Source organism: Mesorhizobium kowhaii, from assembly GCF_003253745.1.
GTDB lineage: Bacteria > Pseudomonadota > Alphaproteobacteria > Rhizobiales > Rhizobiaceae > Mesorhizobium > Mesorhizobium kowhaii.
In genome coordinates this window covers 1-56861 of sequence record NZ_MZXV01000051.1, presented here as the reverse complement: position 1 = coordinate 56861, position 56861 = coordinate 1, and the positions used below count along the sequence as shown (strand labels likewise).

The 56861-nt window shown below is 59.8% G+C and carries 53 protein-coding genes, 1 tRNA gene and 3 pseudogenes (1 of these 57 running past the window's edge); 23 read left to right on the top strand and 34 right to left on the bottom strand.

What is annotated here, in order from left to right:
• From folE to B5V02_RS22770, 3 genes are all read left to right on the top strand, one after another.
• Nucleotides 1-78, top strand: partial view of a GTP cyclohydrolase I FolE gene (folE, locus tag B5V02_RS22780; protein ID WP_111546339.1) — the end only. Its footprint begins 558 nt before the window's first position; 78 of the gene's 636 nt are visible here — the last part of the coding sequence; its start codon lies beyond the left edge, outside the window; its stop codon occupies nt 76-78.
• A 90-nt stretch (nt 79-168) separates the two neighbouring features.
• Nucleotides 169-630 (top strand): phosphoribosyl-AMP cyclohydrolase, encoded by a 462-nt coding sequence (gene hisI, locus B5V02_RS22775; protein ID WP_111546648.1) that lies wholly within the window; start codon nt 169-171, stop codon nt 628-630.
• 84 nt (nt 631-714) lie between these two features.
• A complete protein-coding gene (locus tag B5V02_RS22770; RefSeq protein ID WP_111546647.1) occupies nt 715-1686 on the top strand; it encodes a patatin family protein in 972 nt (323 codons plus the stop codon).
• An 85-nt stretch (nt 1687-1771) separates the two neighbouring features.
• Here B5V02_RS22770 and B5V02_RS22765 read toward each other — a convergent pair whose 3' ends face one another.
• Nucleotides 1772-3265: an MFS transporter gene (locus B5V02_RS22765; RefSeq protein ID WP_111546338.1), complete on the bottom strand. Its 1494-nt coding sequence runs from the start codon at nt 3263-3265 to the stop codon at nt 1772-1774.
• A 158-nt stretch (nt 3266-3423) separates the two neighbouring features.
• Here B5V02_RS22765 and B5V02_RS22760 point away from each other — a divergent pair, with 158 nt between their 5' ends.
• Complete coding sequence (locus B5V02_RS22760) at nt 3424-4395, top strand: GlxA family transcriptional regulator (protein WP_167458629.1); 972 nt, start codon at nt 3424-3426, stop codon at nt 4393-4395.
• Nucleotides 4396-4412: 17 nt separating this feature from the next.
• Here the strand turns inward: B5V02_RS22760 and recJ are convergent, their stop codons facing one another.
• From recJ to B5V02_RS22715, 8 genes are all read right to left on the bottom strand, one after another.
• On the bottom strand, nt 4413-6197 hold the full coding sequence (gene recJ, locus B5V02_RS22755; RefSeq protein WP_111546646.1) for a single-stranded-DNA-specific exonuclease RecJ: 1785 nt from the start codon (nt 6195-6197) through the stop codon (nt 4413-4415).
• 190 nt (nt 6198-6387) lie between these two features.
• The gene (locus tag B5V02_RS22750) at nt 6388-6612 is read right to left on the bottom strand and encodes a DUF6434 domain-containing protein (RefSeq protein WP_111546336.1); all 225 of its coding nucleotides are present in this window, start codon (nt 6610-6612) and stop codon (nt 6388-6390) included.
• A gap of 91 nt (nt 6613-6703) precedes the next feature.
• A complete protein-coding gene (gene glpX, locus B5V02_RS22745) occupies nt 6704-7687 on the bottom strand; it encodes a class II fructose-bisphosphatase (RefSeq protein ID WP_111546335.1) in 984 nt (327 codons plus the stop codon).
• A gap of 306 nt (nt 7688-7993) precedes the next feature.
• Complete coding sequence (locus tag B5V02_RS22735) at nt 7994-8161, bottom strand: Thivi_2564 family membrane protein (RefSeq protein WP_095087838.1); 168 nt, start codon at nt 8159-8161, stop codon at nt 7994-7996.
• Between the two features lie 71 nt (nt 8162-8232).
• Nucleotides 8233-8589, bottom strand: a complete 357-nt coding sequence (locus B5V02_RS22730; RefSeq protein WP_111546644.1) for a hypothetical protein — start codon at nt 8587-8589, stop codon at nt 8233-8235.
• 137 nt (nt 8590-8726) lie between these two features.
• Nucleotides 8727-10040, bottom strand: a complete 1314-nt coding sequence (locus B5V02_RS22725; RefSeq protein ID WP_111546334.1) for a homoserine dehydrogenase — start codon at nt 10038-10040, stop codon at nt 8727-8729.
• Nucleotides 10041-10086: 46 nt separating this feature from the next.
• Nucleotides 10087-11304: an LL-diaminopimelate aminotransferase gene (locus tag B5V02_RS22720; RefSeq protein ID WP_111546333.1), complete on the bottom strand. Its 1218-nt coding sequence runs from the start codon at nt 11302-11304 to the stop codon at nt 10087-10089.
• Between the two features lie 61 nt (nt 11305-11365).
• Complete coding sequence (locus B5V02_RS22715; protein ID WP_111546332.1) at nt 11366-11752, bottom strand: hypothetical protein; 387 nt, start codon at nt 11750-11752, stop codon at nt 11366-11368.
• 98 nt (nt 11753-11850) lie between these two features.
• Here B5V02_RS22715 and B5V02_RS22710 point away from each other — a divergent pair, with 98 nt between their 5' ends.
• The 4 genes from B5V02_RS22710 to B5V02_RS22695 all read left to right on the top strand — a co-directional run bounded on the left by B5V02_RS22710 (nt 11851) and on the right by B5V02_RS22695 (nt 16085).
• Complete coding sequence (locus B5V02_RS22710; RefSeq protein WP_111546331.1) at nt 11851-13686, top strand: PHA/PHB synthase family protein; 1836 nt, start codon at nt 11851-11853, stop codon at nt 13684-13686.
• A gap of 323 nt (nt 13687-14009) precedes the next feature.
• A complete protein-coding gene (locus B5V02_RS22705) occupies nt 14010-15149 on the top strand; it encodes a YcbK family protein (RefSeq protein ID WP_245446155.1) in 1140 nt (379 codons plus the stop codon).
• 178 nt (nt 15150-15327) lie between these two features.
• Nucleotides 15328-15402: transfer RNA gene (locus tag B5V02_RS22700), tRNA-Glu, on the top strand.
• A 173-nt stretch (nt 15403-15575) separates the two neighbouring features.
• Nucleotides 15576-16085 carry a hypothetical protein gene (locus B5V02_RS22695; RefSeq protein ID WP_146606139.1) on the top strand — a complete coding sequence of 170 codons (510 nt, stop codon included), beginning with the start codon at nt 15576-15578 and terminating at the stop codon, nt 16083-16085.
• Between the two features lie 55 nt (nt 16086-16140).
• Here the strand turns inward: B5V02_RS22695 and B5V02_RS22690 are convergent, their stop codons facing one another.
• Both B5V02_RS22690 and B5V02_RS40735 read right to left on the bottom strand, forming a co-directional pair.
• Nucleotides 16141-16467 (bottom strand): hypothetical protein, encoded by a 327-nt coding sequence (locus tag B5V02_RS22690; protein ID WP_111546328.1) that lies wholly within the window; start codon nt 16465-16467, stop codon nt 16141-16143.
• Nucleotides 16464-17711 carry a hypothetical protein gene (locus B5V02_RS40735; RefSeq protein WP_167458627.1) on the bottom strand — a complete coding sequence of 416 codons (1248 nt, stop codon included), beginning with the start codon at nt 17709-17711 and terminating at the stop codon, nt 16464-16466. The genes B5V02_RS22690 and B5V02_RS40735 overlap by 4 nt, the downstream gene beginning before the upstream one ends.
• A gap of 129 nt (nt 17712-17840) precedes the next feature.
• Here B5V02_RS40735 and B5V02_RS22675 point away from each other — a divergent pair, with 129 nt between their 5' ends.
• From B5V02_RS22675 to B5V02_RS22665, 3 genes are all read left to right on the top strand, one after another.
• Complete coding sequence (locus B5V02_RS22675) at nt 17841-18293, top strand: Ros/MucR family transcriptional regulator (RefSeq protein WP_111546325.1); 453 nt, start codon at nt 17841-17843, stop codon at nt 18291-18293.
• Nucleotides 18290-18580, top strand: coding sequence for a hypothetical protein (locus tag B5V02_RS22670; protein WP_167458626.1), 291 nt, complete (start codon nt 18290-18292; stop codon nt 18578-18580). Before B5V02_RS22675 ends, B5V02_RS22670 begins: the two co-directional genes overlap by 4 nt.
• Nucleotides 18581-18812: 232 nt before the next feature.
• Entirely contained in the window at nt 18813-19298 is a 486-nt protein-coding gene (locus B5V02_RS22665) for a c-type cytochrome (RefSeq protein ID WP_111546324.1), read from the top strand.
• Nucleotides 19299-19302: 4 nt separating this feature from the next.
• On the opposite strand, the gene B5V02_RS40730 is transcribed toward B5V02_RS22665, so the two are convergent.
• From B5V02_RS40730 to B5V02_RS22645, 4 genes are all read right to left on the bottom strand, one after another.
• Nucleotides 19303-19467 (bottom strand): hypothetical protein, encoded by a 165-nt coding sequence (locus B5V02_RS40730; protein WP_167458625.1) that lies wholly within the window; start codon nt 19465-19467, stop codon nt 19303-19305.
• A gap of 11 nt (nt 19468-19478) precedes the next feature.
• The gene (locus B5V02_RS22660) at nt 19479-19700 is read right to left on the bottom strand and encodes a DUF768 domain-containing protein (RefSeq protein ID WP_111546323.1); all 222 of its coding nucleotides are present in this window, start codon (nt 19698-19700) and stop codon (nt 19479-19481) included.
• Between the two features lie 1114 nt (nt 19701-20814).
• On the bottom strand, nt 20815-20970 hold the full coding sequence (locus tag B5V02_RS40725; RefSeq protein ID WP_167458624.1) for a hypothetical protein: 156 nt from the start codon (nt 20968-20970) through the stop codon (nt 20815-20817).
• Between the two features lie 500 nt (nt 20971-21470).
• Nucleotides 21471-22085, bottom strand: coding sequence for a hypothetical protein (locus B5V02_RS22645; protein WP_111546320.1), 615 nt, complete (start codon nt 22083-22085; stop codon nt 21471-21473).
• A 363-nt stretch (nt 22086-22448) separates the two neighbouring features.
• On the opposite strand from B5V02_RS22645, the gene B5V02_RS22640 reads away from it, so the two are divergent.
• Nucleotides 22449-22694: a hypothetical protein gene (locus tag B5V02_RS22640; RefSeq protein WP_167458623.1), complete on the top strand. Its 246-nt coding sequence runs from the start codon at nt 22449-22451 to the stop codon at nt 22692-22694.
• Nucleotides 22695-22718: 24 nt separating this feature from the next.
• Here the strand turns inward: B5V02_RS22640 and B5V02_RS22635 are convergent, their stop codons facing one another.
• From B5V02_RS22635 to B5V02_RS22625, 3 genes are all read right to left on the bottom strand, one after another.
• Complete coding sequence (locus B5V02_RS22635) at nt 22719-23117, bottom strand: DUF1515 family protein (RefSeq protein WP_111546319.1); 399 nt, start codon at nt 23115-23117, stop codon at nt 22719-22721.
• 155 nt (nt 23118-23272) lie between these two features.
• Nucleotides 23273-23536, bottom strand: coding sequence for a hypothetical protein (locus tag B5V02_RS22630; protein ID WP_111546318.1), 264 nt, complete (start codon nt 23534-23536; stop codon nt 23273-23275).
• The gene (locus B5V02_RS22625) at nt 23536-24387 is read right to left on the bottom strand and encodes a glycoside hydrolase family 108 protein (RefSeq protein WP_111546317.1); all 852 of its coding nucleotides are present in this window, start codon (nt 24385-24387) and stop codon (nt 23536-23538) included. Before B5V02_RS22625 ends, B5V02_RS22630 begins: the two co-directional genes overlap by 1 nt.
• A 75-nt stretch (nt 24388-24462) precedes the next feature.
• On the opposite strand from B5V02_RS22625, the gene B5V02_RS22620 reads away from it, so the two are divergent.
• Complete coding sequence (locus B5V02_RS22620) at nt 24463-24858, top strand: hypothetical protein (protein ID WP_146606138.1); 396 nt, start codon at nt 24463-24465, stop codon at nt 24856-24858.
• Nucleotides 24859-25066: 208 nt separating this feature from the next.
• On the opposite strand, the gene B5V02_RS22615 is transcribed toward B5V02_RS22620, so the two are convergent.
• The 5 genes and pseudogenes from B5V02_RS22615 to B5V02_RS22590 form a co-directional block, all read right to left on the bottom strand.
• A complete protein-coding gene (locus B5V02_RS22615) occupies nt 25067-26452 on the bottom strand; it encodes an adenylate/guanylate cyclase domain-containing protein (protein ID WP_245446118.1) in 1386 nt (461 codons plus the stop codon).
• 446 nt (nt 26453-26898) lie between these two features.
• A pseudogene (gene istB, locus B5V02_RS22610) lies at nt 26899-27498 on the bottom strand (IS21-like element helper ATPase IstB); the annotation flags it as partial.
• A gap of 28 nt (nt 27499-27526) precedes the next feature.
• Nucleotides 27527-28069, bottom strand: a complete 543-nt coding sequence (locus B5V02_RS22605; protein WP_111546315.1) for a cytochrome b — start codon at nt 28067-28069, stop codon at nt 27527-27529.
• Between the two features lie 676 nt (nt 28070-28745).
• A complete protein-coding gene (locus tag B5V02_RS22595; RefSeq protein WP_167458622.1) occupies nt 28746-29294 on the bottom strand; it encodes a PIN domain-containing protein in 549 nt (182 codons plus the stop codon).
• On the bottom strand, nt 29281-30036 hold the full coding sequence (locus B5V02_RS22590) for a hypothetical protein (protein WP_111546641.1): 756 nt from the start codon (nt 30034-30036) through the stop codon (nt 29281-29283). The genes B5V02_RS22595 and B5V02_RS22590 overlap by 14 nt, the downstream gene beginning before the upstream one ends.
• Before the next feature lie 519 nt (nt 30037-30555).
• Here B5V02_RS22590 and B5V02_RS22585 point away from each other — a divergent pair.
• Nucleotides 30556-31446 (top strand): thermonuclease family protein, encoded by an 891-nt coding sequence (locus B5V02_RS22585; protein WP_111546312.1) that lies wholly within the window; start codon nt 30556-30558, stop codon nt 31444-31446.
• A 446-nt stretch (nt 31447-31892) separates the two neighbouring features.
• Complete coding sequence (locus B5V02_RS40180; protein WP_146606137.1) at nt 31893-32429, top strand: hypothetical protein; 537 nt, start codon at nt 31893-31895, stop codon at nt 32427-32429.
• On the opposite strand, the gene B5V02_RS22570 is transcribed toward B5V02_RS40180, so the two are convergent.
• On the bottom strand, nt 32371-33399 hold the full coding sequence (locus tag B5V02_RS22570; RefSeq protein ID WP_111546309.1) for an IS110 family RNA-guided transposase: 1029 nt from the start codon (nt 33397-33399) through the stop codon (nt 32371-32373). The genes B5V02_RS40180 and B5V02_RS22570 overlap by 59 nt on opposite strands.
• Before the next feature lie 277 nt (nt 33400-33676).
• Nucleotides 33677-34567 (bottom strand): LysR family transcriptional regulator, encoded by an 891-nt coding sequence (locus tag B5V02_RS22565; RefSeq protein WP_111546308.1) that lies wholly within the window; start codon nt 34565-34567, stop codon nt 33677-33679.
• A 208-nt stretch (nt 34568-34775) separates the two neighbouring features.
• On the opposite strand from B5V02_RS22565, the pseudogene B5V02_RS22560 reads away from it, so the two are divergent.
• Nucleotides 34776-35701, top strand: a pseudogene (locus B5V02_RS22560) (DMT family transporter).
• Between the two features lie 83 nt (nt 35702-35784).
• Nucleotides 35785-36507 (top strand): haloacid dehalogenase type II, encoded by a 723-nt coding sequence (locus B5V02_RS22555; protein WP_111546640.1) that lies wholly within the window; start codon nt 35785-35787, stop codon nt 36505-36507.
• A gap of 295 nt (nt 36508-36802) precedes the next feature.
• On the opposite strand, the pseudogene B5V02_RS22550 reads toward B5V02_RS22555, so the two are convergent.
• A pseudogene (locus B5V02_RS22550) lies at nt 36803-36907 on the bottom strand (transposase); the annotation flags it as partial.
• A 125-nt stretch (nt 36908-37032) separates the two neighbouring features.
• Nucleotides 37033-37599, bottom strand: a complete 567-nt coding sequence (locus tag B5V02_RS22545; RefSeq protein WP_111546307.1) for a recombinase family protein — start codon at nt 37597-37599, stop codon at nt 37033-37035.
• 522 nt (nt 37600-38121) lie between these two features.
• On the opposite strand from B5V02_RS22545, the gene B5V02_RS22540 reads away from it, so the two are divergent.
• The 3 genes from B5V02_RS22540 (at nt 38122) to B5V02_RS22530 (ending at nt 44772) form a co-directional block, all read left to right on the top strand.
• Nucleotides 38122-40350, top strand: a complete 2229-nt coding sequence (locus B5V02_RS22540) for an adenylate/guanylate cyclase domain-containing protein (RefSeq protein WP_111546306.1) — start codon at nt 38122-38124, stop codon at nt 40348-40350.
• 245 nt (nt 40351-40595) lie between these two features.
• A complete protein-coding gene (locus B5V02_RS22535) occupies nt 40596-41192 on the top strand; it encodes a tyrosine-type recombinase/integrase (protein ID WP_111546305.1) in 597 nt (198 codons plus the stop codon).
• Nucleotides 41193-41436: 244 nt separating this feature from the next.
• The gene (locus B5V02_RS22530) at nt 41437-44772 is read left to right on the top strand and encodes an AAA family ATPase (protein ID WP_111546304.1); all 3336 of its coding nucleotides are present in this window, start codon (nt 41437-41439) and stop codon (nt 44770-44772) included.
• Nucleotides 44773-45280: 508 nt separating this feature from the next.
• Here the strand turns inward: B5V02_RS22530 and B5V02_RS41820 are convergent.
• The 5 genes from B5V02_RS41820 to B5V02_RS22500 all read right to left on the bottom strand — a co-directional run bounded on the left by B5V02_RS41820 (nt 45281) and on the right by B5V02_RS22500 (nt 48685).
• Nucleotides 45281-45493 (bottom strand): hypothetical protein, encoded by a 213-nt coding sequence (locus B5V02_RS41820; protein WP_245446114.1) that lies wholly within the window; start codon nt 45491-45493, stop codon nt 45281-45283.
• A 192-nt stretch (nt 45494-45685) separates the two neighbouring features.
• The gene (locus tag B5V02_RS22515; RefSeq protein WP_111546639.1) at nt 45686-46744 is read right to left on the bottom strand and encodes a class I SAM-dependent methyltransferase; all 1059 of its coding nucleotides are present in this window, start codon (nt 46742-46744) and stop codon (nt 45686-45688) included.
• Between the two features lie 67 nt (nt 46745-46811).
• Entirely contained in the window at nt 46812-47966 is a 1155-nt protein-coding gene (locus B5V02_RS22510) for a sulfite oxidase (protein WP_111546302.1), read from the bottom strand.
• 324 nt (nt 47967-48290) lie between these two features.
• Nucleotides 48291-48503, bottom strand: coding sequence for a hypothetical protein (locus B5V02_RS22505; protein ID WP_111546301.1), 213 nt, complete (start codon nt 48501-48503; stop codon nt 48291-48293).
• Nucleotides 48503-48685, bottom strand: coding sequence for a hypothetical protein (locus tag B5V02_RS22500; protein ID WP_245446112.1), 183 nt, complete (start codon nt 48683-48685; stop codon nt 48503-48505). Before B5V02_RS22500 ends, B5V02_RS22505 begins: the two co-directional genes overlap by 1 nt.
• A 139-nt stretch (nt 48686-48824) precedes the next feature.
• Here B5V02_RS22500 and B5V02_RS22495 point away from each other — a divergent pair, with 139 nt between their 5' ends.
• From B5V02_RS22495 to B5V02_RS22485, 3 genes are all read left to right on the top strand, one after another.
• The gene (locus tag B5V02_RS22495) at nt 48825-49256 is read left to right on the top strand and encodes a response regulator (protein WP_111546300.1); all 432 of its coding nucleotides are present in this window, start codon (nt 48825-48827) and stop codon (nt 49254-49256) included.
• Between the two features lie 494 nt (nt 49257-49750).
• Nucleotides 49751-50845 carry a class I SAM-dependent methyltransferase gene (locus B5V02_RS22490; RefSeq protein ID WP_111546299.1) on the top strand — a complete coding sequence of 365 codons (1095 nt, stop codon included), beginning with the start codon at nt 49751-49753 and terminating at the stop codon, nt 50843-50845.
• Between the two features lie 204 nt (nt 50846-51049).
• On the top strand, nt 51050-54403 hold the full coding sequence (locus B5V02_RS22485) for a class I SAM-dependent methyltransferase (RefSeq protein WP_167458621.1): 3354 nt from the start codon (nt 51050-51052) through the stop codon (nt 54401-54403).
• A gap of 494 nt (nt 54404-54897) precedes the next feature.
• Here the strand turns inward: B5V02_RS22485 and B5V02_RS22475 are convergent, their stop codons facing one another.
• Together B5V02_RS22475 and B5V02_RS40720 are read right to left on the bottom strand one after the other, a co-directional pair.
• On the bottom strand, nt 54898-55794 hold the full coding sequence (locus B5V02_RS22475) for an SAM-dependent methyltransferase (RefSeq protein ID WP_167458620.1): 897 nt from the start codon (nt 55792-55794) through the stop codon (nt 54898-54900).
• Between the two features lie 494 nt (nt 55795-56288).
• Nucleotides 56289-56861, bottom strand: a 573-nt coding sequence (locus B5V02_RS40720) for a calcium-binding protein (RefSeq protein ID WP_483466545.1), incomplete at its 5' end; no start/stop codon positions are given.

Below are 56861 nucleotides of genomic sequence, written 5' to 3'. Positions count from 1 at the left end.
ACCTTCACCGGCGTCTTCAAGGACACGCCCGAAGAGCAGGTTCGTTTCGTCACCATGGTGCGCGGCGGCGGGGCGTAAGCCCGTCACCGACATCGCCAGACCATGATCCCGAAAAGTGGAGACCGGTTTTCGGATAAGATCATGGTCAAACAGGAAAATAGACCGGCGATGTCGGCACTGGAATTTCCCAAAGCTCCGTCAGACAAGAAAGCGCTCGAGGAAGGCGCGGTGTTTTCACCGCGCTTCGACGTGGCCGGCCTCGTCACGGTCGTCGTCACCGATGCCGAAGATGGCATGCTGCTGATGGTTGCGCACATGAATGCGCAAGCGCTGGCGCTGACGCTGGAGACAGGCATCGCCCACTACTGGTCGCGCTCGCGCAACGCGCTGTGGAAAAAGGGCGAAACCTCGGGCAATTTCCAGCATGTCGTCGAGATGCGCACCGATTGCGATCAGGATGCATTGTGGCTGCGCGTCAAAGTGTTGGGCCACGACGCAACCTGTCACACGGGCCGACGTTCATGCTTTTATCGGACGGTGGGCCTGGTCGACGGCAAGGGGACGCTTGCCGATGACGGCAGCAAGCCGCTGTTCGATGCGGAAAACACATATCGGAAACCATCAGCTTGAACCTTCCACCCGACACAAGTCACATAGATTCACCATTTCGATACGGCCCGCCTGTATATTAGCCTTGGGACAAGGGAGATCATGATGCTCGAGTGGGCGTCATTGCGTAACAGACCGGATGTCAGGGAGGCCAATGGCCTGTCCTCGTCAGGCGGCGCATCGGAAACAGACCTGCCTAAGAAAACCGGTATTTCGCTTGCCTTAGGCGGCGGTTGCGCCAGAGGCTGGGCGCATATCGGCGTGCTGCGCGCGCTCGATGAAGCCGGCATCGAAGTATCGATGATCGCCGGCACCTCGATCGGCGCGCTGGTCGGCGGCTGCTACCTCTCAGGCAAACTGGACGAACTGGAAGAATTCGCCCGCAGCCTGACCAAGCGACGCATTTTTGGCCTGCTCGATCTCAACCTGCGCGGCAGCGGCCTGTTCGGCGGCATGAAGCTCGACGCCCGGCTGCGCGAGCACATGACTGGTATTCGTTTCGAGGATCTGGCCAAGCCGTTCGTCGCAGTCACCTCCGAAATCCGCACTGGCCACGAAATCTGGCTATCGAGCGGGTCATTGATCACCGCCATGCGCGCCTCCTATGCGCTGCCCGGCGTGTTCGAGCCGGTGAATTGCAACGGCCGTGTGCTGGTCGACGGTGCGCTGGTCAACCCGGTTCCGGTCTCAGTCTGCCGCGCCTATGAACAGCCGCTCGTGGTGGCGGTCAATCTTCACTACGACCTGTTCGGCCGCGCCGCCGTCATCAAGCACAGTGCCGGCGAGCTGGTCGTCGAAAAGGATGCGCCGCGGCCCGGCCAGATCGACGCCGGGCGCCAGTCGCATCAGACGCGGCTCGGCATCACCGGCGTCATGGTCGAGGCCTTCAACATCATCCAGGATCGCATTTCACGCGCCAGGCTTGCCGGCGATCCGCCCGACATGTCGCTGCAGCCGAAGCTCAGCCATATCGGCCTGACCGAATTCCACCGCGCCGACGAGGCGATCAACATCGGCTATCAGGCGACGATGGCGCAGATCGGCGAGCTGACCCGGCTGCAGTCCGTTCTCGCCTGATGCATGTCTCCCAACGCATGGAAACAAACACTTGAAGCGCGTCGACTAAACGCGACGCGCTTCAAGCAGCGGTGACTGAGGGGAATCAGAGGGCAGCTTCGGCAGAAGCGGCAGCATCCTGAGGTATTGCCGGATTCTGCTTAAGCGCCAGAGCCAGCACCGCGCCAAGGAAAACCGCGGCGGCGGCGAACAATCCTGCCATTCGCAATCCGTCGACGACATCCGACGCGGTAGCAGGCCCGCCACCCAGACCGACATTGGCCACGACAAGACTGGCGGCCAGACCCAATGCCGCGCCGATCTGCAATGCGGTCGACCCTAGCGCCGACGCGACCCCCTGTTCGTTGGGAGCAACTCCGGAAGCGGCGGCTACGAACAGCGTCGTAAAGGCGATGCCGCCACCGAAACCATAAATGAGGATTCCGGGCAGCACGGCCCAATACGAACCGCCTGGCGACAGGGCAAGAGAGATGGCCACCAGCCCGACCCCGTAAATGAACATGCCGGCGAACATCGTGGCGCGAGTCTCCCACTTGTTGAGCAGCAGCGCAGCGCCCTTCCCGCCACCGATCATTGCCAGCACACCGAGCGGGACGAATGCCAGGCCGGCGGTGAGTGCGTTGTAGCCGAGCAGGTTCTGAAAATAGGTCGTGAGAAGGTAGTAACCGGAACTCAGCGCCATGTGGTGAAAGAAGCTCACCGCCATGGCCGTGACGAGGCTGCGATTGGCAAACAGCCGCAGTGGCGCCAGCGGATCGCGCACGCGTCTCTCGATGAGAATGAAAGCACAAAGCAGCAGCACGCCAGTCACAAGCGATCCGGAGCTGCGAACAGCATTCCAGCCCACCTCGGGCCCGCTAGCCAGGCCGAACACCAGCAGTGTGACGGCGGTCGTGACAACCAGCGCACCCGGTAGATCAAAACTTCGCCTCTGGCCCTTACCTGCTGGATCGGGTGCCAGCAGAGCCGGCGCTGCGATAAGAGCAGCGCCCAAAGCCAGTGGAACGGTGAAGAAGAAGACTGCTTGCCAGCCCCAGCCATTGGTCAGGACGCCTCCGATGATGGCACCAGCGGCCAGGCCGCCACTCCCGGTGGCACCCCAGACCGCCAGCGCCCGATTGCGTTCGGCACCTTCCGCGAAGCTTGTGTTGATCAGCGCCAGTGTTGCAGGAAATAGAAGCGCACCGCCCAAACCCTGAACTGCCCGAGCGATCACCAGCGTGAGAGCGTCAGGCGCAAATCCGCCTGCAAAGGACGAGACGCCGTAGAGCACGAGCGCCAGCATGAACATGCGCCGCGGGCCGAGCCGGTCAGCCGCCCGACCGCCGAGCAACAGAAAACCGCCAAAAGCCACAGCGTAAGCGCTTACCACCCATTGCAGCGACTGCGGCGTAAAGCCGACATCACGGCCGATATCCGGCAGGGCGACATAGACGATGTTGTAGTCGATCGCGATTATGAACTGTGCGAATGCCAGCAGCGCGAGCCTGAGCCCGGACCAGCGTGGCGGTCGCGTGACGCCGGTTGCGTCCAGCGTACTCAACGCGTCCGTATCGGTTTGATTTGGCGATTTCTGCATTGGTCTCTTTCCCAGCTATGGATTCCGCAGCCTGCTCTTCGGCAGCCAGGCGCGCATACGGCCACCCTGGAGGCGCAGCACCTATTTCGGAATTGGCATTTTTGACAAAGATTGTGCTAAACTTGCCATCGGCGATAACGATACCGGGAGTGCCGCGAATGGCTGCCAAGTGCATCCATGTTGTGATCTGGCTGCCGTCCGACTTCTATTCGGCGGTTGTCTCGACGCTGGTCGAAATGTTTCAACTCGTGAATGACGTCGCCGGTGCAGAGGTTCTTTCATGCGAGCTCGTTTCCAGGGCGTCGCCTGCAATTTCGACGGCCGGAATTTCCTTCCCTGCGAAGGCGCAACCGTCCCGAAAAATCGATGTGCTGATTCTCATCGCGATGCCGGGCGCCGAGATTCCTGAGCTTCTGCGCTCGCTTGACCAGGAGAGTGAATATTCAAAACCTCTGATTGCACTCGCGCGACAACAGCAAGCCATCATAGCGGCACATTGCGGGGCATGTTATTTGCTCGCCGATACGGGCCTGTTGGACGGCAAGCGCGCGACGATATCCTGGTGGCTGAAGTCCCACGTCAGCAGCCGGTTTCCCCAGGTTCAATGGGACTCATCGCGCATGCTTGTTCGCGACGGTCGCCTTTACACCTGCGGAGGCGGATTTTCAGGACTGGAACTCGCCAAAGCCCTGCTGGTCGATTTGGGCTTCTCGAAGGAGGAGCGGATTGTTCGAAAGCTTCTGGTTCTTCCGCCTTCGCGCAAATATCAGAGCCCCTACGAATTCCCTCTTGAGGAATTGCCGAAAGAGACCAACCCGCTGGAATACAAACTGCGTGGACTCTCGGAAAACAAGATACGGGAAATCGACTTGAATTTTCTCGCGGCGGGACTTGGCATGTCTGCGCGAACGCTGTCCCGCAGGTTTGCCAATGAGCTCAAGACGACCCCGGGAAAATGGATCCAGGAAAAGCGGCTTGAATTGGCAAGGTCGCTGCTTGAGGGAACGAAATTAAGCATTTCGGAAATCTGCTATCGAGTGGGCTACCAGGATGTCGCTTCGTTCAGTCGTACTTTTTCCAAAACGATCGGAATGGCGCCGGGCGAATTTCGGAAGCAAATACGCTCCTAGGTCGCCCCACTGTAACCTTACGCACGCGCTGCGTCGGTGATGCGAAATTGCACCGTGCGGTTGCCGTTCCAGTGATTGCCCGACAGCGAGCCGGCGACATGGATTGTCTTGCCCCGGTTCTTGAACAGGAATTCGCCAAGTGCGGTATCGACCGCGCGAAAGGCGATCGCCTGGATGCGGCCGCCGCTTTCCGACTGCAAGTCGACGCGGATGTGGTTGGTGCCAACCGGCCGCGCATCCGCCAACCGATGACGCGGCAGCACGAAGACCGGCGCTGCGTGCCCGGCGCCAAACGGGCCGGCTTTCTCCAGCGCGTCGAGAAGGCTGAGTGTCGCGCCTTCGGCGGCAAGCGCACCGTCGATCGCCAGGCTTTCCTCGCCTTGCAGACGGAACACGTCGGCCGCCGCCCGCTCTTCGAAAAACGCCCTGAGCTCGCCAAGCTTCGCCCGTTCCACGGTGATGCCGGCCGCCATGCCATGGCCGCCGCCCTTGACGATCAGCCCGGCATCGGCCGCTTCGCGCACCAGACGGCCAAGGTCGAACCCCGACACCGAGCGGCCCGAACCGGTGCCAATGCCATTGGCGTTGAAGGCGATGGCGAAGGCCGGCCGGCGCGCGTGATCCTTCAGCCGTGAAGCGAGCAGGCCGACAATGCCCGGGTGCCAGTTGTTGCTGGCGGTGACGACGATGGCCGGGCCGTTGCCGCCGGCAAGCTCGGCATCCGCCTCGGCGCGCGCCGCCGCCAGCATCTCCTGCTCCATCAGCTGCCGTTCCTGGTTGAGCCGGTCGAGCGTCTCGGCAATGGTGCGCGCCTCGACCGGATCGTCGGTGGCAAGCAGGCGACTGCCAAGTGCGGCATCGCCGATGCGCCCGCCGGCATTGATGCGCGGGCCGATCAGATAGGCGAGATGGAAGGTGCTGATCGGCTCGCCGATGCGCGACACCCGTGCGAGTGCAGCCAGCCCTTCGTTCTTCTGCTGGCGCGCCATCTGCAGTCCTTTGACCACAAAGGCGCGGTTGATGCCGGTCAGCGGCACCACATCGCAGACGGTGGCAAGTGCGACGAGATCGAGCAGGGAAAGCAGGTCCGGCGGCGTGGCATCGGCCAAGCGGCCGCGCAGGATCTTGGCCGTCTGCACAAGAGCGAGGAAGACCACACCGGCGGCACAGAGATGGCCCTGCCCCGAAAGGTCGTCGTCACGGTTGGGATTGACGACGGCAATTGCCGCCGGCAAAGCACCGCCGACCTGATGGTGATCGAGCACGACGACATCGGCGCCGGCCTCATTGGCGGCATCGATGGAAACGGCGCTGTTGGTGCCGCAATCGACGGTGACGATCAGTGTCGCGCCGCGCGAAACAAGTTCGCGCATGGCATCCGGATTGGGGCCATAGCCCTCGAAAATACGATCCGGAATGTAGATTTCCGACGGCACCGAGAAATGCGTGAGGAACCGTTTCAACAAGGCCGACGAGGCGGCGCCGTCGACATCATAGTCGCCGAAGATCGCCACCTTTTCCCTGGCCACCACCGCAGCCGCAATGCGGGCCGCCGCCTTGTCCATGTCGGTCAGCGATGCCGGGTCCGGCAGAAGGTCACGGATCGTCGGGTCGAGAAACCGCTCGGTCTGTTCGGCGGTGACGCCGCGAGCGGCAAGTACCCGCGCGACGATGTCGGGCACGCCGTGGCCTTGCGCGATGGCGAGCGCAACCATGTCCTGCCGCTCAGTCAGTCGGTGCTCCCAGGAAACCCCGGTAGCCGACTGCCTGACGTCGAGGAAGAGGCGCTTTTCACCGGTCATGCGGTTTGCCAACTCATAATTGGCCGCAGGATAATGCATGTCGCCCAAAAAGTGTGCAGCGGTTTTGGGACAACGACATGCACAAACAACAACCTAAAGCGCGTCGCGTGAGCGCGACGCGCTTTAGGCCAAAGGCAGGCAAAGCCAAGCGGTTCGCGTTGATGCGCCGTCACGGGAAATTTCAAGAAAACTACGCTTTCCGCTTTTCAGCCTGGCGCCGAAGCCATTCGTCGGCCGCATCGCCCATCGTCTTGCCCGCACCGTCCTTGAGCCAGGCCATGAAAGGCCGGTCGAACCTGAACGCATCGCCGCATACGCTAGTGAAAAAGCGGCGCACGTTCTGGGTGTTGCGATAGGACTTCGTGATCGCGGTGGCGCGCGAAATCGCATCCGCGTGCCAGTCGAACGGTTTCATCATCAAATCCTTGCGGCCAGCATCATCCGATGCAGCGACAGGGCTAACAACTGCGATGCTGGTCCGCAAGCACCCGTGCCAATAACAGAACCTAGAACTTATCCAGGTCCTGATGGCGTGCCTTGATCTCGCGCACCGTCCGCGACGACGAGCGCAGCACGATCGTGTGGGTGGTGATGGTGTTGCGGCCGAACTTGACGCCGGCCAGCATGTTGCCGTCGGTGACACCGGTGGCCGCGAACAGCACGTCGCCGCGAGCCATGTCTTCCGTCCGATAGACCCGTTTCGGATCGGAAATACCCATCTTGGCGGCTCGCGCGACCTTTTCCTGCGTGTCGAGGATCAGCCGGCCCTGCATCTGGCCGCCGGTACAGCGCAAGGCGGCCGCGGCCAGCACGCCCTCCGGTGCGCCGCCAGTGCCGAGATAGATGTCGATGCCGGTTTCCTCGGGATCGGTGGTGTGGATGACGCCGGCGACATCGCCATCGCCGATCAACCGGATCGCAGCACCCGTGGCGCGCACGGCATCGATCAGCTTGCCGTGGCGAGGCCGGTCGAGGATACAGGCGGTGATGTCCGATACCGCGACGCCCTTGGCGCGGGCGAGGCTGGCGATGTTCTCGGCCGGTGATGCATCGATGTCGATGACGCCGTCGGCATAGCCTGGGCCGATGGCGATCTTGTCCATGTAGACGTCGGGCGCGAACAGCAGGCTGCCCTTCTCGGCGATCGCGATGACGGCCAGCGCATTGGGCAGGTTCTTGGCGCAGATCGTCGTGCCTTCGAGCGGATCGAGCGCGATATCGACCGCCGGGCCTTTACCCGAGCCGACTTCCTCGCCGATATAGAGCATCGGCGCCTCGTCCCGCTCACCCTCGCCGATCACCACAGTGCCTTTGATGGCGAGCCGGTTGAGCTCCTGGCGCATGGCATCGACGGCGACCTGGTCGGCCGCCTTTTCGTCGCCGCGCCCGCGCAATCTGGCGGCCGCGACGGCGGCCCGCTCGGTGACGCGCACCAGCTCCATGGTGAGTATCCGGTCAAGACCGGCGACAATGTTCTGGGCCACATTCATCTGGCAATTTCCTCGTTGATATGCGGCCTCCCGCCGGAGGCGCGTCTCTTTTGTCAAACGAGCATGACAACGGCAAGACCTGCCGAAAATTTTATCGAATAGCCAGCAATATCAATCGATTAAACCGCATTCTTGAAACGACGCCGGCCCCGGTCGCAAAGAACCGGGCCGACTTGAAAAAGTGAAAATCGCGCCTCCGCGGCCTAAAGCGCGTCGCGTTTGAACGGATTCAGGCGACACGCTTTAGGTCTTTGTCTTTATGCATGTCGTTGTCCCAAAACCGGGGCCACTTTTGGGCGACATGCATTAGAAAACCGCGAGGTATTTGAGCAGTGAAATGATGCCGATGATGATGACGATGATCTGGGCGATCTGTCTCATCCGGGCGTCGAGCGGCAGACGCTGAACCAGATAGAGAACAAGGATGATGACGAGGAACGTGATCAGGATGCTGATCAACATGGATGAAGCCATAGTGCCCTCCTGGAAATGATACGCTGAAAACAGAGAAATGAGCTGGCAAAGCCGGCTCCATCACGGCGCGGTCAATACCAGCGGCGCGAGTTGTCGTTCATCGACTGGCCAACGGCGAGGCCTGCCAGAAAGCCGAGCAGACCGATCACGCCGACCACGGCTGTCGTCGTACCGGGATTTTCGCGCGCGACTTCCGACACCGCCTGGGCCTGGCTGCGCAATTGCTGAGCAGTCCGCGAGGCGCGGGTCGCGGCAGTTTCGTAGAAATCCGAAGCCTGCTCGCTGGCGTCGTCGAGCATTTCCGCGCCCCGCGCCGAAATGCTCTTGTTGATCTTGGTGATCTCCTTGCGCAGTTCGGCGATCTGCTTTTCCAGCGTCTTCTGGATGTCGTCGATGTTGGGGCTGTCGGACTTGTTGGTATCGGCCATGAAGCGGTTCCTTTGGTTGCTTACCAAGAGAACGGCGCCAAGGCGAATTCGTTCCGGTCGATCGTGGCTGCCTGCCATCAGACCGACGCGCAATACCGGCGGGATTCTTGCCCCGCGCGGCGACCGGAAGGGGAAAGCTACCCTGCCCGCTCGATGCGGATGACCTGCGGCTTGTCGGTCAGATGGCCATCCTTGGTGATGCCGTCGACAGCCTTGCGTACGGCGGCCTCGGTCGTCTCATGGGTGACGAGGATCACCGTCTTTTGCGCCTCCGCCTCGCCGTTGACCGCGTGCTGGACGATCGATTCCAGCGAAATATCGTTATCGGCCATGCGTTTGGCGATTGCAGCAAACACCCCGATACGGTCATGCACGGTCAGCCGGATGAAGTAGCCGCCGGCATGGCTGCGCATCTGCGCCTTCTTGTAAGGCTTCAGCTCCTTCGCCGGCCGGCCGAAGACCGGACCGTGCTGGAAGCCGGGCCGGCTCTTGGCGATATCGGCGATGTCGCCGATGACGGCCGAGGCGGTGGCGTTGCCGCCGGCGCCGGGGCCGGAGAGCAGCAATTCGCCCAATATGTCGGTCTCGATCGCCACCGCATTGGTGACGCCATGCACCTGCGCGATGACCGAGGCGGTTGGCACCATGGTCGGGTGCACGCGCTGCTCGATGCCGCTGTCGGTGCGCTGGGCAACGCCCAGCAGCTTGATCCGGTAGCCGAGGTCGCCGGCCGCGCGGATGTCGGCTTGGGTGATGTTGGAAATGCCTTCCATGTAAATGTCGTTGGCGGCGATTTTTGTGCCGAAGGCAAGGCTGGTCAGGATCGACAGCTTGTGCGCGGTGTCGTGGCCCTCGATGTCGAAGGTCGGATCGGCCTCGGCATAGCCGAGCCGCTGGGCGTCCTTCAGGCAGGCGTCGAACGAGATGCCCTCGGCCTCCATGCGGGTCAGGATGTAGTTGCAGGTGCCGTTGAGAATGCCGAACACGCGGGTGACCGAATTGCCGGCCATCGCCTCGCGCATGGTCTTGATGACGGGAATGCCGCCCGCCACCGCCGCCTCGTAGTTGAGCAGCACGCCGCGCTTCTCGGCGATCTCGGCCAGCGCCACGCCATGCTTGGCCAGCAGCGCCTTGTTGGCGGTCACGACATGACGGCCGGCTTCAAGTGCCGCCTTCACCGACGACCGCGCCGGCCCCTCGTCGCCGCCGATCAGTTCGACGAACACGTCGATATCGGCTGTCTGCGCCATCTTGACCGGATCGTCGAACCACTTTGCCGAGCTGACATCGACGCCGCGATCGCGTTTCTGGTCGCGTGCCGAAACCGCGGTGACGACGATGTCGCGCCCGCATTGCCGGGTCAGTTCCGCCGCCTTGTCGCGCAGCACGCGGGCCACCGACGCGCCGACAGTGCCAAGGCCGGCAATTCCAACACGCAATGCTTCAGCCATAGCCGGCGATGTCCCTCAAGTCAGATCGAAATTGTCTGCGGCAAACTTACCGGTGAGCGGAAAGCGGCACCACATTGTTGGGTTGCTTGGCGCTGGTCGACAGGAAGCGCTTGATGTTGCGCGCCGCCTGCCGGATCCGGTGTTCGTTCTCGACCAGCGCGATGCGCACATGATCGTCGCCATGTTCGCCGAAGCCGACACCGGGCGCCACCGCCACGTCGGCGTGTTCGATGAGCAGCTTGGAGAATTCGAGCGAGCCGAGATGCCGGAACGGCTCCGGGATCGGCGCCCAGGCGAACATCGATGCCGCGGGTGCCGGAATGGTCCAGCCAGCGCGGCCGAAGGCATCGACCATCACGTCGCGGCGCTTGTGGTAGATGTCGCGCACCTCGGCAATGTCGGCGCCGTCGCCGTTGAGCGCGTGTGCTGCCGCCACCTGGATCGGCGTGAAGGCACCGTAATCGAGATAAGATTTCACCCTGGTCAGCGCCGAGATCAGCCGCTCGTTGCCGACGGCAAAGCCCATGCGCCAGCCGGGCATGGAGAAGGTCTTCGACATCGAGGTGAACTCGACACAGACGTCGATGGCGCCCGGCACCTGCAGCACCGAGGGTGGTGGATTGCCGTCGAAATAGATCTCCGAATAGGCAAGGTCGGACAGGATGATGATGTCGTTCTTCTTGGCGAAGGCGACCACGTCCTTGTAGAAATCGAGCGAAGCGACCAGCGCCGTCGGGTTCGACGGATAGTTGAGGATCAGCGCCAGCGGCTTCGGGATCGAGTGACGGACGCCGCGCTCGAGCGCCGGAATGAAGCCGTCGTCCGGCTCGACCTGCAGCGAGCGGATGACGCCGCCCGACATGATGAAGCCGAAAGCGTGGATCGGATAGGTCGGATTGGGGCACAGGATCACGTCGCCGGGGGCGGTAATCGCCTGTGCCATGTTGGCGAAGCCCTCTTTCGAGCCGAGCGTCGCCACCACTTGCGTGTCGGGGTTGAGCTTCACGCTGAAGCGGCGGGCATAGTACGCGGCCTGGGCGCGGCGCAGGCCCGGAATGCCGCGCGACGAGGAATAACGATGCGTACGCGGATCGCGCACGACCTCGCATAGTTTGTCGACGATGGCCTTGGGCGTCGGCAGATCCGGATTGCCCATGCCGAGGTCGATGATGTCGGCGCCGCGCGAGCGGGCGCTGGCCTTGAGCCGGTTGACCTGCTCAAAGACGTAAGGCGGAAGCCGGCGAACCTTGTGAAATTCTTCCATGGCAGTTCCAGACAGCAAAAGGGGGCCAGATATCTAAGGGCTTTGGGCGCGCGCTATATACTTATTTGCAGGTAGGGTCGAGGGCGGGGTCGCATTTGCCCTCGATCTGCTTCAGCGTTTCATCGCCATGCTTTTTTGCAAGCTCCGTGAGCGCAGCCTGGTCGGCCACGTCGGGGGTGCCGTTTTTTGCCGCCTGCGCGCTCTCGTCCGCCTTCAATTGCGCAAGCTTGGCGTTCTTCTCGGCGTCGGTGAACTGCGGCGCCGCCACTTGCGGCTTGATGTTCAGGTTCGGAAAGGTGCCGGTATCCTTCGGACCCGTGCCCGCCGCGACCGACGTCGGGCTGCTGGTGCTCGAGCACCCGGCAATCCCCAGCAGGACGATTGCCGCCCCGATGCGGAAAAAACGTCCGGCACCAAAAAAAACAGTCTCGCCAATGTTAATCGTCATATTGTTTCCTTGGCAGCCGCGGTAGAGCGAGATTGGACCCGGTCGGATGTCCCATGTTAATATGTCAAGAAAAGGCCTCGGGAGGAACCCCGCGAACCATGTCCAAAACACCCGATTCGGGCAAAGCGGAAGATGACGAGCCTTCGACCGTCGAGCAATATCTGGTGAAGGACCCGGAACGCTTCGCCCTGAACATGGCGCGCATGATCGAGCAAGCCGGCAAAGCGGCTTCCGCATGGGCCGAGCCGCGCGAAAAAGGCGACGTGCGCGATCACGTCGCCGAGCCTGTGGTCGACATGGTGAAGACCTTCTCCAAGCTCAGCGAATACTGGCTTTCCGATCCGCAGCGCGCGCTGGAAGCGCAGACGCGACTGTTCTCCGGCTACATGACGGTCTGGGCCAACGCCATCCAGCGCACCAGCAACGCCACGGAAGCCACCGAAGATGCCGTGAAGCCGGAGCGCGGCGACAAGCGCTTCCTCGATCCGGAATGGGGCCGCAACGCCTTCTTCGATTTTCTCAAGCAGGCCTATCTCGTCACCTCGCGCTGGGCGGCCGATCTGGTCGAGCACGCCGATGGTCTGGACGAGCACACCCGCCACAAGGCCGGCTTCTACGTCAAGCAGGTGGCCAACGCCATCTCGCCGTCGAATTTCATCCTGACCAATCCGGAACTGTTTCGCGAAACCGTCGCCTCGAACGGCGAGAACCTAGTGCGCGGCATGAAGATGCTGGCCGAGGACATCGCCGCCGGCAAAGGCGACCTGAAGCTACGCCAGGCCGACTACTCGCCCTTCGAGATCGGCAGGAACATCGCCACCACCCCCGGCAAGGTGGTTGGCCGCAGCGATGTCGCCGAGATCATCCAGTACGATCCGGCGACCGAGACGGTGCTCAAGCGCCCGCTTCTGATCTGCCCGCCATGGATCAACAAGTTCTACATCCTTGATCTCAACCCGCAGAAATCCTTCATCCGCTGGGCGATCGAACAGGGCCACACCGTCTTCGTCATCTCCTGGATCAATCCCGACGAGCGCCACGGCACCAAGGGTTGGGAAGCCTATATCCGCGAGGGCCTGCAATACGGCCTCGACACGGTCGAGAAGGCCACCGGAGAACGGGACGTCAACGCGATCGGCTATTGTGTCGGCGGCACGCTTTTGGCGGCGGCACTGGCGCTGATGGCGCGAGAAGGCGACGACCGCATCAAGTCGGCCACCTTCTTCACCACGCAGGTCGACTTCACCTATGCCGGCGACCTGAAAGTGTTCGTCGACGAAGAGCAGGTCGCGGCGGTGGAAAAGTCGATGAGCGAAAAGGGCTACCTCGACGGCACCAAGATGGCGACCGCCTTCAACATGCTGCGTTCGGGTGACCTGATCTGGCCCTATGTCATCAACAACTACATGCGCGGCAAGGATCCCCTGCCCTTCGACCTGCTTTACTGGAATGCCGATTCGACCCGCATGGGCGCGGCCAATCACTCTTTCTACCTGCGCAACTGCTACCTCGAGAACAACCTCTCGCAAGGCATGATGGAACTGGCAGGCCACACGGTCTCGCTCGGCGATATCACCATCCCGATCTACAACCTCGCCTCCAAGGAAGATCACATCGCGCCGGCGCTTTCGGTGTTCCTCGGCTCGAAATATTTCGGCGGCAAGGTCGAGTACGTCATGGCGGGATCAGGCCATATCGCCGGGGTCGTCAATCCGCCGGCATCCAACAAATACCAGTACTGGACCGGGGGGACGCCGACGGGCGATTTCGGCCAGTGGATAGCCAGGGCCACCGACCATCCCGGATCCTGGTGGCCGCACTGGCAAAGCTGGATAGAGGCCAGGGACAACACCCGCGTGCCGGCCCGCAAACCCGGCAAGCATATGAAAACCTTGGGCGATGCTCCCGGCACCTATGTGAAAGTGCGTGTGTAACGGACTGTAATGTGTGGTGAGTTGACGGGCCGGCAAAAGCGGGCGAAATGGTGTCGTCAACCATCGAGCAGCCGTAATTCGGCAATCACTGCAAAAAAACTTCCAGGCTTGCGGATTTGACACAGGTCTCGTTTCCGGATCGGAGACAAAGGTCACCTTGGCACCATATCAGTGCCGCGCCAAGGATATACCGACCGGACATCGAGGGGGAATTTGACTTGAAATCAGCAGGATGGAGCCTCGCAAAGGGAGAACGCCGCGCCATCGTGGCAGCGCTCTGCTCGGTGCTTCTGGCCTCCTGCACCTCGGCCGGCGACCCGACGATGTCGGTTGGAATGCCCGGCTACAATGCCACTGCATCGGACATAAGCGCTGCCTCGAACGGCAAAACGACCACCGTTACCGATTCGACGCAGACCACGACCGAGCAGACGACCGTGATGACGGCAAGCGATACGGCACTCCCCGAGAAGGTCGCCTATGTGCCGGTGGCCAAGCCGCAGGCCGCCTTTCCGCTGACCACGCCGGCTGGCGCCGAGACGATCGCGGGACAAACCCCGCAGCCCTTGCAGCAGCCGGCGCAGACGGCGCAGCAGAACGACGCGGTTGCCCAACAGATTGCCGCCGCCGATGCCGGCGTGAACGCGCCGAAGCCGGCTGCCGCTCCGGCGATGGACAATCCGGTCTATGTGACGGCAGGCGAGATGCCGCAGGTCGACGCACCGAAGAAAAAAGGTTTCCTGGCCTCGATGTTTGGCGCCACGCCCGCCTCGGCTGCGCCTGCGCCCCTTATCAACACCAGATCAGGCGAGCAGCCCGCAAGCCAAGCCAAGCCGGAGCCGGCAGCGGCAAAACCGATCATCACGCTCGCCTCGGCCGATTCCACGGCAAAACCGGTGCAGTTGGCTTCGACCGGCGGCGAGACCGGCCACATCACTGGTAGCGATGCGCTGCCCGGCGTGCGCCAGACAGCCCTGTTCGAAATCAAGCGCAAATCGGGCCTCGATGACGAAAGCGACGTCGACCTCAACGAGGACGAGGGTCCAATCGGCGGCAGCTATCAGGTTGCATCCGCCGCCGGCATGGCTCGGCTGGCGCCCAACGGCTTGCTCAAGCAGAACGAGAGCGTCGATGTGGCTTGCCTGAAGCCGTCGCTGGTTCGCGTGCTGAAGACGATCGAAGGCCACTACGGCCGCAAGATGACGGTGACCTCAGGCTATCGCGACCCGGCCCGCAACCGCCGCGCCAATGGTGCCAAGAATTCGCTGCACATGTATTGCGCCGCCGCCGACATCCAGGTCCCCGGCGTTTCGAAATGGGAACTGGCGAGCTACATCAGAAGCATGCCCGGCCGCGGCGGCGTCGGCACCTACTGCCACACCGAATCCGTCCATGTCGACGTCGGCCCCGAGCGCGACTGGAACTGGCGCTGCCGTAGGCGCAGCGGTGGCGGCGACGGCTAGTCTTCCCCATTCTGCCCCAGATTTGCAGAGCTGCCGCGCAGCATGACTGGCGGCATACCGCAACGAGCCAAACGTGGCGAAATCCCTGATTTGAAAGGCTGGAAAAAAGTTGTCCAAGGCGGCAACTGACGGGTTGCCGGTTGCGTGCAACGCCAGTATAAGCCGCTTTCATCTGAGCGCGCCCATCGTCTAGCGGTCAGGACACCGCCCTTTCACGGCGGTAACAGGGGTTCGATTCCCCTTGGGCGTACCAGCAATTTCAAGCACTTAGTGGCAATCTCCCCTCTTCCGTCGAATATCGGCCGAATAAACGCCAGCGAATTTCCGTGGACGGCACCTGAATTGAGTCGGGTCTTACATGTCGCACATGTCGCGCGGACCTGCAGATAGTCTGTTATCCTTCCAGGGAATGGGGGGATTCGAATAATGACAGAAACCGAGCGCTCTAAAACTTCGATGATGGGCCGAGACGCTGCGGCTGCTGTCGTTTATCGCGATCTCAAGGACTCCCAACGGGCCACCTTCCAGGTTGCCGCCGAGTGGGGGCGCTGGCTGATCGCGTCGCTGGTGCTGGTTCATTCTGGTGCGTTGTTCGGTATGTTTTCGTTGCTGAACAATGCGGCCACTCAGCCTACCACGCTGCAAGCATTTAAGGCGCCGGTCTGGTGCTTCGTTGTCGGCCTTTTGTTGGCGTTTGCGTCGGGGTTTTTCGCTTGGATCAACTGGTCCATGCACTCGTTCAATTACGCCTCACAGGCGCGATACGACATGCTTTGGGATTCCGAAAAGTGGGTAGACCCGCCGCACTACGCTAGAGGTCTAGACATTACCAATTGGGGCAGCATCGTTTCCGGGTTGCTTTCTGCATTATGCATTGCCGTAGGCGCTGCGTTGATCCTGCACGGGGACTATTTGGCCGCCATTTTCGGAATTTAGGTATGGAAAAGCCCGCCACCGTTAGGCAGCGGGCTCTACTCTGTTGATTGCATCTTCAACCGCGCGCGGATCGGCGCGGAGCCAGCCTTGCCCACGAATCAGTGTGCCAATCTTGACCGACTTGCGGCTGATCCGGGTCGTTGGACCAGACCAGCGTTTCGCCATAGTCTTCCGGGCAATACCCCTCCGCGTCGTGCTGTTCTTCAAGGTCGCAGTCGTCTTGCTCGCGGTCGCCTGTCCCCACCACTTCAATGCCGCCGGCCAGCCACGGCTCTAGATCCGGGTCAGGCTCCACGAAGTCCAACAGGGAGATCAGGCGTTCAATCTCCTCCTCGATCGAGCGGCGAATAGACGGGTCAGAAAGACGGGAAAAAGCGCTCATGATGGCACCGCCAGCCGGTTTGCCTTCCGCGTGGCTTGTTGACGCGAATGGAGTTCGATGCGTCCAGCGAAGGCGGCTTCGTCGCGGGCAATGGCAAGCGCGGTTTCGGGCGAGCCCCCACCATTGCGGCGCAACCACTCCTGTTTCCAGCGTAGATGCCGAACGCACTCGGCAGGGATGAACATCTGTTTCAGACATTCGATCTGCCATGCCTTGAAGGCCTCGTCCGCAAGGTCGCGCTCGGCCGTAGCTTCGGGGCTTTCCCGGCCATGCGCGTCGGCGGCGAGCATCCGCCGCCAGTCTGTCATCATGCGGAAGTGATGTGCCAATTCGATTTGCATGCGTCCAGTGCGCCAGTCGGCGGCAGGCTTCAGCCATGCGATGAGTTCGTCCAGTTCCCCGACAGGCGGCGGCTTCGGACGGAAGGCTATAACCTCGCCCATGGTCATCCCTCCCCGCAGAAGGACGCCAGACAGGTAACGAACTCTTCGCCGTCGACAGGCATGCCCAATTGTTCGTAGCCGTGAATGAGACACGCGGCCTTGGCTTTCACTTCGTCCATCGTTCTGCAGGTGCCGGACCAGCGTGTTGAAAGCGGCGCTCCAGACGGCCACGGCGTTGTCAGCAAGGCGGCTGGCTTCATGGTAGCCGCTGGACTCGATGAAGGCTTCCTGTTCCCGAAGCGAGGCGACGCCCTCATTTTCTGCCGTGGCGAGGTTTGCCATCCACCGATTGTAGCCGGCGCGATCCATCATGCTGGACGCCCACGACTGGTCCACTTGCTCTCTTTTGCGGGCAATCTCGGCTTCGAGATCGGCCGACGAGCGGAACGGATTGGGCCGGTGCGACCAAATGGAAGAGAGCCCGCCCGGAGGCGTCCACTTGGGGAAGAGCTTGTCATCCAGCTCATTGGCGATGGCGTTTTCCCGAGCTACGTAAACGCCGTAGGTCTCTTCGGCCAGTTGACAGGCGGCGATTGCCTCTTCCAGGCTGGTCGGCGCGGCATGAGCGTGAGCCGCGACCGTTACGACAGCGGCAGCGGTTGAGATAGCGGCCGCACCAAGCAAAAGGTTGCGGCGGTTGACATTGGGCATGCCTTCGGCGGCTGCCCAAACGGAGCTCGCGCGTTGATTGGCATCGAACAGAAGGACCTTGCCGAGCTTGTTGGCATCAACGTCAACACCATTCGCAGCATGGAGGCTGCCGGTACTGGTCCGATAGCCGGAAGTTCTCAGAACGTTCAAGCCGTGCAGCGCGCTCTAGAGGGGCGCGGCATCGAGTTCCTGAACCATGGCAGGCCGGGCCGTTAGGTTGCGCACGTAAGGGCGCTCTAATAAAGAGGTTGTTTGTCAGCTAAAATGAGGGATCGACAAATGACCAACGACACGGACAGCCACGCCGCCGCAATAGCCGAGCTGACTGCGGAAGTTGTTTCTGCATACGTGAGCAATAACCCGTTGCCGGCCGGTTCGCTGCCAGATCTAATCGCCTCCGTGCATCTGTCGCTCTCGGGTCTAACTACGCCCGCAGCAACACCAGTCGAGCCACTGGTGCCAGCGGTCAATCCGAAGCGGTCAGTGTTTCCTGATTACATCATCAGCCTAGAAGACGGCCGCAAATTCAAGTCGATGAAACGCCACCTTGGTTTGCTTGGTATGACGCCTGATCAATATCGCGCAAAGTGGAGCTTGCCGCTTGACTATCCAATGGTCGCTCCGAATTACGCAGCGCAACGATCGGCCCTGGCGAAGGAATTTGGTTTGGGCCGTAAGGCTGTGCCTGATGCGCCAGCCACTAAAGGGCCCGCGAAGCGGAAGGCGAAGTGACCCGCCTTTCTATCGCCGAAGAGCTTGAAAGCGCAGCTGACCGCATCGCGGACATGTCGCGGGCGGATCTCCAGATCATCCTCCGCCGCGCTGCCTTGATGCTGCGCAACGTCGCTGGCGTGCCTCTGGAGCCGCCGACGGAAGACGCGCTCAATTCCATTGCCGCCGAGATGAAGGTGTCCAGGCCCGACCTTATCGCGAGGATTTTGCGGGAGTGGCTGGAAACGAACGCCTATCTGCCGGTCCGGATGATCGACGAGGACAGCGAGACAGACGGCAATGCGTAGGCTCGCAGCCGAAGTTCAGAATGACTTAGGCGGCACGATTTGGCGATGCCCCCCGGCCGGGGTGAGGCTGCGGAAGTGAAATTGCCACCGGCCTATATTAGGAGCACATTATAGACGGGGCTTGGGAGATTCACCCGTCTCTCCGGTCCAAGGGCCCGGCGTCTCGGAGTTCCCAAACCCAAAGGTTGTCGGGCCCGCCCTGGTTGCAATCAGTCATGGGGAGGCAGCGAATATGCGAACAATCGATCTTTGTGCGGCCGTTGCTCTGTGCATCGTGCCATCCAGCCAACTACTGGCGGCCGACGAGGTTTCCGTCGAACGCGGTTTGTATATTTCGATCATCGGCGGCTGCCATTTCTGCCACACGGAAGGATACCGTGAAGCCGAGGGGAAAATCGATCCGGAGAAAGCGTTGAAAGGCTCTTCCGTGGGCTGGCAGGGCCCCTGGGGCACGACCTATGCCGTAAATCTCAGGGATTCGGCAAGGGGCTTTGATGAGGACGCTTGGGTCGACCACCTCAAGAACAAGGTCCAATTGCCGCCGATGCCCTGGTACCAAGTCAAAGCCATGACCGAAAGCGACATGCGTTCGGTGTATCTTTACATCAAATCGCTCGGACCACCCGGCGAGTCGGCACCGTATTACCGGGAGCCCGGCAAGGAACCGAGGACACCCTATGTCACACTAGTGCCACCTCAGACACCGAAGAAGAAGTAACGACCTATCGCCCCTTCGGCTTCGGCGTGATCGTCTCGACCCGCACCTTGTCGCCGATCTCCTTCGCCATCGCGAAAGCCTTTGCCTTGTCCTTGGTGGTCAGAACGGTGCGCCAATGCGGTTTCTCGAACACGCTCACGATGTAGGTTGTCACCGGCTTATCGGTCATCCGATCGCTCGTCAGTCGGCCACGCCAGCTTCGTGGTGCACGATTGCGTCCAGGATCGCCTCGTAGACGCTCCCGGTGTCTTCCTCGATCTCGGTGCTTGAAATGCCTATCGACTTGGCGTCGGCGAACAGCTTTTGCGTGAGCTCGGCAACTGAGATGATATCTGCGCCAGCCGTCTCAGGGACGTTGGACGCCATCCATTTGTACAAAAAGTCGGTTCCGCGTGTGCTCATCCAAAATAGCCGAACGTAAGGCTAACCATCGCCACCGCGATCAGAATCGAGAGCGGCACGGCAGCGATCAGCCCCACTTCTAAAACTCGTGTTTCTTTGTCACTGAACATTAGGCGCGCCTTATGCATGCATTCGTTGAATGCTAAGAAGCTGCAAATCCAGATTTGGTTCCAAACCGGAAATAGAACGGCGGCGGCGGCCGTCCAGTTAACTCTCTTCGGGGAGTCGGCTTGCGTTTACGCTCGACCGGCGCAATTCTCCCGGGAGGGACGAGCGAGACTTGAGCTAGTACCCCGAGGGAGCATGAGGCGCTTAGGCGTATGGGTCGTACTCGTTACGGCGACCATGGCGATCCTTTACCTGATGCCGTATGTCTCGATCACGATGTAAGGAAATGGCCGGGGGGTACTGCATTTGTTGACGGTCAGCGCCCCTTCGGGAAGCTTTCTGGCTGCGGCGCTTTCCTACAATCAGCTCCTCCAACCAACATATCGCCGACACGCGATTTGTTGACGCGACGCCTGAAACCCCGGGCGGGGTTTTCTTACTGGCAGGCGGGGTCTTCTCACCGTCAGGCGAGCTTTCCTTGCCGGAAGCGACTTTGGTTTGCCGGTAGGCAAGCGTTCCTCTCTTTCCCTCTCCAGTTCCAACAGCCTGATGTATTCTTTCTCAAAGGCCTCCTGGTTCTTCCGGTCCTCGCTCCGGAGATGGACGTACGGCAGCGCAAATGCCAATATCACGATTACGCCGATCTCGCCCGTCATGTGGCTGCTGCCGCCAAGCCAACCAAAAACAGCAACCACGCCGCCGGCTATAGCCGCCCCGGTCACACCAGCCCGGAACGGATCATATCTAGGCGGCGGCGCAACCGAATCTGCCTGCCGCCAGGCCTCGGTGCTAATGCGGGCAACATCCAATCTGACAATTCCCGATATCGATTGCACTTTAGCAATTTCTAATGAAACGGCAATGCGCGCGGGCCATCGCTATAACTCAATACTCGGCGCCGTTTCCCTCAAAGCGCCGCCGGTGATAGCTCGGCGCCCCTCTGGTTTGTTCAGTGTCAAAGCAGGGCGCCGGGCCGCAGAACTGCTTCCGCGATCCAGAATAGCGATCAGCACTTCACCTTCGGCGTGATCTCTTCAACCCGCGCCTTGTCCCCGATCTCCTTCGCCATCGCCATGGCCTTGTCTTTGGTGGTCAGTACAGTGCGCCAATGTGGTTTCTCGAACACGCTCACGACGTAGGTTGGGGCCGGTCGGCGCTCCACCTTTGGCTACTTTCCTTCGTTCATATGGGTGTGTTCCGATTATATTAGCAGGAGCATATATATCTTCGCTAGCCGGCGCCGCCCAACCCGCCCCGCTGGTCAGGCCCGGCGCTCTGCTGGCCACCCCGCCGTTGCGGGATGCCGGGCCGCTTAGTCTGAGCGCTGCCCTGGCGTCTGCTTGGCGCGATCGAAGGTCGGCTTCCAGTCGCGATGGCGCTTCCGTTGCGGGCCTGAAGAAATAGGGTCCGCTGAGGATGACTATCGATTCTAGTGCCAGGTCTTTCGCGAGCTGGGTGCCAAGCCTCATTAGCGCCAAAAAGCAAAGCCCGCTGCCTCGGGGGGAAGCAGCGGGCAAATGCAGGGCCGGAAGGGCCTGTGTGCAAGTTTCCGGCAGCGCCCGACACAAACGGCGCGGCTGGAGGTTGGTTCCCTGATCAAATAAAAAAGCCCGCCACGGAGGAAGCCGTGACGGGCTGTTCTGACAGATGATCGACCAGTGTCTAGCGGCGCGCGATCATCAGGCAAAGCTGGCGAAGGTCGCGGTCATAAGAATCGGAGCTGTTCAGCACGTCCACACAGCGCTTCTTCATTCGCGCCACCTGGCTGTCCGACATGTCGGCGACGACACTTGTCAGCCTTGCGGTGCCGGGATTGGACGCGATGCTCGAGTTCGTCAGATTGGTTGGATTGGTGCCAACGCCGGCGCCAACGCCGGTCCCTACCCCCGCGCCGACGCTATTGGCCCCTCCTATATTCGCACCGGCACCGGCGGTGACGCCGCCAGTCCCGCCGACATTGGCGCCTGCACCTGCATTGACGCCATTGCTCCCACCGATGGAACCACCGAGGCCGGCGCTGACACCATTGGAACCGCCAACATTTGCGCCAGCACCGGCATTAGCTCCACTGCTGCCGCCGACTGAAGCGCCAGCACCAGCGTTAACTCCGCCTCCACCACCAACTGAGGCGCCAACGCCTGCATTGATGCCGCCGCCGCCACCGACCGATGCGCCGGCTCCGACGCCTATGCCCGCAGTGTAAGCCGGGAACGATAGTGAAATTGCCAATACGCTGCCGGCCAAAGTCTTGGCCAGACTTCTGTTCAGGGAGTACATGCGATCCTCCTTGGTTGCCTTAAACAGCCGTGAATGACTGTGCAGGAACAACTTACGACGGGCATATTAGCGCCATCGCATAAAAACTTACTTGGGAGCATGGCTTTCGAACCATTAATGCAGCGGTCTCAATTTGATTCGAATCTTCGGCGATAAAAAAAGGCCCGCCTGTGGGAAAGGCGGGCACGGTCTGGAGTGCTGGGATCAACCAGCATTGGGTTAACGAACGGCGGAGGGGCTGGTTGCGCGGGAGCCTGAAGAAGGTGGCGCTGCTACAGTACGAGCCGTTCCCCTACGGCAGGGTAGCGGTCATTCATCGTTTGTGAGACAGTCAGGCATCAAGCCGAGTTTGAAAGACGGCAAATGCCACTGCGACGTTATGGCGGAGCATTCGAGGCCGCTGATCTGGCCCTGCTCAAGCGAGTGTTCGACCAACTATGCAAGGAGCGCTTCCTCGCCAAGAAAGACGTGGCGCAGATGGAAGCCCTCGCTGAGGAAGTCGTCAGCGTTTTCCAGAGCGGGATCATGGACGAAGCAGACCTATTGCAGGCCCTTTCTAAGCGCCGCCGCCGCGCCAGTTATGCTAGGCTGGGTCGGTCAAATATATAATCACATTCCAGCCGCTCGACGTGCTCACCCGCCCCGCAGCACGCGCCAGATGTCTGACCAGTAGGCCGTGATCAGAGACGCCAAAGCAGCCGCCGCCATGCCGGTAACGCCGAGAGCGCCGAGCCCCATCAGCTTCCAGCGCGTCACCTCGGCCGTCACCACCTTCACGCTGGTCATGTCGTCATTGAGCTTGCTGACAGCCGTTTCCGTTGCCGCTACCCGCTCGATCAGATCATCGGTCTTTTGGTACATTTTCGCCCGACTGGCGGCGGCACGTTGTTCCGACTGCTCATAGCTTAGGGCGGCACGGGAGTCGCTGTCCTTGATATCGCGACGGATCTCCGTGATATCGCGTTGCATGTTCTGGGTGGCTTCCAAAAGCCCGCCAATCATCATTTCCAGGCTCTTGGTGGATGTCGGCATTCCCCTGCCCTTCAATGCGATGCTATTTCGTGCAGGCCGGCGCGCGCGTGCACGTCCGGTTGTTGCCCGCGACCTGTTCGGCGAATGGCCTGTCGTTCTTGATGATGAAATCCCGCGTCGGGCCGGACGGCTTCAGAAGCGAGAACCCGGCGCCGTTAGTCGCAGCGGTCTGGCTGCACCCACTTGCCGCCAAGCTCAATGCAAAGATGCTGTTGATCGAAAGCGCTGATTTCAACATTGTCGTCATTCCTTTGCTGGATGAGTGCGAGCGCGGCTTCCCGTGCCTCTGCCTGGACAAGAGCGCGGGTTTCGGTTCGGGTTGCCGGGTCATGAATGATGGTGACGTAGAGCACTGCGGCGAAAGCACAGACCACCGCGCCGGCCGCCGCTGCCAACGGAAGCTTGATCGCGTCAAACATCACACAGGCACCGTGCCGAGGGCTTCAGCGAGCCGCTTTGCCTTCCGGTTGGTGTACCAGCGATAGGCGCCGCCACCGATCACCAGCAGCGCGCTTACCAAGGCCAGGATGACGACAATCTTCGTGATCCACTCGCTGGCATAGGACAGAGGGGAAAGCTGCTCCTGGAGGCCCTGCAGCGTGGCGGTGACGCCAAGTCCGCCGCCGCCGGCACCGATCGCCGCGTCGGCGGGCGCGGTAGACGGTGAGGGCTTTGCATCCTCGACCAGCGCTTTCGCCTGGCCGCCGTCGACGAAGTTTGCAGCCTGTGGCGTCTCGCCGGTTGCCCAAGCTTTGCCGATCGCGCGGACTTCCTTCACGCGAGCGGTCCAGCCTTTGCCGAAGGTCGGGAAGGTGCCGAGATGGCGAAGGAAGTTCGTGCGCGCATCGCAGATCCTGTCGATCAGCGCGTCGTTGTTGTTGATCGCCTTCAGCGCCGTGATCGTACCCATGCCGATCACACCGTCGATGTTGCCGGTGTAAACCGGGCGCAAGGCCTGTTGAAGCCACATGATCGAGCGGCCAGGGCCGGAGTTCACGGCGCCATCGAACACGACGTAATCGACGCCATCGGGCAGCAGATCGCCCTTCACGGCGTCCCAATACTGCTTGTCGTAAATTTCATTGAGTTCATCGGTCGTGATGCTTTTCACGGACCGCGCGGCCAGCCCTTTGCCCTTGCGATAGGCGTCATACACCCGCTGGGTGACGCCCTTCATCGTGGGGCCGCCAGGGTCCGCCTTATTGTTCGAATACCCGCCTTCGTGCGCCAGCACTTTGGCAAGCGATTCCTTTTCACGGGAAACAGCCATGAATTTTCCTTTCAGATGATGATTGACTACAGTATTCGGCGGGCCAGGTTGGACGGCTATTGGAGGAAAATCCCCATGCCAGTAAGTGTTATGAAAGCGCCGATGTTAGAGGTCGTCTTGTCATCCAGGATGGACGAAGCGGCCGAGGCAGTGTCCGTAACTTTTGGGTCCGTCGACAAGAAAAGGTTTCAGTTGGACTTTGCGATCAAATGCATTCCGCTCGCTATTGCAGCGCTCGCCGCAGAAGCCGGGAAACTCCTTGCTGGTCTCCCGGCAGATAAGCAGCCCAACCTTCAGGGCATCCGAGCAACGGGAACTCAATTGGCGATGAAGGAAGACGGAACGGTAGCTCTCCTATTAAGGCTGGAGAGCGGGGCGGATTTACCCCTAGAATTTCAACACAAGGATCTGCTCAACCTTCGTAGCCAGATCGATGAGGCCGTTCAGATGACTAGCAAGCGGCGCCACTAGGCGAGAGTGCTCAGGGCGGTCGTTGACAGCAGTCCTTCAGCCGAAGAAGATTCCGCCTTCACCCTTTCCGCCACCGCCCCTGCTTGCTCTCGCGCCGCCTTCACTTCGTCCATCTTTGGCCGGACCTTCTAGGTACGAGCAGAGATCGAGATTGGATGGTGCATAGTGAATAACCGTAGCCACCAACCGCGTCTCGGAAGTCTGCGGCTTATTCAACGACGGCGAAAAGCGACCATTCACCAGGCACCCCCTTTAACGAGTACATGCCTTGGTCAATGAACCCGATCCCCGAGCCGACAACCAGGTCTTTGACCGTATTGGACACCAGGATACTGCCCGGCGACGCATTGCTGCAGATGCGTGACGCAACATGCACCGCGAGCCCACTCAGATCGGTCTCGCGCCGCTCGCATTCACCGGTATGCAGTCCAGCGCGCATGGTGAGGCCGAGACGCGACAGTTCCTGTATGATTGCCCGCGCGCACTGGATAGCCCGGGTTGGCCCGGTGAAAGCCAAAACGAAGCCATCGCCCGTGCGGTTGACTTCCTGGCCACCGAAGTTCTTCAGCTCTCGTCGCACGACACCGTCATGCGCTTGCAGAGTCTCCTTCCATTTGAGGTCTCCGATTGCCGCGAGCTTTTCGGTTGATCCAACAATATCGGTCACGAGCACGGTCAGGAGGACCCGCTCGGAGGGCGGACTATTTCGGGTTCCAGTCAGGAACTCCTGCACTTCACCTACCAGTCGTTCCTGGTCACCCCACCACGGTAAGTGATCGTCGCCGGGAAGCACGACCAACTTGGCGCCTGGAATATGATCGGCAAGATATTGGGCTTCGGGGACAGAATGCCAGCGGTCTCCGCTGCGATGCAGCACTAGAGTAGGCACTTGAACACTCGGCAAAACACCGCGTATATCGACTTCAAAACTCAGATCGTTGAGCGCTCGAACTGCACCCGGACTTGCGGAATAGCGAAGATAGGCGCCGAACCATGAGCGCGCCGCCTCATCCTTTGCCATGCTCGGCGCAGCCTGGTCGAGCTCAAAAGGCTCACCCCAATTCTCTTCCATGAGCGTGTTCCACGCGTCACGATCCTCTAGCGTTATGCCCCACGGATAGTCAGGCGCCCAGCTTTGCCGAGCATAGCTCCCGCAGAGAATAAGCGCGGCTGTACGTTCGGGATGAGTTGCGGCGAACATTGCCGCCATGTAGCCCCCCTCGGACACGCCAAGGAGGGCTGCCCGTTCCGACCCGGCAGCATCCATGACCGCCCGGATATCATCCACTCGCTCTTCGAGCGTCGCGGGCCCGACATCTCGATCGGATAGACCCATGCCCCGACGATCGAACCTGATCAAGCGCGAGAAATTGGCGAGACGCCTGAAGAACCGCGCATAGTCGGGACTTTCCCATGCATACTCCAAATGGGAGACCCAACCTTGCGCATAGACAAGATCGATTGGCCCGTCACCAAGGACCTGATAGGCGATCGATAGATTGCCGCACTTCGCGTACTGGGTGCGTGGAGCCATGGCGGTTCGAATCCCGGAAACGAAGCCAATCTCAACCGTGGACTGGAGATATGCGATCAAGCACCGTTGAGCCTGCTTCGGACGCCACAATCAGGCCACCAATGGTAGCACGTGGCCAAGTTCCTAACCTTAGCAATCTGCATGCGGTTCATGCGTGCGTGAATTGAGGGCCAAAGGTTCCTGTTCTTGCGCTACTCTGATGGTCCGTTTGGTCGATTGCGGTCGAACGCTTGCCAGCTGGTGACGACGTCGTACTTCAGTTTTTTGTGGCGCTGCCGATGACCCGCCAATCTCAGCGGAGACCCAGAGATCCTTGCCGCCCGGCGTGGTGGAACGCAGAAATGTTGGCATGCCGGGTCGCCCTGATTTCTTTTCTGGAATCGACCTAGAAAATCTGCCCATCTACCAGCCTAGAAGGTCCCGGTAGATGAACAGATCTCGCGGCAAGGAGCAGTTAATCTCCCCACATTAGCAGAATGGCCCGGGGGGTCCGGGGGAGGGTTTTGTCAGCTGCGGTTTTTGAAACGCCAACTGGTGTTGCCGGTCTCGATGATGTCGCAGTGATGGGTTAGTCGATCGAGCATGGCGGTGGTCATCTGGCGTCCCCGAACACCTGGGGCCAATCGGCGAAGGCGAGGTTGGTGGTGATCAGCAGCGAGGTGTTTTCATAGAGCTTGCTGATCAGGTGGAACAGCAACTGGCCGCCAGGCTGGCTGAACGGCAGATAGCCGAGCTCGTCGATGACGATGAGATCGTGGCGCAGCAGCTTCTCGGCCAAGCGCCCACTGCGGCCGGCGGCCTTCTCCTGCTTCAAGCTGGTTGACGAGATCGACGAGGTTGAAGAACCGCCCTCTGGCGCGTGTGCGGATGACGGCGGAAGCGACGGCGATGCATAGATGGGTTTTGCCGGTGCCGGTGCCGCCGATGAAGATGGCGTTGCGCTTGGCGTCGAGGAAGGCGCCGGTTGCGAGTTCCCGGACCTGGCCCTCGTCGACCAGCGTATCGGCGAAGACGAAGGCATCCAGGTCCTTGAGCACCGGGAACTTGGCGCCGCCGATGCGATAGCTGATCGATCGCGCCTGCCGGTGGGTCCGCTCGGCCCGGAGCTATGCCCGCCTGTGGCCAACCGGAGACTTACTTTGCCCCCTTCGGAAGCATCCTTGTCAAAATCGCATCTCGGCGGATGAAATGATGGAAGAGCGCAGCCAACGCATGCAGGCCGACTGCTATCAGAATGCCATCCGCGCACAATGAGTGAAGTTCTCGGATCGAGCGAGCCGTAGTTCGATCAGGTGGAAAAGGAGCCGGGACCGTGAACAGGCCGAAGAAGCTCAACTCGTTGCCCCTGAACCAAGTCAAAAGGATGCCTAGGACAGGGATCGCAATCAATAATGCATAGAGGACAAGGTGACCAACCTTGGCCGCCGCCCGCTCTGGCGCCGACATCTCATCCGGAAGACTGGGGGCTCCTCTCAGGCCGCGGAGAACGACCCGCCAAAGCACCAGGCCAGCCAACAGAAGGCCAAACGAAATATGCAGCCGCCAGATGGAATCGACCGTAGGATCGCCACGAGGCAACAGGTCCTCGCCGTAGGTCAGTGCGTAGAGCAAAAGGACAAGCACGAAGAGAGACCAGTGCAAAAACTTCTGGGTGGAAGTGTACGCGGCAGATGTCATCCGACGAGGGGCTCCTGTTAAAAAAGGATCTCCTTCTTACGTTGGCTTCCTGTCAGACTTGTGGCCGCCAAATTACGGTTTTGTAACGATCTCGCCCCGGTCCTGCCTTCAACGGTGTCCAGCCGCGCGGGGCTTCTACGGTGCCTTAGGCGACCATATCGAACTCTTACCGCTGCCGTCCCAATCCAGTATCGTATCGTGGTGTCGGGGGCTTACAGGCCTTAACGGTGGCGGGGCTCTTCAAGGCAAGAGAACGCGAGGTACCCACACTCATGGCACTTGAACAAATTCTGGTCTTGTGTCCCGTGGTCAACCATGGGCTCTTTCCTTGCTCGCCATATCCGGCAGCGCGGGCATTGAGGCGTATCGTCTATAAGGGGCTGATACGTATCTAAGCGGGCACCCGCAGCGACCTTGTCGTCCAGATCGGATTCCAGTTTTGCCTTGGTTTCATCGTGCAGGTCCAGCCTGTGCCTCAGGTCTCTGGCCTTCTTCTTCTCGTCGAAAGCCAACCGCTCGGCGTCGCGCGTGAGGGTTTCCCTGAAGCGGACCCTTGCTGATCGAGTGCAATGGCGCACGCGGAATGCAAGATGGCCCTATGAGGTACACCCGAATGAGGTACAGCGAGCCTCACGGTTGCGGGCTTTTGCCGGGGGCCGCGATTTCCACGGCGACATCACGCGCTTGGCTGAGACCCTTCAAAATCCATGGAGTGCTGTGCGCTCTCAGGTGGAAGTTCCAGTTCCGAAAGGCGGACGACGGGGATTCGTTGTCGATCGGCGACGGCGCGAATACCCTTGTCATCGGAATAAATCGCGCGCGCGCCAACGACCACAGCGATTGCCACGATCTGCCGATCATATTTCAGCTTAGCCCATGTCGACTCATCGGGACGCCGAGCCGGTTTGCGCCCCCCATCGAAAGAGTTCCGGGTCATTGCCGCGACTTCAATGGCAGCTCGCTGGTCGAAAGGTTCGATCCGAAAGACAGAAAGTTCAGAGATTTTTTCAATTATCAATTGCGCCGCTCCAGGTTCAACTCGAACGAGAACTTCGCTAAGGGCTGGGGTTGGGATCACAAGCCGCTGCCTGGATCTCTCCAGCGATGCAATGAGATGAGCGATCCGATCCTGCGAGCGTTCGACAGGCTTGCCGGATTCGTCGAGGGGTACACCTGCGCCTGGATGCAGGAGGAGCATAAGAAGCGTGGCGTCAATGACGACCATTCTTTTGATCCCCCGGCCCGCTCCTAACAGCATCGAGCTCCTGGTAAGCGCCGTCGTCAAACTGCACCGGTAGCGCACGGAGTTCGCCGAGAGCTTCAGAAAGGGACGCAGATCGAAGAGACTTAAAGCTTTCAATGCGGAAACCGGTCATCGTCCATTTTCCGTCGGCGTCACGAGACCAACTCGCCCATCCCACCAGTCGAACGACATCGTCGAAATGCTTCGCCAACTCCTTTCCGAGGCGGCGGTCGGATGTCGTAAATCCCGCAACCACAGTGCCTTCGGACTCGAGTCTTACGTGGACGTCAGTGCCGCCACCGACGGCAACCAGTTTGCCGTCAAATGTTCCGTGTTGCCGGATTGGCGGATATTTCTCGACCTTATCCTCGCGGCCCGGGAAATGAAGCAAGACGCCTTTCGGCTCCTTCAGCGAGCCAACGGCGTTGTCTTCCTTAAGGAGCTTGTTGATGCTTCTGTATGCGCGCTGCGCTTCGGCAGGTGCGTCGTGGCGCATAACCGACCTGGCTCGATCACGAACTTTCGGGATCGCCTCCTTCTCGATCTTGTGCACGAGAATTGTGCTGCCGGCTTCTAGACGATCGAAATGAACCGATGCTTCTGTCCCTAGGACAGCCGCCAGTTCCTTCATGTATTCTGCGAGCCGAGCCATTGGGATGGTCTCAGGGCTGAACGCATCGATCTTAAACCGATACTCGGTGCCGCCAGTCTTCCTTGTCGCCATGATTTCCTCCCGATCGTCGGGTTGGCGTAATTGAGCACAATGCATTTGAGCACAACGAAGGTAAAGACCACGTGACGGATTAAGGGGCGCGTGACTGCTACCCGCGCATTCCGGCTCTGCCGCTCTTTAAGCCGAAGCGTCTCCCTCGCTCTGGCGCCTCGCTGTGGCCTGCAGGAGCGTTCATTCGACCGTGCCCGGAAGAGATCGACCGCGGCTTGCTTCTCTGCTTCGCGTGCCAGCCTGTAGACTTCGGGCAAAGGCTGCCAGTCGGCCGGCTTCAGCTTCATGCACCATTGTGGCCGACGGTATCCCCAATGCTCGATCCCGACGAGATCGGATCCGTCGAACCAGCACGAAACGTTCAGCTTGGCAAAGGGCAGCGCCCTCGCCGCCCACCATTTCAATGTCGACGTCGCCGGGCCCCTCTTTCCATGGCGTAAAGCCGCGGCGAGGCCGCTCTGTCAGTTCGTGATCACGCATCCCAAACCGCCTCCACCTACTCCGATTTAGCGATCTCTCATGTATGGACTCAACCCCCGATTGGAAGCATTCTGCCTGCCGGGGAGAGAGAGGGGCGTGGGCAAGGTTTACCGTTACCCTGGCAATCGGTCTAACCAGTGGCGCAAACACACTGGAGCGAAGCGCTATCGCTGGGGCAGCCTCGCCGGCGTGCCGATGCGGCTCGTTTTCGTGACAGCGGCCGCGATTGCGGCCTACACGACGCAGTTCGTCATGCAACACGGCGCCGTCCTTCAAGGCACGATATCGAGTTGGACGGAACCTCTCCCCGACCCGATAGATGGTCGCGCCTCTATCATCGACGGCGACACGGTCGAGATCGCTGGCCAGCGTATCCGTTTCAATGGCATCGACGCACCAGAGAGCCGGCAGTATTGCGACGACGCCAAGGGCTTCGAATACCCATGCGGACGCCGCGCTGCCCAAGCCTTGGACGAGTTCCTGGCGGCATCGCGACCACTGCATTGCAGCTTTGTCGAACGTGATCGCTACGGCCGGCTTGTCGGGAATTGCGAGCGAGCCGATGGCGTCAGTGTCCAGCGATGGCTCGTTGAACAAGGTCTCGCTCTAGACTGGCCTCGCTATTCCAACGGGGCTTTCGCCGCAGAGCAAGGCACAGCCAAGGCAGCCCACCGCGGTGTCTGGCAAGGCCGGTTCGATCAACCTTGGGATTGGCGTGCAGGGCATTCCGACGATCCGCAGCCGGCGATCAGCCAGCCGCTCGGCATTGTGGGCAGTGGGCAGGTCGCACAAAGCTATTCGTGCCAGCCGCGGCGGTACTGTGCGCAGGTCGGCTCGTGCGCCGCGGCGCAGTGGTATCTTCATAATTGCTCGTGGGGTCGCAAGCTTGACGCCGATGGCGACGGCAAGGCGTGCGAGACGCTCTGCTGATCCAGCTAGAAACCAGGTGGGAGAAAAGGAAAACAATGAAGACCGAGCCCGAAGCGGAGTGCAAAACCCTAACTGAGGCTTATGCAAGACTAGGCGCCACGGTCCGCAATCCGCGGCGCACATGGTCGGCAATCACCGATGACGGAAAAGCGGTGGTTGTGACCCTCTGGACAGACCGATTCTTGGACCTCGAGCAATCCCAGTACAGCACTTTCGGACTTTCTGGGAAGGGATGGATCGACCGGCCCGAGAACCGACGTCGGGCCGAGCATCTTCGGCATGCGATGTCAAAGCGCGGCGGCCTCTTTCGTTCGATTATCGTGACGCCGAGCGATCGCATGCATAGCAGGATCGTAGAGCGTAGAGTCGGGCCACAAATGAGGGTCACAGAAATTGATGAGGCGACAGGGCGATTCAAAGCAGAGCGAGCCTAGACGATAGCTCGAATGGGGAAAGGCCCAACAATCTATGGCGCGGGAGTAACACCCGTCGGCGTCTATATGCTCGGCCAATCATACCGCGCACACGCCGACGCATTGGAGGCCGCCTCCTCGCACATTCGGTTGCATTTTTCGGACCACCCACGGCGCCTATTGTACTTCCAGGCGCTTGAGCACTTTCTTCGCGGCTTCCTCCGGCTCAATAGGGTGGATCCGGTTCAAATCCGGGCCTACCAGCACAATTTCACGGCAATGCTGGATTGCGGCAAATCTCATGGTTTGCGCGTCTCCGGCACCGCCGAGGAGTTCATTCGGTCCAGCACTTTCCGGAACGACTATGTGCGAATCCGGTATGACTTCAACATCGAAGAAGACCTTGACACCGACACCGATTGGGACGTCGATCCAGAAGACCTTAAGCGGGAGTCGATGAGAGAGCTTCGACAAGCGGTGTTCGAGCTTGAAGATTTTTTGGGCAAAGAGATCAATGCGACGGGCCGAGAGGTGATCCTGCCGCCTGAGATTTCTGCTGTCTACCGTTGACCATCCGGGCGGTCTTGTTGGCGAGCGCAACCGCTGCAACCTTGGCCGTTCGCCGGGTCATCAACTGCACGAGCCATGGCCGCCTAGTCCCGTTGCGCTCGGCATAACGGATGACCGCCATCGCGCCGACCACGAGCATCTGGCGCAAGTAACGATTGCCGGCTTTGGAGATGCTGCCGAGCTTCTCCTTGCCTCCGCTTGAGTTTTGCTTCGGCACGAGCCCGATCCAGGCCGAGAGGCAGCGCCCCGACTTGAAAGCATGCGCATCGGCGATGGTCGCCACGAACGCACTCGCCAGCAACGGGCCTACGCCTGGTATCTCCATCAACCTGCGACCAAGCTCGGTCTCTCTCGCACTCGCCCGGACCCTTCGATCATTCTCGAGTATCTGCGCCTTCACGACCATGAGCTGCGCCTCGAGCATCTGCAGGCAGAGCCGTGCGTCAGCTGGCACCCTCGGGTCATTCTCGTCGTTGATGACGGCAAGCAGCTGCTCGATCCCGCCCCGACCGATCGGCGCCACGATACCGAACTCCGAGAGATGCGCCCGCAACGCGTTCGATAGCTGGGTACGCTGGCGGTTGAGCATCAACCGAACCCGGTGCAACATCATCACACTCTGCTGCTCGGGCGTCTTCACCGGCACGAAGCGCATGGTCGGCCGGGTCACGGCCTCGCAGATGGCCTCAGCATCGGCCGCATCGTTCTTCTGCCGCTTCAAGTAGGGCTTCACATACTGCGCAGGAAGCAGCCGCACATCATGGCCTCGTGCAATCAGTTCTCTAGCCCAATAGTGCGAGGAGCTGCATGCCTCGATCCCCACGAGGCATCGGGGCAGATTCTCGAAGAACCCCAAGACCCGCCCACGGGTCAGCTTCCTGCGGGCGACAACCTCGCCAGCCGCATCCACGCAGTGCACTTGAAAGACCGACTTCGCGATATCCAGACCAATCGTCGTAGCAATTCCCATGGCAGTTCTCCTCCAGCTCTAACCCCGCGACTATAGCCGCAAGGGGGTGGAGAGCCGTCCACCGCATCAAAAACGGAACCTCCGCTTTCGGGATGTTTGCGCGAAAAGCCGACCACCAGCGCTATGCCCCCCGCTTTGCGCCAGAAGCGGCCCTTGCTTTGAGGGCGGCGGAATGCCGCGTAATCTTATTGGAAGAGCGGGCGAAACGGCCAACTATGGACGAACTGCCGGCGAGCAGCCGAAGGATTGACGTGCCAGCTTTCGCAGCGCGGCGCGCTCAGACGGCGATTTGAAGCGTCCCGTAACGCTTTACCTCAGCCTCGATCTCCCTGACCAGAGTCTCTAGCGCGGGGTTCCTGGGGGTGCGCGCGCGCCTGATGACATAAGCCAGGTCTGGAGGCTTGGGGAATTTGTTGTCGACAATCTCCATGTCGGGCTGCAGGTACCGCTGACTCAAGAGTGCCACGCCGAGGCCCGCTGTCACGCCTGCAATGATTCCGGCTGCGCTGGAGCATTCGAATACGGTTTCCAACACCGTATCCTCGTCCTGCCCGACGTCGATGCCCCAGCGCCGGTAAAAGCAATTTTCATCGAAGGAAAGAAATGGGACCGGCTTCCCGCTCGACAGAACCAGATCGCGGGATTTCACCCAATGCAGCGTCTCGCGGAACAGGAGGATGTCGGCGGGGCGGACCTCGTGCTGGAATACCTGGATGATGGCGGCATCAAGGGCTCCCTGGCTGAGCTGCTCCTGCAACACGAGGCTCATGCGCACCCGAGTTCGGACGCTCACCTCCGGGTAGAGCCGGCGAAACCGGCCAAGAATGCGCGAAAGGTCCGTGCAGGTCGTATCCTCGGTCATTCCCAGCGCGATCTTGCCTTGCAAAGAGCTTTTCGACAGGCTCAGGACCGCTTCGTCATGGATGCCCAGAATGCGCCGCGCATAGCCAAGCAGGTCCTGTCCGGCCGTGGTGAACATCGGCGCGTTTGCTTTTCGGGTGAGGATTTCGCAGTCGAGACTCATTTCGAGTCTCTTGATCTTGTGGCTGACGGCCGACTGCGACAGGCCGAGAATTTCGGCCGCGCGCGTCACGCCGCCGTGCTTCTCGATCGCGACCAGTGCGCGCAAGGCGTCGACATCCAAGCGGCGGCTCATCAGTCCGGCCATGACAATCCTCGCTCGAAACTAAAGAGACACGCCAATTTCTGATCCTCCGATGCCTTTCAGGCAAGCCAGTATGGCGATTTTTCTGACCGCTTCATGATCGGATCGAAATTTGTCATGTGCAAACCCGCGCTGGTGCCTTCAATGGTCTGAGCCAACGTCGGCCATGCTCCGCTTCGGGGTCACGGGCCGGCTTGAACAAAGAGATTTCATGACGCTCCTGCAAACCAAGATCCATCGCCTCGTATGGCCAACAATGGCGACGGCGCTGGTCGTAAGCTGGAGTTCCGGCTTCGTCGGCATCCGCTACGCCAGCGAGAATGCCGATGTCATGCTGGTGCTGTTCTGGCGGACCTTGATATCCGGATTGATCCTCCTGCCATTTGCTCTCCTGATCGGACCGCGCGTCAACGCCCGTGCCCTGCTCCAGCAGATTGTCTTCGGCGTGGCGACGATGTTCCTCTATCTGGGCGGATTCGCGCTTGCCATCGGCCAGCGGGTGCCGACTGGCCTTGTCGCACTGATTTCCGATCTTGTGCCTCTCGCCATTGCAGCCTTGTCGCAGCCGGTTCTGGGACATCGATTGACCGGGAGACAATGGGTCGGAACGGCTCTCGGAGTGACCGGCGTTCTCATCGTCTCGCTGGACAGCCTGACCCTCGGGACGGCCCCGGCTTGGGCATATGCGCTGACTGTTGTGTCCATGGCGGTTCTGGCGCTGGCAACGGTGGTTCAGAAGCGGATGGGGACGATCAATATGCCCATTCATCAGAGCCTGTGCATCCAATGCTTGACAGCGGCGATCCTTTTCGCCGCTTGCGCCGGATGGAATGGCGGGCTGATGCCGCCCCTCGATGCCCGTTTCGGGTTCGGCATTGCCTGGCTGGTGCTATTTTCGACCTTCTGCTGCTACGGCATCTATTATGCAAGCCTGCGCCTCTACACGGCCTCACAGGTCAGCAGCGTGATCTATCTCAGCCCACCGGTGACGATGCTCTGGGGCTGGTCGATGTTCGGCGAGCCACTTTCGAAGCCGATGCTGGTTGGCCTTGCGGTGACACTGTTCGGCGTCTGGTTCACCTCGTCGGGCAGCGCGCGTCGAAGGACTTTCAGCTCAGTCAGCATCATGTCGGCTAATCACCGAGGCGAAATCGACCTCATGATTGATGGCGATCCACGTCAGCGTCGCTTCACCCATGGACATCAAAGGAGGTAGTTTCATGAAACTCACAGAATTCAAAGCCCTGACCTTCGACTGCTACGGCACCCTGATCGATTGGGAGTCCGGCATGATCGACGGCCTTAAGCCGCTGACTGAAAGGGCTGCCCGCAGCTTAAGCCGGAACGAGATTCTCGAGGCGCACGCCCGGCACGAATCCAGTCAGCAGAAATGGACGCCGGGGAAACGCTACCGCGACCTCCTGCCCATCGTTTACAAGCGACTTGCGGAGGAGTGGGGTGTCGTCGTCACTCGAGAGGAATGCGTGGCGTATGGGGAAAGCGTGAGGGAATGGCCGGCTTTTGCCGACTCCGCGGAAGCCTTGCAGTACCTCAAAAAGCACTACAAGCTGATCATCCTCTCCAACGTTGACAACAAAAGTTTCTCGTTTAGCAACAAGAAGCTCGGCGTTGATTTCGACGCGATCTATACGGCGGAAGATATCGGCTCCTACAAGCCTTCCGACCGGAACTTCGACTATATGCTCGAAAAGCTCGGTACAATCGGAGTCGAGAAGCGAGAGATCCTACACACCGCGGAAAGCCTGTTCCACGATCACGCTCCCGCAAACCGCCTCGGCCTGACATCGTGCTGGATCTATCGCCGGCATGCGGATCAGGGCTTCGGCGCCACGATGAACCCCGGCGATGTACCGACGGTGGATTTTCGCTTCGACAGCATGGCCGACCTCGTGAAGGCGCACGCTGAAGAAATACGGGGCTGATGTTCGAACCGCCAAACAGCCTATTGCGTGACACCGCGCGCCCGAGCCGATCTGGAAGGAGACAGTCGCGGACCGATGGTTGCCAAGGTCCACTTCGAGAGTTTTTCAAGCAATTCGTCGAAAGCAGCCCGCCGGCTTCCGGGAAGCAGATGCTCGGAAGCAGCCACTATCTGCGGCCGATAGGCCGGCGAGGGAACTGATGTTCCTTTAATCCTGGCCTGGGGATCGTGAAGGTAGGGTGATCTGAGCCCAAGAAACTGGACCGTTCAGATTTGGAGTTTTCCGCCGTAATTTCCTGGCTGATCCCGGCACGCCGGCAGATCTCCGCCACCGGAATCCCATACGCTCCCTGCTTCAGAATGAACGCCTTCTGCGCGTCCGAAAACTTCGATGCCTTCATCGTCTTCCGCTCCTCTCCCAGCCAGGAAATTACGGCGGAAAACTCCAAATCTGAACAGTCCAGTTTCCGGGGCTCAGATCAACGACCAGCCGAAGGATGTCCGCGCCACACTTGCATACCGTGGGCTACCTGAGGCCAGCAGCCGCAAGCGCTCGGTAGACTGACCCTCGCCCGATGCCGAGGGACGCGGCGATCTCTGACACGGACTTCTGCTGCTGGAACAAGACGACCGCCTCACCGGCCTTTGCTCGCGCCGTCGGCTTCCGCCCTTTGTATTTCTTCTCTGCCTTCGCCTTCGCGATGCCTTCCTTCTGTCGCTCTCTCATCAGGTCCCGCTCGAACTCGGCGAAAGCGGCGAACATGTTTAGCATCAGCCGACCGTAGGCTCCGGTCGTGTCCAGCGTCTCCTTGCCAAATTGCAGCACCTTCAGCCCGACGCCGCGTCCATGCAGGCCATCGACGAGTTCGCCCAAGGTGCGTGTATTGCGTGCCAGGCGGTCAATCTTCGTGACCACCAGCGTGTCGCCCTTGCGCAGGAACTTCAGAGCACGGTCCAGTTCCTTCCGATCCCCAAGAGCCGACACCTGCTCTGAAAAGACTTCCTCGCAACCGGCGACCTTAACATCACGGACCTGTGCCTCCAACCCCGCCACCTGTTCTTCCGTTGAAGTTCTCGCGTAACCGACCTGCATCCGACCCTCCGTGTCCAATAGCACCTAGACTGTTGAGTCAGATGTGCCCAAAAGTCAATACCAACCTTATTGGACGGCACATGAGCTGCGTTCCCGAACGTCCGATAGACCCTGCCCATGTGGACGTCTAGCCAGCAATGCATCGTTGGATCGACACGGCTTCCGCCTGCGCCGCCGCACTGATGAACTAGTGGGGGGTTCAGGATCATCATAGGATTTCACTGAACGACGGCATTGGGGCGCGATGCAGCCATGACTTCTTTTGGGCCGGTAACGGACCGGCAGCTTCGGGCCTCGGATCTTCAATAGCGGACCTTCAAGTCGCTGCGAGTATCGTCGTGACGTGACCCAAACGAGCCATTCCGGCAGGCAAGCTCTAATGTCTCGAATGTGGTGACTACGACATTGGTTACACCTCGCCGTATCAGCGGTCCATCAAACGTGCGGAAGAAGGGAATTGCTGGTGAGGTCGGTTTCCTTTCAGAACAACCAATACTATGATCCGCTGGGGCGAGGCCGACGATGGATCGCAAGCTTTCCGCGATTTTAGCCGCAGATGTAGTGGGCTATTCGGCTCTGATGGAGCGCGATGAGGCCGGTACATTCGAACGCCTTCGTGCCGGGCGCAAAGAACTGTTCGAACCCGAAATTGCTCGCCACCACGGCCATATCTTCAAGCTGATGGGCGATGGGATGCTGGCCGAATTCGGCAGTGTCGTCGATGCCGTCGAATGTGCAGTGTCGCTGCAGCGCGGCCTGTCCGAGCGCAACGCCTCGCTTCCCGAGTCGGAACAGATCCTGGTGCGGATCGGTATCAACCTCGGCGAGGTGATCGTTGACGGCGACGACCGGTATGGCGATGGGGTCAACATCGCGGCCAGACTTCAGCAGTTAGCGAAACCGGGCGGCATCTGCGTCTCGGGAAAAGTGGCCAAGGAGGTCGAGAGGAAGCTAGCGTTCACATTTGAGTCAATGGGCGAACAGAGGGTTAAGAACATCACCGAACCAGTTCGGGCGTATCGCGTACTGCTTGATCCAGCGGCAGCGGGCAAGACCCTCCATGCTCGCCGCCAGCCGCGCGCCTGGCGTCTTCCAGTCGCGGCGGGTGTTCTCGTCCTGGCTCTCGGCCTTGCAGTAGCATGGTGGCAGCCGTGGGAGAGGCCTGCACAGCTTGCCGTTCCGACCGTCAGCGAGGCAGCCGACACCCGGCCCTCGCTAGTCGTCCTGCCCTTCGACAATCTCAGCGACGACAAGGAACAAGAATATCTCGCCAACGGCTTCACCGAGGATCTGACGACCGCACTGGCGCGTGTGCCGGGTCTTTTCGTCTTCTCCCCCAACGCGGCCTCCGCTTACAAGGACAAGGACCCGAAGGAGATTGCGGCGGCATTGGGCGTCCGATACCTGCTGAAAGGCTCGATTCGCCGCGTCGGCGACGACATGCGCATCAATGCGCAGCTGATCGATGGCTCGACTTCCAGACATCTCTGGGCGCAGCGTTTCGACGGCCGGTGGGCAGACGTATTCGCGCTGCAGGACGGCGTTGTCAGCAGCATCGCGGGTGCGCTCCAGCTCCGCCTGGTGAGCGGCGCGCCGGCTACCCGGGCCGGAGGCACCAGTAATCCCGAGGCCTATGAGGCCTATCTCAAGGGGATGGACATCTACAACCGTATCAACACGCCCGCGGAGTTTGCGCAGGCTGTGAAGTATTTCCAGCAAGCCGTGCAACTCGACCCCGATTTCGGCGCGGCGTACGCCCAGCTCGCCTGGGCCTACTGGGACGCGGATGTCGGTCGGGTCGTAGTAATGGGGCTTACGACCGACGTGGCCCAGGGCAAGATCTATGAAACCCTGGAAGCGGCGGCCAGGGATCCTTCGCCGGGCTACTATCAGCTCGTCGCCGAGTTGATGGTCCGCGAGCACGACTCGGACGACGCAGTTACCGTTCTTCTGAAGTCGGTGGCGCTCGATCCCAGCGATACTTGGAATTATCTCTCGCTGGCCAATGCTCTGAATTTCAACGGCAGGCCGAAGGAAGTGCTTAGCTATCTCGATGCGGCTGCGCGCGTCGACCCAAACTCGTGGATGGACTACAGGCGCTACCAAGCCGGACTGGCCGAGTTCGGCCAGGAGAAGTTTGAGGACGCGGTTCGCTCTATCGAGAAGATGGACCTTATATCGGCCGATCCACGGGCGAAATTTTATGCCCTGCAGGTCCTTATTTCGGCTTATGGGCATCTTGGGCGCACAGACCAGGCCGCGGCGGCTTTGGAAACGCTTAGGAAGGTTGTTGGGCGGGTGGACAGGGGGCCGAGCCAGTTGATGACCCAGGATTACATGGTGTTCAAGAATACGGCCGATATCGAACGCCTTTTGGCCGGGCTGACCAAGGCAGGTGTGCCAGAGCTGCCGGCATTGGCAAAGGCAGGCATGAATCCGAAGGACCGGCTCACAGGGGCGGAAATAAAGTCTCTCATGTTCGGGCACGAAACGCGCGGAAAATTGGTAATGCCCACGTTCCTGCCGATGCAGCGCACAACCTCGGTCGACGGCGCCGTCAGCGAGACCGTTGGCCAGAGGAGCAGCGTAGGAACCTCGTGGGTGCAAGGCGATTTCTTGTGCAACGCCTTTCCCAGAGAACTGACAAGCTGTGGGGCGATTTTTCGCAATGTGTTCAGGACGCCGGGGCGCGACGACGAATACAAGGCCGTTTACCGCGGGGACCAGTTCGAGTTTTCGGTCGTCAAGTGAACTCCCAAATGCCGCAAGGCCGTAAGTCTGCTTGCCGAGTAGACGCGACGTTGTTGGCATAACTGCAAACGTCGACAATTGGCGCGAGTGCGCCCATTACCGTGGTCCACTTAATCGGACACGCCGCAAGTCGCAAGTCGGTAACCTTTCGAACAGAATCCTCGGAGGCGGCTCCAGGCGAGACGTACAATTTGCGGGCTCGGATCGGGCGCTGCGGCTGTGGAGGGCGGCATGGGAGAAGGACCATGCCTAGTTGGAACCGAGGCCACATTGTTGGCCAGAAGCCTCCGCTCAAGCCACGAGAAGTCTGGAGCATCCGGACGCGACTGCAGGTATCAGGCGCAGAACGCGATCTTGCGCTGTTCAATCTCGCGATCGACAGCAAGCTGCGCGGTTGCGACTTGGTCACGATCACCGTCGGAGACGTCGCCCTTTCGGGTAGCGTGCGTGATCGGGCGGTTATCGTACAGAAGAAGACAGGGCGGCCAGTGCAGTTCGAGATCACGGAGCAGACACGCGCGGCCGTCGGTGCATGGATAGCACGCCGAGGCCTGACCGAAAGGGATTTCCTTTTCCCCAGCCGGGTTCGCGCTAAGCCGCACATGTCTACGAGGCAGTATGGGAGGATCGTAGGCAGATGGGTGGCCAGCATCGGCCTCGACCCGAAACGATACGGTACGCACTCAATGAGGCGGACAAAGGCGTCGCAGATCTACAAGAAGACCGGCAACATCCGAGCTGTGCAACTGCTTCTCGGTCACACGAAGCTGGAGAGCACCGTCCGTTACCTCGGCATCGAAGTCGATGACGCATTGGCGATCTCTGAACAGGTTGAACTCTGAAGTATGCGGAGCGGCGCATTCACAAGCGTCGCTCCGTGACCCGATGCGGACGCTTGATCACTAGGAGCGTATCGTCCGCTGCTGCCAAAAGCTGTCACCGCCGCGGTAACCTGTCGGTCTCCGAGCCCCCAATTCTTCGAGAGGGACCTTCCAGCTTCGACAGAAATCCGGGCCTACAGCATTTCCCCGGCATCTGAGTTAATATTGCGGGTGAAGGATCCGAATTCAGCCTTGGGAGAGCTGTGTGGACGTTGCCGCTTGGTTGCGAGGCCTCGGCCTCCAGCAATACGAGCAGGCATTTCGCGACAACGCGATCGACGCGGAAGTCCTGCCGGAACTGACCGATGCCGACCTCGAGAAGCTCGGTATGCTCCTCGGTCATCGCAAGCGATTCCGCAAGGCGGTGGTGGGGCTGGGGCCGTCGTCAAGCCGTCCCGACGCGAGCACCGATGACATCACGGCTCGGAGCCGCACCCGGGAGCTAAGCGCGGAGCGTCGACAGCTGACCGTCATGTTCGTGGATCTCGTCGGCTCGACGGCGCTGTCGACGCGTCTGGATCCCGAGGACCTACGTGAGACCATCGGAGCGTATCACCTCTGTGTCGCCGATACGGTCGCCCACTTCGGCGGCTTTGTCGCCAAGTATATGGGCGACGGAGTCTTGGTGTATTTCGGCTACCCGCAGGCGCACGAGAACGCCGCCGAGCAGGCGGTGCGCGCTGGCCTTGCTCTCGTCAATGCCGTTAGGCGACTCCCGGAGCCCGAGCCATTGCGGGTTCGTATCGGCATCGGCACCGGACAGGTCGTCGTTGGCGATCTGCTCACCGCCGGCGAAGGGCAAGAGCGCGGCGTCGTGGGTGAGACGCCGAACCTCGCCGCCCGCCTGCAAGCTCTTGCCGAACCCGACGCGGTCGTGATCGGGCCTCAAACGCGGCAGCTGGTCGGCGATCTTTTCGAATATCGCGATCTTGGCGCCGTCGAGGTGAAAGGCTTTCCGGAGCCGATCCATCCCTATCAAGTGTTTCGTGAGAGCGCTGTCGAAAGCCGGTTCGAGGCGCTGCATGGGACGACGCCCACGCCGCTAGTCGGGCGTGAGGAGGAGGTCGAGCTGTTGCAGCGCCACTGGCATCGCACGAAAAGTGGTGAAGGTCGTGTGGTGCTGCTCTCGGGCGAGCCCGGCATCGGAAAGTCGCGCCTCACCGTCACCTTGCAGGAGCGGATACAGAACGAGCCACACACCCGCTTGCGCTATTTCTGTTCGCCGCACCATCAAGACAGCGCGCTCCACCCGACCATTGCGCAGCTAGAACGTGCCGCCGGGTTGGAACGCGACGACCCACCTGAGAGGAAGCTGGATAAGCTTGTGGCCATGCTTGCCGCGGCCTCGCCTGAGGACGTGGCGCTGCTGGCCGAGCTGCTGTCGTTGCCGACCGAAGGCCGTTTCCCGCCTCTCCAACTGACGCCCCAGCGTAAGAAAGAGAAGACCTTCGATGCGCTGCTCCGGCGGCTCGAAGACCTGGCGCGACAAGGTCCGGTGCTGATGCTCTTCGAGGATGTGCACTGGATCGACCCCAGCTCGCGCGAGCTGCTCGACCTGGTAGTCGAGCGGGTGCAGCGCCTGCCAGTGCTGCTTCTCCTCACGTTCCGCCCCGAGTTTCAACCGCCGTGGACCGGGCAGGCGCACGTCACGGTTCTTGTCCTCAACCGGCTCGACCGTCGTGAAGGCGCCGCGCTGGTCCGGCGGGTCGCCGGCACCGGAGAGCTGCCGAGCGACGTTGTCGCGGAGATCATCGAGCGCACTGACGGGGTGCCACTGTTCGTCGAGGAGCTGACCAAGGCGGTGTTGGAGGGGGGCAACACCAGGACAGTGCTCTCAAGAGTTGCTGCGACGGCGCTGAACGTGCCCGCCACGCTGCATGCCTCGTTGATGGCGCGGCTCGATCGCCTCGGCTCAACCGTTAAGGAGGTCGCACAGGTCGGCGCGGTTGTCGGTCGGGAGTTCTCCTACGAATTGCTGGCAGCGGTCGCACAGCGAAATACCGCTGATCTAAATGGTGCACTGGATCAACTCGTCGGCGCCGGTCTGGTGTTCTGCCGCGGGACGCGGCCATTGGCTACCTACCTCTTCAAGCATGCGCTCGTTCAGGACGCAGCGTATGGCACGTTGCTGCGCGCTAAGCGCCAGGAGCTACATAAGCGTGTCGCAGATGTGTTGGAGGAAAAGTGGACCGAAATCACTGAAGCGCAACCCGAGCTCCTCGCGCACCACCTTCAGGAGGCTGGGGATTGGGCGGGCGCGCTCGATCACTGGCAAAAGGCGGGAAGGGCCGCCTTGGCCAGAGCTGCCACTCGGGAAGCCGTGTCGCACTTTGCCAGTGCCATTGACTGCAGCAGGAGACTTGGCGATGTGTCCGGCGGCGCCGAACGGATGACACGTCTCCACCTTGCGATGGCTAATGCCTTAATGCAGGCTGAAGGGTATCGTTCTGAGCGCCTTAGGAAGACGCTTGAAGATGCACGTCTTGTCGCCGCGAACACTGCATTGGTCGAATTGCAATGTGACGTTGCGCTTTCACTCGCTCCATTTTTTTATGCCACTGGGCGCAATCACGACTATCTGATGCTCGCCGATGAGCAGCTAAAAAAAGGCGCCGATCACCTTCCTCCAGGCTATTTGAGTGCCCTTTTGGCGACAAGGGGGATGGCTCATTATAACCGGGGAGAACAACCGCAGGCAACGGAGGCTTTGCGGAATGCCTTAGATCTGATTGATCGTGTTGACCCAAGTTTTCGAATTTTGTTCGCCGGTGCGGATCAACGTGTCTCTACCCAGGACTATCTTATCGGTTCGCTGATCATTTTGGGCTTCATCGACGCTGCAGCCGAAGATAACGAGCGCTTGGTTCGAAATGTTGACCAATTCGACAAGCCCTTCGACTTAGCCTGGCGTCTTCTCGCTCAGTGCGATTTTTATGCGCTACTCGGTCAATACGAGGAACTCCTTGAGAACGCTACGAAGATCGTTGAGATTTGCGAACGGCATGGCTACACGGCGCGTCGAAGCAGCGGCGTTCGGTGGCGTGGTCATGCCCGCTCGCATTTGGGCGAACTGGATGCCGGCATCGATGACGTCCGGGAGAGTTTGGTTCTTTGGCGTGGGCACGGCGTCGTATTTCATACCCCTGAGAAAGCATGCGAACTTTGTGATCTGCTCCTGCGCGCCGGTCGCATCGAAGACGCATCGAAAATGCTCGATGATGTCGATACGCTCGTTTTCGATACGGACGAGGCGTGCTCCCTTGCAGAATGTATTCGCCTTCGTGGCCAAATCGCCGCGGGCAGAGATGACCTGACGGGTGCCGCGCACCTATTCGAAACAGCGATTGCCATTGCCCGTCGGCAACAAGCGAGACTCTTCGAGCTTCGCGCCGCAACGCAACTAGCACCAGTTCTGGCACGTCAAGGTCGTGCCCATGAGGCCGCGACGCATCTGCAAGCGGTGGTCCACACATTTAACACTAGGTATCCAATCGTCGACCTCATCGCGGCACAAAGGGCGCTGGACGCCCTGAGCCGTTGAGGTCGCACCATCTGCATCGGTTCCGACAGCGTAGTTTGCGAGCTTGGCTCATTGCGCACCCGAGACGCGCGTTAGTCCGTTTGGACTGGAATGTAACGGAATGGTTGAGATGAGACGTTCACGCTTGTCCCCGCGTAGGTCCGAACATGGCGCTAAGCAGACTATCCAGGCCACGAATAGTGCTGCGAATTCCATTCTGCCGGCAAGTGCTGAAGCAAATTGGCGGTGATCATCGTTGCGGGTTGGCGTCCGTCGAGTACCATCTCGACCAGCGCAGGCGAAAGCAGAGTAAGCTGCAATAAACGTCTGACATACGATGCGCTGATTTTCTCAGTTTTGGCGATATCCTCGGCACTCGCGCATGCGCCCTGCTCCAGCATCTGCTGCCAGCGATAGGCGCGGGCGATCGCCTTGATGAGGGTGTTGTCGACGCGAGGCCGTACAGAGGCCCATTGCTCTTGGCCAACCGCCGCAACGATGAGCTTTCGCCCTCCCCGCTTGCGAACCGTCAGCGGAATCTGAATGGTGATGCTGCTTCCATCTTGCCCCCGAAGGGATTTTGGCGATAGCAGGATTGTGGGCCTTCCTCAGCGTATTTCCGCCACAACCGTCCCGAGACCGGGTCCGTCACGCCGAAATCGCCGCCGAGGTCCTCGAGCATATCGCGGAATGTGTCGAGAATGCTGATCATCGACACCCGCGCAGCGGCGAGGCTGTCCATGTCATTCTACTCGCCAAGCATGCAGAATGTGCGCTCGCCCGTCTTGATCAGGGCGCCTTTGCGAAAGCCCTTGGCGTTTAGCGAGATTTTCTCATGCGCATCGACGAATGCCTTTTCCTTGCCTGGCTTGGTGCGAAAGCGGACGACGTTAATAGGCGGTCATATCTTCCTCCATCAGTTCGGGGTTATGCGCTACGGACGAGCCTCCAGAACCATGTTGAACGGCGTCTCGGTGGCCCGGCGGAAGCGCTTGAAACCGCCGCTGGTCACCACCTTGCGCAGCCTCGCCTCGCCAGCCTGGGCGCCGAGCCCGAGCCCGACCTCCTGCGACAGCGAGGCCGGCGTGCACACAAAGGTAGAGGCGGCATAGTAGACGCGTCCGACGGGATTGAGGTTGGCAGCCAGGTGATCATGCGCGAACGGCTCGACGATCATCCAGGTGCCGTCCGGCTTGAGCGAACCATGGACGTGCGTGGCGGCACCCGTTGGGTCGCCCATGTCATGAAGGCAGTCAAAGAAAGCGACGAGGTCATAGGTGCCGGGATAGGTCTTGGCGGCCGCGATCTCGAAGCGCGAGTTGGCGCTGACGCCGGCTTCCTCAGCGGCCTTGCGGGCGCGCTCGATCGAAGGGGCGTGATAATCGAAGCCGACGAAGCGCGACTTCGGAAAAGCGCGCGCCATGAGCACGGTCGATGCGCCATGGCCGCACCCGACATCCGCCACCTCGGCGCCGCGTTCGAGCTTTTCGACGACACCGTCGAGAGCCGGCAGCCAGGAGTCGATCAGATTGGCGTTGTAGCCTGGCCGGAAGAACCGCTCCGTGCCGCGAAACAGGCACGCGCTGTGCTCATGCCAGCCAACCCCCTTGCCTGACACGAACGCCTGCCTCACTTTCTCCTCGTCCAGCCACAGCGTCGACAGAACCTCGAATGCGCCGGCCATGAAGGCCGGGCTGTCCTCGTCGGCGAAGACCAGTTCCTGTTCGGCATTGAGATAGAACCGGTCGGTGGCCTCGTCGTAGTCGACGTAGCCCGCCGCCGCCTGCCCGGACAGCCATTCCCTGATGAGGCGTTCCTGGGTGCCGGTGCCATTGGCAAGTTCGGCGGACGTCATCTTGCCGCCTTCGCGCAAGGCCTTGAACAGGCCGAGCCTGTCACCCAGCAGGACACCCGCGCCGGTTGCGATCGCACCCAGATCGCCGACCATCTTCCCCAAGAATGCGTCCAGTTTTTCCTGACCAGCGTCCGACATCAACATCTCCCTTCGGGCTCGCGGTGGTTTTCCCTTTGGCGATACCCCTGTGTGGCAGCAATGCTTCTCAAACGATATTGACGCGCCGCGTCACCTGGCCATTGCTCTCCCAATATGTGTGTTTCTTGGCAATCAAGGGATCGTCCATTGCCGGTTGAATTTCTCCCGTGATGCCGATCGCGCGCGAGGTCACCGTGTGTTCTCCAGGGGAGGCGTTTTGCCAGCCGAGGGACCAGATCTTCCAGGCGTGTTCGGCCTCCTCACTATGGTCAATGGTCGCCGGTGTCCAAGGCCCTTGATCGATTTGCACTTCGACCCGGTCGATCGGCGCACCCCAGGCTGCCCCAATGATGGAATACTCTGAGTCTTTCTGGGTGACCTTTGCGGGCGCGGACTTTATCCGGGCTCGGCCGACCGAGGTCTCGGCCCACACGGTCTCGCCATTGTGGTCTTCCTCCCGGATGGTGACATAGTCGCGGGCCATCAGCAGGCTCATGAAGCGGGTGTCGCGAACCTCAATGCCCTTCAGCCACTTGACGTTGGCGATTCCGTACCAGCCCGGAACAATCAACCGCACCGGAAAACCATTGGCCGGCGGCAAGGCCGCTCCGTTCATTTCATAGCAAAGAAGATTGTCGGGATTCATCGCGTCGGCGAGCGACATGCTGCGAGCAAAGTTCTGCTTCATCTTGACGTCGCGTATGGGGATCTCGCCCTTGTCGGTACCGAAAAAGACAACCTCGATGCCGTTGGCCGAAACACCGGCTTCCTCAAGGATCGGGGCGAGCGGCGTCCCCGCCCAACGGGCATTGCCGATGCCGCCGGTGAAAAATGGAAAGCCATGGTTGCCCGAGCATTCCACTGTGAAAACGACCTCCTGCCGCGGGCGCGACTTGATATCGGCGAGCGTCAACTTCAACGGCTTCTTGATCAAGCCGCCGATCTCAAGGGACCAGGTCTTCTCGTCGATCGTTGGTCGATCGAAATGCGAGATGCTGAAGAACTTGTCGTTTGGCGTTATCCAGCTATCCAGATCCTCCCAGACAAGCTGGCTCTGAATGCCCGCCGGATCGGGATTCTTGGTCGGCTGATCCAGCCACGGAATCACTTTCCCGCTCGGCTGTGCTGGAAAGGCGTAAGCACGACGCGAGGCATGGAGAGCGGCGATTGCGGCAAGAGCCGCGCTACCTTGAATAAGTTCTCTGCGTTGAAGATGGGGCATGCTGTTTCCTCCCAGTTGATCCGGAATGGGCTGCAGCGTGCCTGTTGAGCCGTAGCCTGATCACGGATAGGCGCCCGATGAAACAGCTGCCCCACCCGGAAACATCCGGATAGGTCAAGCAATCAGCGGCGCATCTCAAGCGTGTGAAGCATTGGACGAAACTCTAGCTTGCGTTTCGTGTCTTCAGAGTGCGCCCTTGAGAGGCAAGAGTCTACCGTCTTGGACGGTAGCTGATGGCTTGGTGCATTTCAGACGGATGTCCGGTCCCGCTAAATCACTAGCTGCCCGGAACGCTGCCAGACGTCCGCTCTGGCACTAAGCAGCCTATTCAGACCACAAATGGCGTTGCGCGTTCCATTCCTGCCAGCGATAGGCGCGGGCGATTGCCTTGACGAGAGTGTTGTCGACACGAGGCCGTGCAAAGGTCCATGGCTCCTGGCCAACCGGTGCGACGATGAGCTTGCGCCCTCCCCGCTTCCGAACCTTCAGCGGAAGCTGGATCGTGAGGGTGCTTCCGGTGACCTCGGTGTCGGGCATCAGGCTGCGCTCCTTAGGTCCAAACGCTGGTTGAGTTCGGCCGCAAGACAAGCCAGCCCCTCGGTGCGCAGGCGGATAGCAATGCTGTCGACCGCAACATCGACGCGTTCGACCAGAAGCTGGACGATGCGCGCCTGTTCGACCGGGAAGAGTTCGTCCCACAGCGGATCCAGCTCAAGCAATGCTGCCCTGACCTGTGCGGACTCTCCTGTTGCCTTTGTTGTTATAGTTGATTCGGTCTGGCATTCTGGCGCCTGGTAATAGGGATTCGATTTACAGGCCAGCCCGTCTTGATGGCAGCGGAAAGACTTTGCTGCGCATATGAAGCCATTAATCGTGATCTGCTCGCTGGATGCGGAATTCTATCTGCTCCTCAGCCACATTCTGGAGGTGGACGCCTTCACCAGTACGCTGGCTGGCTCCATCGCTGAAGTGCTGGCCCTTGCGGCGAAAAAGCCGGTCGGTGCGGTTGTGCTGGACTGTCGGCCGGACAATCACCTGGCGGCTGGAAGCGGCAGGCTGAAGCAGGATGCCCGGACCAGTGCCCTGCCCCGTATCGCTTTGATATCCCCCGGAGCGGAAGGTCAGCACATCCCGCTGTTGCAGTCCGGCGTCGACGAACGCTTTATCAGGCCATTTGCGCCGGCGAAGCTGCTCGAACACGCGAAAGATCAGAACAGCCTCGACGTCGTCGCGAATTTCAAGCCGCTTGCCGCGCCCGGGCAACGATGTCGTTTGTCAGCTTCGACATAGGGCAATTCTCCAGGGGCACGCCGGGGGGCACAAAAACGTTGCACAACTTCGCTTTTCCTTGCACCTTGCCGCACACAAGGCAAATGAGAAAACTCCGGAATTGCAAGGTTTTCAGGAGTTCATGGAACAGCGTCGCACAAACTCGCACGACTGCAATCCCAGACTGCGAATCTGGGGGTCAGGAGTTCGAATCTCGTCGGGCGCGCCAGCAAAATCAAGAACTTACGGCAAAATCAGATCGGCCAATCTGCCCAGAAAATCGGCTTGGGCAGAGTATGGGCAGATAACGCTTCGTGGTGGCCCCGGTGTCCGGTAGCGGCAGGCTATGAAAAACGCATGGGCGGCGCCACGCGGCGGCGGTAATCAGAGCGCCGGTGCATTGTCGTCCGCAACATCAACCTCTCTGATGAAATTTTGCGATAAAATTCCATCGCAGGTGTCAAATTCAACGACGCCATCGAGGGTATGCCTCCTCGATAGGCAATTTTGGCAACATGGTAAAGAAAGGTGGGTTGATGATGTTAGATGTGCTTCGCCGCCGACTCGCAAGGAATTTCACGCGACCCAGGCCGTGCTCGGTACACGCCGAAAGTCAAAAAACGGACGGCGCTGCCGCAGAAGCTCAATTGGGTGTTGCGCCGCTACCAACCGCCGCCAGCGGCACCGGCACCGCAAAGCCTGAAGGAAAATCGACAGATCCGAAGCCGATCGGACTTTTGCCGGTCGACCTAGCCGATCTGAGTAATGAAAATTTCGACTTGATCGCGAAGACCGTGTCTTCAGTCGTCCGCCGCGCTATCCCACGCAAGTTCGATCAAAGAATGGCCGCATTGGCAGGAGGAGACACGGATGCCAATCGGTTCTTCTATGTCGGCCTCGAATGGCTGGAGTTTCTGATTCGTTATGGCCGTCTGCCGCCATGGGGCAAGGTCTTGGATATAGGTTGTGGAACCGGGCGCATGGCAGTGCCTTTGTCCTACTATATCACGCACGAAGGTGAATATTACGGTTTCGATGTTCTTCAGGAATCTATTGATCATTGCAAACGTGAGATAGAGCATCCGGCGTTTCATTTTGACCGGATTGACCTGTCGCATCACCTGTACAATCAGCCTGGTGTCATCCGTTCGGATACCTACGACTTTCCCTATCCCGATGAGCTTTTCGATGCCACATTTGCGGCTTCCGTATTCACACATCTCGATGTTCCGACTGCTTCAAACTATTTGCGCCAGATCCGCCGCACTCTCCGACGAGGCGGGCGAGCAATTCTTTCCTTCCACGCTATCCCGGCGGATGCGCTCTGCGGGGAAGGCGGACTCACGAGGCTCTTAGGGGTGGGCCAGGGGGAATGGGCTTATCGTTTCCGAAATCGAGGTAACGGCTACTACACACATTGTGACGAGTATGGCGCGCCCAAAAACCATTACCTCAGCGATCCTATCGGCGATCCTGTGGCTTATGAAATCGACACCTTCATCAGACTGTGTACGGAGGCGAACCTGAAAGTCATCGAGAGCTTTCCCGGTGCGTGGCGGGGCGAGTCATATCGCTTTGGTTGGCAGGACATGGTCATTCTTGAAAGATGAGCACAGTTATGGCCGGGAACTGACCCGCGAGCACCTGATTTACGCGGCACCCACCACAACTGACCGGGCAGAACACCTCTAATAGCTGCTATTCGGAAACGGGCGTATAAGGACGGGATTGATGGTGGTGTGCCCTTCTTGCTCTTTTATCAATTGTGGATGCTTGCGCCTAACAGCCAACGCCCCGCAAGTGGTCCGTCACTCATGAAGATCTTAGCGCCTCCGCAAGACGATATTCACCTTGCCAACATTATGCGGCAGCTCGACATCGGCGACGAGCTATTTTGGGTACCGGAACGTCTAGTCCAGTTCGAGCATTGGGTCGGCCACATTCCATTTGCATTTTGGCTGGTGAAGACCCTACGTCCCCGAAGAATTGTGGAACTGGGCACGCACCGCGGCAATTCATACTGCGCGTTCTGTCAGGCGATCGCTACGCTGCAGCTCAACGCGCAGGCGTTTGCCGTGGACACCTGGAAGGGCGATATTCACATGGATGCGGAGGTGGGTGTGCTTGAAGACTTCCAGGCATACCATAATCCGCGCTTCGGCGGCTTCTCGACACTTCTGCAAATGAACTTCGATGAAGCTCGCGAGATGATCGACAATCGCAGCATCGATCTCCTGCATATTGATGGAACGCACACCTACGAGGCTGTCAAACACGATTTTGAGAATTGGAAGAGTGCACTATCGTCCAGATCGGTCGTGCTTTTTCACGACACATGCGTCCACCGCGACAAATACGGAGTTTGGCGACTTTGGAACGAACTTTCAGCCAAGCATCCCTCTTTTGAATTTCGGCACAGCTTTGGCCTGGGTGTACTCGGCGTCGGCGAGGATCTTCCTCTGACTTTGCACAACCTGTTTTCTATGTCGGAAGACGACAGTGTGGCTCCGACAGTAAGAGCACTCTTTGCCTTTAGCGGAGAGGCTCATGTAAGAACGTTGGCCGTCTCGCGGCTGGAGCGGGATCTGAAGGCCGAACGTGACGATGCAGCTCATCGCGAGGCCGCGCTTCAAACCTTGGTCGAAGCAGAGCGCGACAGGCTGGAGCGGGATCTGAAGGCCGAACGTGACGATGCAGCTCATCGCGAGGCCGCGCTTCAAACCTTGGTCGAAGCAGAGCGCGACAGGCTGGAGCGGGATCTGAAGGCCGAACGTGACGATGCAGCTCATCGCGAGGCCGCGCTTCAAACCTTGGTCGAAGCAGAGCGCGACAGGCTGGAGCGGGATCTGAAGGCCGAACGTGACGATGCAGCTCATCGCGAGGCCGCGCTTCAAACCTTGGTCGAAGCAGAGCGCGACAGGCTGGAGCGGGATCTGAAGGCCGAACGTGACGATGCAGCTCATCGCGAGGCCGCACTTCAAACCTTGGTCGAAGCAGAGCGCGATGCTGCGTACCGCAGCGCTCAAGTTGCCCAGGAATCTACTGCCCAAAACAGGCAGCTTTCTGAAGAATTAGCTAATCTCCAAACCCAGCTTCGCGCATTTACAACGAGCACGGTCTGGCGCGCAACTTGGCCGATCCGTCGTGTTGCTGCCGCGATACCAGCCCCGATACGGCGGTTTGGAAGGCGCGCACTAAAGTTTGGTTGGTGGGTCGTGACGCTGCAACTGCCGAAAAAACTTGCTGAGCGCAGAGAACGAATGCTTGCTACCGCTGAGGCACTGCCCCAGCCCCTCGTGGGCAGAAGAACGAGTACAAACCAAGCTAGACGTTGTCCCCCCGATTTGGCGAAACTAATCTCAGCTTGCTTCGACGAAGCCTGGTACGATTACAAGTACGCGCTGACAGCGAGAAAACTTCGTGGCTTAGATCATTACTGCACGATCGGGGCGAAAGCGGGATATTCCCCAAATGCCGCATTTGATGAAGAGTTTTACCTCTCTGCCAATCCCGATGTCGCCAAGGCAGTTCAGGCAGGGGGGGTTCTTTGCGGCTTTGATCATTACATTCGGTACGGACGCGCTGAGGGGCGTAGCGGTCAAGGCCGGCTGCCGCACGACTATTCCCATCTTCAACCGATGTTTGACGAAGATTGGTACGATCGGACATACGAGTTAAAAGACCGGGAATTACATGGATTCGCTCATTATTTGGCCAAGGGTGGCCGCAGCAGTTGTTCTCCGCACGCAGACTTCGATGAGCAATTTTATTCAGCGTTTTACCCTGATGTCAGGTTGGCCATTTCCTCTCGCAAATATCTTTGCGGTTTCGAACACTACGTTCTCGTAGGTCGAGCGGAAAACCGTCTGACCAAACATAACCTTACGAAAACCTTGGACGTACGCCATCCGAGCCTCACCGATCCGGTTGGCATTGCTCAGGCACGTTTCATCGAACGTCGGATCGCACCGATCGCGGCGTGCTCGGGCGCGGACGAGGAGAGTTATTGGATCCTGGTTCCCACGCTTGACCCAGACATCTTCTTCGGTGGATACAAAGCACTTATTGAGTTGGTTGTGGGATTGGCTTCGCTGAAGCGTCCGATAACCATTGTCATTTGTGCTCAGGATGATGACGGTTCTTATTTTAGGTACTGGATCACGCGACAGATCCGGATCGCAGTAGCTTTCGGGACTGTCCGGATTGTCAACGGTCGACGTCTCAAAGCCCCACTACGTCTATCGCCTACGGATAAGATTTTCGCCTACTCTGCCTGGGAAGCGCACCTTGCGCACCAGATGGCAGCGCATGTCAAAAGTGGGTTGTTCGCCTGGCTTGTGCAAGAATATGAGCCGGTTTTCCACGATTATTCGGCAGAGCACGCCATCGTCGCGAGTGCCTATCAGCTGGCACACTATCCGATCTTCAATTCGACCGAGTTAAAGGATTACTTCCAGCGCCACAGGATCGGTATTTTCTCCGGCGATCGGACGCCGTCGCGAGGACGCGATTTCGCGGTGTTCGAGCACGTGTTGACCAAGCTTCGGGCGCCAACCTTGGCCGATCTGAAGGGCCGACCATCGAGGACCTTAATCTTCTACGCGCGGCCGGAAGCACACGCCAAACGCAACCTGTTTCCGCTAGCTCTCATCGCCTTAGAGGAGATGGCGCAGCAGGGAAGTTTCGTTGGGCCTTGGGAGTTCCACGGAGTGGGAGCGCTTGCCGAGATGACGATCCCGTTGGGCCGCGGTCATAAGCTCAATCTGCACGCCAAGATGACGGAGGCCGAATACGAGGTCTTCATGCACAAGGTCGATGTCGGATTGAGCCTGATGTATGCACCCCATCCAGGTCTGGTAGCCTTCGAAATGGCCTCGATCGGCGCGCGGGTGGTCACGAACACCGTCGATGGTCGCTCGGAGACGCATCTACGCGGATTGTCAGAAAATATCATTCCCTGCGAGCCGACCATATCCGGCATTAAGCAGGCTTTGACCGAGGCGATAGAGAGCTTGCACGACTTTTCAGGTCGAGTACGTGGCATGCGGATCAACCGTTCGCAAGGCGTGAAAAGTTGGTCTGAGGTCTTCAATGATGAGTTCTTCCACTGTGAGATGGACGGCTTTCTCGGAACCGATCAGCAGATTGTGTCTGAAAAGACGAGTTGAAGGCGGCACGCGCGTGATCTTTCATGCTGGTTGCTAATTCTCGCCAGCATCGCTGCGTCCCCATTAGTGGCGCGAACAGCGGCCGACAAGCAATTGCTGCCTGTAGTGGGTCAGTTTGAATTATTCTGGAATCAAAGCGGCCGCTTGATACATGATCGGAACGAAGCTCGTGGATTGCTCCCTTGGATAGCCAGCCTTGATCAGAATTGCCGGCACCATAGAAACGATATGCCTAGCCTGCGTCCTATAGCGAGCATTTCGCATAAAAATTTCGGCTATGTCGCTTGCGCTTAATTGATCCGAGCCGGTTAGATACTCGCATATCTCAGCGGAACATTTCCTGTTGAGCGGATCACCGTTTCTTTTCCCATTTCGCAGCAGATACCAGGCTACAACGCCCAGTATGATGCCTCCTACTATCCACATCGTCCCTCTCCCTAGTGGTTAGATTCTAACGCTTGGTACCCGTGACCAGATCGCTGAACCTCGTCGGTCTAACTGGCACCGGTCGGTTTGCATCCGGCAACCAGGGTCAACTCCACCTCCGGGAAATTGAATGCTTCGACGTCGGTGAAGCCTGTGGCGTTGAGCAGCGATTCAACTTCTTCGGGTCGCCAGGGATGCCCGCCCATTCGTACTACGGCGAGCGAAGTGAGAGCCTGCCGCAAAGGGTCGGGCGACACCTCCCATAGTGCAAAGTTCAATGTGCCGCCTGGGGCGAGAGCCTGGAAGACGGGCGCCAGGGAGCGCCGAATGACCTGTTCGGGCATGAAAAGCGACGGCAGCCATACCAGGTTGTAGCGGGCCAATTCGCGCAGGTTTTCGAGATTCTCATTGCGGACGGATACTCTCTCCGTCATGCCGCTGTCGGCAATGTTGCGGTGGGCAAGCGCTAGCGAAGGCTCCCAGATGTCGGTGCCGGTGACGCGCAAGTTGGGCCAAACTCGGGCTGCTTCAATGGCGATCCAGCCAACACCCGTCCCGATATCGAGAAAGGCACCTGGCTGCCTCAGCAACTCAGCCAGAGGAGCACGTTTGGTGGCTATGGCCTGAATTCTGCTAATGATATGTTTCGATGCCCTGCCCTGGGAATCCAAGACTGCCGGATCGTCATGGTGCCATCCCAGAGGACGGGAGGGATTTTCGAGGAAGTCGAGCGATTGACGGATTGTGGTACTAATGTCGGCCAGAACGACCGCCTGCTGGGCTTGGTCAAGGCCTTCGAGAAGATTAGGTTCAACTAGGTCTACAATCCGGTCGAGCTGCGATTGCAGTCGAGCATCCGCCGAAGTCCCGTCGTGCGCAAGCCGCAGTCTGGCTGCCACTGCAGCCGGCGTCTCAACCGCACCAAGCAATTCGGAACATTTAGCCAGGAGCGATTCAAAACTCATTGGCCCATCCCTAACCCGACGGAAATCCGCGCCCTCAAGATGCTGGGTAAGAGCGAACCTGTAAAGTAGCCCAAGTAAGGACCGGCTCGGCGTTTGACCAGACACGCACTGAACCGAGCGGTCCAGCCGTCCCTGACAGTTACGCGGATGCTCCGTGAGAGGTGCCTGTTCCACAGGCGCTGAGCCAGGATTGACACCTGGCATCCGCTCCAGGCCTTAGGCCGCGTCGCAGGTGATCAAAATGGTGGGGGCACCGCTGATCATCTCTGGCGCGGCCCAGCCCGTCCAGAAACCCACTTTTTTGATCAACCGGAGTAAAACGATGTCCGATACCGGTCTTGGTGGATCCCAGGCCGATCCGACTTCATCTGCCAACCGCCGCAGAGACCCTGCCCATCCCGCAAGCTTGGCTGTCCATTCAGGCGTCATGCGGCTGTCGAATGCCCATCCCTCGAACACGTCGGCCTACGCGACGGCATCTGGCCGCAGCTTGGCTACACGATCAGAATATCATTTGCCGCGAGGTTCAAGTTCGCCGTCACCGAGGCAAATTGGATCTGCGCGGCTCCACCAACGCCATCTAGGTCGTAAAAGAGTGCGCCGTGTGCCTTGTCATAGATCACGTGATCTGAGCTTGAAAGCGCTGCGGTGCCGATGCGGAACTGGTTGGCGATCAGATGTCCACCAGAATCCGCAGTGGCTGCGGAAAAGATCAAGTGGTCGAGCCAGAGTTCGTCGCTACCTTCAACGAAATCAAGAATCTTATCTACGTTGGTCGGGCCTAGCGCAGTGTCGAACACGAAATGATCATCGTTCGCGCCGCCGGTCAGGAAGTCGCTTCCGCTACCACCGTAGAGAGTATCGTTGCCATTTCCTCCCTTCAGCGTGTCTTTGTCGTCTCCGCCTCGTAGAATGTTGTCAGCAGTGTTGCCGGTGATCGTGTTGGCAAGCGCATTGCCGGCTCCGTCGATCACTGCTGTGCCAGTCAGCGTCAGGTTTTCGAGAAAAGCTCCGAGGGTGAAGCTGACCGACGAGTTGACAAGATCAATGCCGCCATCATCAAGGCT

Bases quoted from the DNA above. Each gene is read 5' to 3' on its own strand.
- hisI (WP_111546648.1), top strand. From the start codon at position 169: ATGTCGGCACTGGAATTTCCCAAAGCTCCGTCAGACAAGAAAGCGCTC.
- B5V02_RS22770 (WP_111546647.1), top strand. From the start codon at position 715: ATGCTCGAGTGGGCGTCATTGCGTAACAGACCGGATGTCAGGGAGGCC.
- B5V02_RS22765 (WP_111546338.1), bottom strand. From the start codon at position 3,265: ATGCAGAAATCGCCAAATCAAACCGATACGGACGCGTTGAGTACGCTG.
- B5V02_RS22760 (WP_167458629.1), top strand. From the start codon at position 3,424: ATGGCTGCCAAGTGCATCCATGTTGTGATCTGGCTGCCGTCCGACTTC.
- recJ (WP_111546646.1), bottom strand. From the start codon at position 6,197: ATGACCGGTGAAAAGCGCCTCTTCCTCGACGTCAGGCAGTCGGCTACC.
- B5V02_RS22750 (WP_111546336.1), bottom strand. From the start codon at position 6,612: ATGAAACCGTTCGACTGGCACGCGGATGCGATTTCGCGCGCCACCGCG.
- glpX (WP_111546335.1), bottom strand. From the start codon at position 7,687: ATGAATGTGGCCCAGAACATTGTCGCCGGTCTTGACCGGATACTCACC.
- B5V02_RS22735 (WP_095087838.1), bottom strand. From the start codon at position 8,161: ATGGCTTCATCCATGTTGATCAGCATCCTGATCACGTTCCTCGTCATC.
- B5V02_RS22730 (WP_111546644.1), bottom strand. From the start codon at position 8,589: ATGGCCGATACCAACAAGTCCGACAGCCCCAACATCGACGACATCCAG.
- B5V02_RS22725 (WP_111546334.1), bottom strand. From the start codon at position 10,040: ATGGCTGAAGCATTGCGTGTTGGAATTGCCGGCCTTGGCACTGTCGGC.
- B5V02_RS22720 (WP_111546333.1), bottom strand. From the start codon at position 11,304: ATGGAAGAATTTCACAAGGTTCGCCGGCTTCCGCCTTACGTCTTTGAG.
- B5V02_RS22715 (WP_111546332.1), bottom strand. From the start codon at position 11,752: ATGACGATTAACATTGGCGAGACTGTTTTTTTTGGTGCCGGACGTTTT.
- B5V02_RS22710 (WP_111546331.1), top strand. From the start codon at position 11,851: ATGTCCAAAACACCCGATTCGGGCAAAGCGGAAGATGACGAGCCTTCG.
- B5V02_RS22705 (WP_245446155.1), top strand. From the start codon at position 14,010: ATGTCGGTTGGAATGCCCGGCTACAATGCCACTGCATCGGACATAAGC.
- B5V02_RS22695 (WP_146606139.1), top strand. From the start codon at position 15,576: ATGACAGAAACCGAGCGCTCTAAAACTTCGATGATGGGCCGAGACGCT.
- B5V02_RS22690 (WP_111546328.1), bottom strand. From the start codon at position 16,467: ATGAGCGCTTTTTCCCGTCTTTCTGACCCGTCTATTCGCCGCTCGATC.
- B5V02_RS22675 (WP_111546325.1), top strand. From the start codon at position 17,841: ATGACCAACGACACGGACAGCCACGCCGCCGCAATAGCCGAGCTGACT.
- B5V02_RS22665 (WP_111546324.1), top strand. From the start codon at position 18,813: ATGCGAACAATCGATCTTTGTGCGGCCGTTGCTCTGTGCATCGTGCCA.
- B5V02_RS40730 (WP_167458625.1), bottom strand. From the start codon at position 19,467: ATGACCGATAAGCCGGTGACAACCTACATCGTGAGCGTGTTCGAGAAA.
- B5V02_RS22660 (WP_111546323.1), bottom strand. From the start codon at position 19,700: ATGAGCACACGCGGAACCGACTTTTTGTACAAATGGATGGCGTCCAAC.
- B5V02_RS22645 (WP_111546320.1), bottom strand. From the start codon at position 22,085: ATGTACTCCCTGAACAGAAGTCTGGCCAAGACTTTGGCCGGCAGCGTA.
- B5V02_RS22640 (WP_167458623.1), top strand. From the start codon at position 22,449: ATGCCACTGCGACGTTATGGCGGAGCATTCGAGGCCGCTGATCTGGCC.
- B5V02_RS22635 (WP_111546319.1), bottom strand. From the start codon at position 23,117: ATGCCGACATCCACCAAGAGCCTGGAAATGATGATTGGCGGGCTTTTG.
- B5V02_RS22630 (WP_111546318.1), bottom strand. From the start codon at position 23,536: ATGTTTGACGCGATCAAGCTTCCGTTGGCAGCGGCGGCCGGCGCGGTG.
- B5V02_RS22625 (WP_111546317.1), bottom strand. From the start codon at position 24,387: ATGGCTGTTTCCCGTGAAAAGGAATCGCTTGCCAAAGTGCTGGCGCAC.
- B5V02_RS22620 (WP_146606138.1), top strand. From the start codon at position 24,463: ATGCCAGTAAGTGTTATGAAAGCGCCGATGTTAGAGGTCGTCTTGTCA.
- B5V02_RS22605 (WP_111546315.1), bottom strand. From the start codon at position 28,069: ATGACATCTGCCGCGTACACTTCCACCCAGAAGTTTTTGCACTGGTCT.
- B5V02_RS22595 (WP_167458622.1), bottom strand. From the start codon at position 29,294: ATGGTCGTCATTGACGCCACGCTTCTTATGCTCCTCCTGCATCCAGGC.
- B5V02_RS22590 (WP_111546641.1), bottom strand. From the start codon at position 30,036: ATGGCGACAAGGAAGACTGGCGGCACCGAGTATCGGTTTAAGATCGAT.
- B5V02_RS22585 (WP_111546312.1), top strand. From the start codon at position 30,556: ATGTATGGACTCAACCCCCGATTGGAAGCATTCTGCCTGCCGGGGAGA.
- B5V02_RS40180 (WP_146606137.1), top strand. From the start codon at position 31,893: ATGGGGAAAGGCCCAACAATCTATGGCGCGGGAGTAACACCCGTCGGC.
- B5V02_RS22570 (WP_111546309.1), bottom strand. From the start codon at position 33,399: ATGGGAATTGCTACGACGATTGGTCTGGATATCGCGAAGTCGGTCTTT.
- B5V02_RS22565 (WP_111546308.1), bottom strand. From the start codon at position 34,567: ATGGCCGGACTGATGAGCCGCCGCTTGGATGTCGACGCCTTGCGCGCA.
- B5V02_RS22555 (WP_111546640.1), top strand. From the start codon at position 35,785: ATGAAACTCACAGAATTCAAAGCCCTGACCTTCGACTGCTACGGCACC.
- B5V02_RS22545 (WP_111546307.1), bottom strand. From the start codon at position 37,599: ATGCAGGTCGGTTACGCGAGAACTTCAACGGAAGAACAGGTGGCGGGG.
- B5V02_RS22540 (WP_111546306.1), top strand. From the start codon at position 38,122: ATGGATCGCAAGCTTTCCGCGATTTTAGCCGCAGATGTAGTGGGCTAT.
- B5V02_RS22535 (WP_111546305.1), top strand. From the start codon at position 40,596: ATGCCTAGTTGGAACCGAGGCCACATTGTTGGCCAGAAGCCTCCGCTC.
- B5V02_RS41820 (WP_245446114.1), bottom strand. From the start codon at position 45,493: ATGGACAGCCTCGCCGCTGCGCGGGTGTCGATGATCAGCATTCTCGAC.
- B5V02_RS22515 (WP_111546639.1), bottom strand. From the start codon at position 46,744: ATGTCGGACGCTGGTCAGGAAAAACTGGACGCATTCTTGGGGAAGATG.
- B5V02_RS22510 (WP_111546302.1), bottom strand. From the start codon at position 47,966: ATGCCCCATCTTCAACGCAGAGAACTTATTCAAGGTAGCGCGGCTCTT.
- B5V02_RS22505 (WP_111546301.1), bottom strand. From the start codon at position 48,503: ATGCCCGACACCGAGGTCACCGGAAGCACCCTCACGATCCAGCTTCCG.
- B5V02_RS22495 (WP_111546300.1), top strand. From the start codon at position 48,825: ATGAAGCCATTAATCGTGATCTGCTCGCTGGATGCGGAATTCTATCTG.
- B5V02_RS22490 (WP_111546299.1), top strand. From the start codon at position 49,751: ATGGTAAAGAAAGGTGGGTTGATGATGTTAGATGTGCTTCGCCGCCGA.
- B5V02_RS22485 (WP_167458621.1), top strand. From the start codon at position 51,050: ATGAAGATCTTAGCGCCTCCGCAAGACGATATTCACCTTGCCAACATT.
- B5V02_RS22475 (WP_167458620.1), bottom strand. From the start codon at position 55,794: ATGAGTTTTGAATCGCTCCTGGCTAAATGTTCCGAATTGCTTGGTGCG.